The 56,543-nt window shown below is 64.0% G+C and carries 53 protein-coding genes, 1 tRNA gene and 1 pseudogene (1 of these 55 running past the window's edge); 27 read left to right on the top strand and 28 right to left on the bottom strand.

What is annotated here, in order from left to right:
• From murA to rpsT, 7 genes and pseudogenes are all read right to left on the bottom strand, one after another.
• Positions 1-736 carry the 5' portion of a UDP-N-acetylglucosamine 1-carboxyvinyltransferase gene (gene murA / locus Q8R73_RS11465; protein WP_305719652.1) on the bottom strand. It extends 560 nt beyond the left edge of the window, so the window shows 736 of its 1,296 coding nt (coding positions 1-736); it begins with the start codon at positions 734-736; its stop codon lies off the left edge, out of view.
• An 11-nt stretch (positions 737-747) separates the two neighbouring features.
• Positions 748-3,189, bottom strand: coding sequence for a DNA topoisomerase (ATP-hydrolyzing) subunit B (gene gyrB, locus Q8R73_RS11460; RefSeq protein ID WP_305719651.1), 2,442 nt, complete (start codon positions 3,187-3,189; stop codon positions 748-750).
• A gap of 261 nt (positions 3,190-3,450) precedes the next feature.
• Positions 3,451-4,590 carry a DNA replication/repair protein RecF gene (recF, locus tag Q8R73_RS11455; protein WP_305719661.1) on the bottom strand — a complete coding sequence of 380 codons (1,140 nt, stop codon included), beginning with the start codon at positions 4,588-4,590 and terminating at the stop codon, positions 3,451-3,453.
• 48 nt (positions 4,591-4,638) lie between these two features.
• Positions 4,639-4,923, bottom strand: a pseudogene (locus Q8R73_RS11450) (GIY-YIG nuclease family protein); the annotation flags it as partial.
• A gap of 58 nt (positions 4,924-4,981) precedes the next feature.
• Entirely contained in the window at positions 4,982-6,100 is a 1,119-nt protein-coding gene (gene dnaN / locus Q8R73_RS11445) for a DNA polymerase III subunit beta (RefSeq protein ID WP_305719650.1), read from the bottom strand.
• 253 nt (positions 6,101-6,353) lie between these two features.
• Positions 6,354-7,784, bottom strand: coding sequence for a chromosomal replication initiator protein DnaA (gene dnaA / locus Q8R73_RS11440; protein WP_305719649.1), 1,431 nt, complete (start codon positions 7,782-7,784; stop codon positions 6,354-6,356).
• A gap of 1,200 nt (positions 7,785-8,984) precedes the next feature.
• Positions 8,985-9,257, bottom strand: coding sequence for a 30S ribosomal protein S20 (gene rpsT / locus Q8R73_RS11435; RefSeq protein ID WP_305719648.1), 273 nt, complete (start codon positions 9,255-9,257; stop codon positions 8,985-8,987).
• Positions 9,258-9,612: 355 nt separating this feature from the next.
• Here rpsT and Q8R73_RS11430 point away from each other — a divergent pair, with 355 nt between their 5' ends.
• The 3 genes from Q8R73_RS11430 (at position 9,613) to Q8R73_RS11420 (ending at position 11,596) form a co-directional block, all read left to right on the top strand.
• Positions 9,613-9,930 (top strand): hypothetical protein, encoded by a 318-nt coding sequence (locus tag Q8R73_RS11430; protein ID WP_305719647.1) that lies wholly within the window; start codon positions 9,613-9,615, stop codon positions 9,928-9,930.
• A gap of 159 nt (positions 9,931-10,089) precedes the next feature.
• Positions 10,090-10,746 carry a peptide-methionine (S)-S-oxide reductase MsrA gene (gene msrA, locus Q8R73_RS11425; protein ID WP_305719646.1) on the top strand — a complete coding sequence of 219 codons (657 nt, stop codon included), beginning with the start codon at positions 10,090-10,092 and terminating at the stop codon, positions 10,744-10,746.
• Positions 10,747-10,900: 154 nt separating this feature from the next.
• Entirely contained in the window at positions 10,901-11,596 is a 696-nt protein-coding gene (locus Q8R73_RS11420) for a polysaccharide biosynthesis/export family protein (protein ID WP_305719645.1), read from the top strand.
• 103 nt (positions 11,597-11,699) lie between these two features.
• Here the strand turns inward: Q8R73_RS11420 and Q8R73_RS11415 are convergent, their stop codons facing one another.
• The 3 genes from Q8R73_RS11415 to Q8R73_RS11405 all read right to left on the bottom strand — a co-directional run bounded on the left by Q8R73_RS11415 (position 11,700) and on the right by Q8R73_RS11405 (position 13,570).
• Positions 11,700-12,371, bottom strand: a complete 672-nt coding sequence (locus tag Q8R73_RS11415; RefSeq protein WP_305719644.1) for a dienelactone hydrolase family protein — start codon at positions 12,369-12,371, stop codon at positions 11,700-11,702.
• Between the two features lie 63 nt (positions 12,372-12,434).
• Positions 12,435-12,785 carry a hypothetical protein gene (locus Q8R73_RS11410; RefSeq protein WP_371126081.1) on the bottom strand — a complete coding sequence of 117 codons (351 nt, stop codon included), beginning with the start codon at positions 12,783-12,785 and terminating at the stop codon, positions 12,435-12,437.
• Positions 12,782-13,570, bottom strand: coding sequence for an alpha/beta fold hydrolase (locus tag Q8R73_RS11405; RefSeq protein WP_305719643.1), 789 nt, complete (start codon positions 13,568-13,570; stop codon positions 12,782-12,784). Before Q8R73_RS11405 ends, Q8R73_RS11410 begins: the two co-directional genes overlap by 4 nt.
• Positions 13,571-14,451: 881 nt before the next feature.
• Between Q8R73_RS11405 and Q8R73_RS11400 the strand changes: the two genes are divergently transcribed.
• Positions 14,452-15,546, top strand: a complete 1,095-nt coding sequence (locus Q8R73_RS11400) for an HD domain-containing protein (RefSeq protein ID WP_305719642.1) — start codon at positions 14,452-14,454, stop codon at positions 15,544-15,546.
• Between the two features lie 96 nt (positions 15,547-15,642).
• Here the strand turns inward: Q8R73_RS11400 and Q8R73_RS11395 are convergent, their stop codons facing one another.
• Complete coding sequence (locus Q8R73_RS11395) at positions 15,643-17,241, bottom strand: AMP-binding protein (protein WP_305719641.1); 1,599 nt, start codon at positions 17,239-17,241, stop codon at positions 15,643-15,645.
• A 185-nt stretch (positions 17,242-17,426) separates the two neighbouring features.
• Positions 17,427-17,843, bottom strand: coding sequence for a VOC family protein (locus Q8R73_RS11390; RefSeq protein ID WP_305719640.1), 417 nt, complete (start codon positions 17,841-17,843; stop codon positions 17,427-17,429).
• A gap of 134 nt (positions 17,844-17,977) precedes the next feature.
• Between Q8R73_RS11390 and Q8R73_RS11385 the strand changes: the two genes are divergently transcribed.
• From Q8R73_RS11385 to Q8R73_RS11360, 6 genes are all read left to right on the top strand, one after another.
• Positions 17,978-18,964 (top strand): tripartite tricarboxylate transporter substrate binding protein, encoded by a 987-nt coding sequence (locus Q8R73_RS11385; RefSeq protein WP_305719639.1) that lies wholly within the window; start codon positions 17,978-17,980, stop codon positions 18,962-18,964.
• 74 nt (positions 18,965-19,038) lie between these two features.
• Positions 19,039-19,296, top strand: a complete 258-nt coding sequence (locus Q8R73_RS11380; protein ID WP_305719638.1) for a DUF3551 domain-containing protein — start codon at positions 19,039-19,041, stop codon at positions 19,294-19,296.
• Between the two features lie 141 nt (positions 19,297-19,437).
• A complete protein-coding gene (locus Q8R73_RS11375) occupies positions 19,438-19,893 on the top strand; it encodes a helix-turn-helix transcriptional regulator (protein ID WP_305719637.1) in 456 nt (151 codons plus the stop codon).
• Positions 19,839-20,237: an SRPBCC domain-containing protein gene (locus Q8R73_RS11370; RefSeq protein ID WP_305719659.1), complete on the top strand. Its 399-nt coding sequence runs from the start codon at positions 19,839-19,841 to the stop codon at positions 20,235-20,237. Before Q8R73_RS11375 ends, Q8R73_RS11370 begins: the two co-directional genes overlap by 55 nt.
• Before the next feature lie 160 nt (positions 20,238-20,397).
• Positions 20,398-20,766: a DUF1428 domain-containing protein gene (locus Q8R73_RS11365; RefSeq protein WP_305719636.1), complete on the top strand. Its 369-nt coding sequence runs from the start codon at positions 20,398-20,400 to the stop codon at positions 20,764-20,766.
• A 135-nt stretch (positions 20,767-20,901) separates the two neighbouring features.
• On the top strand, positions 20,902-21,309 hold the full coding sequence (locus Q8R73_RS11360; protein WP_305719635.1) for an aminoacyl-tRNA deacylase: 408 nt from the start codon (positions 20,902-20,904) through the stop codon (positions 21,307-21,309).
• Here Q8R73_RS11360 and Q8R73_RS11355 read toward each other — a convergent pair.
• Complete coding sequence (locus Q8R73_RS11355; RefSeq protein WP_305719634.1) at positions 21,306-21,503, bottom strand: hypothetical protein; 198 nt, start codon at positions 21,501-21,503, stop codon at positions 21,306-21,308. The genes Q8R73_RS11360 and Q8R73_RS11355 overlap by 4 nt on opposite strands.
• A 273-nt stretch (positions 21,504-21,776) precedes the next feature.
• Between Q8R73_RS11355 and Q8R73_RS11350 the strand changes: the two genes are divergently transcribed.
• Positions 21,777-22,442, top strand: a complete 666-nt coding sequence (locus Q8R73_RS11350; RefSeq protein ID WP_305719633.1) for a glutathione S-transferase family protein — start codon at positions 21,777-21,779, stop codon at positions 22,440-22,442.
• A 29-nt stretch (positions 22,443-22,471) separates the two neighbouring features.
• On the opposite strand, the gene Q8R73_RS11345 is transcribed toward Q8R73_RS11350, so the two are convergent.
• On the bottom strand, positions 22,472-23,470 hold the full coding sequence (locus Q8R73_RS11345; RefSeq protein ID WP_305719632.1) for a glycosyltransferase family 2 protein: 999 nt from the start codon (positions 23,468-23,470) through the stop codon (positions 22,472-22,474).
• Positions 23,471-23,827: 357 nt separating this feature from the next.
• Here Q8R73_RS11345 and Q8R73_RS11340 point away from each other — a divergent pair, with 357 nt between their 5' ends.
• Positions 23,828-24,259 carry a PqqD family protein gene (locus Q8R73_RS11340; protein ID WP_305719631.1) on the top strand — a complete coding sequence of 144 codons (432 nt, stop codon included), beginning with the start codon at positions 23,828-23,830 and terminating at the stop codon, positions 24,257-24,259.
• Positions 24,260-24,310: 51 nt separating this feature from the next.
• Here the strand turns inward: Q8R73_RS11340 and Q8R73_RS11335 are convergent, their stop codons facing one another.
• Positions 24,311-24,772: a hypothetical protein gene (locus tag Q8R73_RS11335; RefSeq protein ID WP_305719630.1), complete on the bottom strand. Its 462-nt coding sequence runs from the start codon at positions 24,770-24,772 to the stop codon at positions 24,311-24,313.
• Between the two features lie 30 nt (positions 24,773-24,802).
• Between Q8R73_RS11335 and Q8R73_RS11330 the strand changes: the two genes are divergently transcribed.
• The 4 genes from Q8R73_RS11330 (at position 24,803) to Q8R73_RS11315 (ending at position 28,654) form a co-directional block, all read left to right on the top strand.
• Entirely contained in the window at positions 24,803-25,372 is a 570-nt protein-coding gene (locus Q8R73_RS11330; protein WP_305719629.1) for a hypothetical protein, read from the top strand.
• Complete coding sequence (locus Q8R73_RS11325) at positions 25,369-26,037, top strand: glycosyltransferase family A protein (protein WP_305719628.1); 669 nt, start codon at positions 25,369-25,371, stop codon at positions 26,035-26,037. The genes Q8R73_RS11330 and Q8R73_RS11325 overlap by 4 nt, the downstream gene beginning before the upstream one ends.
• A gap of 71 nt (positions 26,038-26,108) precedes the next feature.
• Positions 26,109-27,629: a nucleotidyltransferase family protein gene (locus Q8R73_RS11320; RefSeq protein WP_305719627.1), complete on the top strand. Its 1,521-nt coding sequence runs from the start codon at positions 26,109-26,111 to the stop codon at positions 27,627-27,629.
• Positions 27,626-28,654 carry a hypothetical protein gene (locus tag Q8R73_RS11315; protein WP_305719626.1) on the top strand — a complete coding sequence of 343 codons (1,029 nt, stop codon included), beginning with the start codon at positions 27,626-27,628 and terminating at the stop codon, positions 28,652-28,654. Before Q8R73_RS11320 ends, Q8R73_RS11315 begins: the two co-directional genes overlap by 4 nt.
• A 61-nt stretch (positions 28,655-28,715) precedes the next feature.
• On the opposite strand, the gene Q8R73_RS11310 is transcribed toward Q8R73_RS11315, so the two are convergent.
• Positions 28,716-28,792 (bottom strand) — tRNA-Arg (locus tag Q8R73_RS11310).
• 193 nt (positions 28,793-28,985) lie between these two features.
• A complete protein-coding gene (locus tag Q8R73_RS11305) occupies positions 28,986-29,507 on the bottom strand; it encodes a hypothetical protein (RefSeq protein ID WP_305719625.1) in 522 nt (173 codons plus the stop codon).
• A gap of 265 nt (positions 29,508-29,772) precedes the next feature.
• Between Q8R73_RS11305 and Q8R73_RS11300 the strand changes: the two genes are divergently transcribed.
• The 3 genes from Q8R73_RS11300 (at position 29,773) to Q8R73_RS11290 (ending at position 32,544) form a co-directional block, all read left to right on the top strand.
• Positions 29,773-30,246: a universal stress protein gene (locus tag Q8R73_RS11300; protein WP_305719624.1), complete on the top strand. Its 474-nt coding sequence runs from the start codon at positions 29,773-29,775 to the stop codon at positions 30,244-30,246.
• A 170-nt stretch (positions 30,247-30,416) separates the two neighbouring features.
• Positions 30,417-32,240: a cyclic nucleotide-binding and patatin-like phospholipase domain-containing protein gene (locus Q8R73_RS11295; protein WP_305719623.1), complete on the top strand. Its 1,824-nt coding sequence runs from the start codon at positions 30,417-30,419 to the stop codon at positions 32,238-32,240.
• Positions 32,241-32,316: 76 nt separating this feature from the next.
• Positions 32,317-32,544, top strand: coding sequence for a hypothetical protein (locus Q8R73_RS11290; protein WP_305719622.1), 228 nt, complete (start codon positions 32,317-32,319; stop codon positions 32,542-32,544).
• Between the two features lie 25 nt (positions 32,545-32,569).
• On the opposite strand, the gene Q8R73_RS11285 is transcribed toward Q8R73_RS11290, so the two are convergent.
• Positions 32,570-33,265 (bottom strand): GntR family transcriptional regulator, encoded by a 696-nt coding sequence (locus Q8R73_RS11285; RefSeq protein WP_305719621.1) that lies wholly within the window; start codon positions 33,263-33,265, stop codon positions 32,570-32,572.
• A 209-nt stretch (positions 33,266-33,474) separates the two neighbouring features.
• On the opposite strand from Q8R73_RS11285, the gene Q8R73_RS11280 reads away from it, so the two are divergent.
• The 4 genes from Q8R73_RS11280 to Q8R73_RS11265 all read left to right on the top strand — a co-directional run bounded on the left by Q8R73_RS11280 (position 33,475) and on the right by Q8R73_RS11265 (position 37,615).
• Complete coding sequence (locus Q8R73_RS11280) at positions 33,475-34,482, top strand: TRAP transporter substrate-binding protein (protein ID WP_305719620.1); 1,008 nt, start codon at positions 33,475-33,477, stop codon at positions 34,480-34,482.
• A 75-nt stretch (positions 34,483-34,557) separates the two neighbouring features.
• A complete protein-coding gene (locus Q8R73_RS11275; protein ID WP_305719619.1) occupies positions 34,558-35,106 on the top strand; it encodes a TRAP transporter small permease in 549 nt (182 codons plus the stop codon).
• A gap of 26 nt (positions 35,107-35,132) precedes the next feature.
• On the top strand, positions 35,133-36,443 hold the full coding sequence (locus Q8R73_RS11270; protein WP_305719658.1) for a TRAP transporter large permease: 1,311 nt from the start codon (positions 35,133-35,135) through the stop codon (positions 36,441-36,443).
• Positions 36,444-36,535: 92 nt separating this feature from the next.
• Positions 36,536-37,615, top strand: coding sequence for an LLM class flavin-dependent oxidoreductase (locus Q8R73_RS11265; protein ID WP_305719618.1), 1,080 nt, complete (start codon positions 36,536-36,538; stop codon positions 37,613-37,615).
• On the opposite strand, the gene Q8R73_RS11260 is transcribed toward Q8R73_RS11265, so the two are convergent.
• The 7 genes from Q8R73_RS11260 to Q8R73_RS11230 form a co-directional block, all read right to left on the bottom strand.
• Positions 37,616-38,020, bottom strand: coding sequence for a YccF domain-containing protein (locus tag Q8R73_RS11260; protein WP_305719617.1), 405 nt, complete (start codon positions 38,018-38,020; stop codon positions 37,616-37,618).
• A gap of 77 nt (positions 38,021-38,097) precedes the next feature.
• Positions 38,098-38,583, bottom strand: a complete 486-nt coding sequence (locus tag Q8R73_RS11255) for a RidA family protein (RefSeq protein WP_305719616.1) — start codon at positions 38,581-38,583, stop codon at positions 38,098-38,100.
• 84 nt (positions 38,584-38,667) lie between these two features.
• Positions 38,668-40,839, bottom strand: coding sequence for a glucans biosynthesis glucosyltransferase MdoH (gene mdoH / locus Q8R73_RS11250; RefSeq protein WP_305719615.1), 2,172 nt, complete (start codon positions 40,837-40,839; stop codon positions 38,668-38,670).
• A complete protein-coding gene (locus Q8R73_RS11245; protein WP_371126080.1) occupies positions 40,827-42,338 on the bottom strand; it encodes a glucan biosynthesis protein in 1,512 nt (503 codons plus the stop codon). The genes mdoH and Q8R73_RS11245 overlap by 13 nt, the downstream gene beginning before the upstream one ends.
• A gap of 90 nt (positions 42,339-42,428) precedes the next feature.
• Positions 42,429-45,521, bottom strand: coding sequence for an EAL domain-containing protein (locus tag Q8R73_RS11240; protein WP_305719614.1), 3,093 nt, complete (start codon positions 45,519-45,521; stop codon positions 42,429-42,431).
• A gap of 186 nt (positions 45,522-45,707) precedes the next feature.
• The gene (locus Q8R73_RS11235) at positions 45,708-47,390 is read right to left on the bottom strand and encodes a bifunctional diguanylate cyclase/phosphodiesterase (protein ID WP_305719613.1); all 1,683 of its coding nucleotides are present in this window, start codon (positions 47,388-47,390) and stop codon (positions 45,708-45,710) included.
• Between the two features lie 285 nt (positions 47,391-47,675).
• Positions 47,676-48,638, bottom strand: a complete 963-nt coding sequence (locus Q8R73_RS11230; protein ID WP_305719656.1) for a sensor histidine kinase — start codon at positions 48,636-48,638, stop codon at positions 47,676-47,678.
• A 172-nt stretch (positions 48,639-48,810) separates the two neighbouring features.
• On the opposite strand from Q8R73_RS11230, the gene Q8R73_RS11225 reads away from it, so the two are divergent.
• The 3 genes from Q8R73_RS11225 (at position 48,811) to Q8R73_RS11215 (ending at position 51,355) form a co-directional block, all read left to right on the top strand.
• A complete protein-coding gene (locus Q8R73_RS11225; protein ID WP_305719612.1) occupies positions 48,811-49,653 on the top strand; it encodes an SDR family NAD(P)-dependent oxidoreductase in 843 nt (280 codons plus the stop codon).
• A 107-nt stretch (positions 49,654-49,760) separates the two neighbouring features.
• The gene (locus Q8R73_RS11220; RefSeq protein ID WP_305719611.1) at positions 49,761-50,264 is read left to right on the top strand and encodes a cupin domain-containing protein; all 504 of its coding nucleotides are present in this window, start codon (positions 49,761-49,763) and stop codon (positions 50,262-50,264) included.
• 65 nt (positions 50,265-50,329) lie between these two features.
• Positions 50,330-51,355 carry an adenylate/guanylate cyclase domain-containing protein gene (locus tag Q8R73_RS11215; RefSeq protein WP_305719610.1) on the top strand — a complete coding sequence of 342 codons (1,026 nt, stop codon included), beginning with the start codon at positions 50,330-50,332 and terminating at the stop codon, positions 51,353-51,355.
• A 16-nt stretch (positions 51,356-51,371) separates the two neighbouring features.
• Here Q8R73_RS11215 and Q8R73_RS11210 read toward each other — a convergent pair whose 3' ends face one another.
• From Q8R73_RS11210 to sthA, 3 genes are all read right to left on the bottom strand, one after another.
• A complete protein-coding gene (locus Q8R73_RS11210; RefSeq protein ID WP_305719609.1) occupies positions 51,372-52,751 on the bottom strand; it encodes a cytochrome P450 in 1,380 nt (459 codons plus the stop codon).
• 174 nt (positions 52,752-52,925) lie between these two features.
• The gene (locus Q8R73_RS11205; protein ID WP_305719608.1) at positions 52,926-54,167 is read right to left on the bottom strand and encodes an LLM class flavin-dependent oxidoreductase; all 1,242 of its coding nucleotides are present in this window, start codon (positions 54,165-54,167) and stop codon (positions 52,926-52,928) included.
• 261 nt (positions 54,168-54,428) lie between these two features.
• Entirely contained in the window at positions 54,429-55,820 is a 1,392-nt protein-coding gene (gene sthA, locus Q8R73_RS11200; RefSeq protein WP_305719607.1) for a Si-specific NAD(P)(+) transhydrogenase, read from the bottom strand.
• 259 nt (positions 55,821-56,079) lie between these two features.
• Between sthA and Q8R73_RS11195 the strand changes: the two genes are divergently transcribed.
• Positions 56,080-56,543 (top strand): PHB depolymerase family esterase (locus Q8R73_RS11195; protein ID WP_305719655.1); only part of this gene is annotated, 464 nt, incomplete at its 3' end.

The following is a 56,543-nucleotide window of genomic DNA, read 5'->3' as shown; positions in this document are numbered from 1 at the left end:
CCGCGGCGAGGCCGATCAGCGAGCCCACCTCGATGTGATCGGGCTGGATCGTATAGCTGGCCGGGCCGAGCGTCGCCGGTCCGTGCACGATGATAGTGTTGGTGCCGATGCCCTCGATATCGGCCCCGAGCGCGACCAGGAAATGCGCGAGGTCCTGCACATGCGGCTCCGAGGCGGCGTTGCGCAAGTAGGTGGTGCCGTGCGCCGCCACCGCGGCGGTCAGCGCGTTTTCCGTCGCCGTCACGCTGGGTTCGTCGAGGAACACGTCGGCGCCGCTCAGACGGCTGGCGCGGAACTCCAGCCGGTCGGTGGCGGTGACGGTGGCGCCGAGCTGCTCGAAGGCGAGAAAATGGGTGTCGAGACGGCGCCGGCCGATGACGTCGCCGCCCGGCGGCGGCAGCATCACCTCGCCGCAACGGGCCAGCAGCGGTCCCGCCAGCAGGATCGAGGCGCGGATCCGCGCGCACAGCACCGGATCGAGATCGGCGGCGCGAATGTTCTTGGCGTGGATCGCCAGCGTATTGCGCGCCTGCCATTCGGCCGACGCGCCGACCGAGCGGATCAGTTCGACCAGCGTTTCGGTGTCGCGAATCCGCGGCACGTTCTCCAGGGTGACCGGATGCTCGGTCAGCAGCGCCGCCGCGATGATCGGCAGCGCGGCGTTCTTGTTGCCGGACGGCTCGATGGTGCCCGAAAGCCGGTGACCGCCCTCGACGATGTATTGAAGGGGCGGCATCGGCTCGTTGCTCACACGTCGACGTTGGCGCTGAGTGAATTGTCCTGGATGAATTCGCGGCGCGGTTCGACCACGTCGCCCATCAGCTTGGTGAAGATGTCGTCGGCCTCGTCGACTTCCTTGATCTTGACCTGCAGCAGCGAGCGCTCATTGGTGTCGAGGGTGGTTTCCCAGAGCTGGCCCGGGTTCATCTCGCCGAGGCCTTTGTAGCGCTGCAGCGTCACGCCCTTGCGGCCGGCGTCGGTCACCGCCTCGAACAGGCTGACCGGCCCGTGGATCGCGGTCTCGGTGTCCTTGCGGCGCAGCAAGCCAGGCTTCGGATAGGCTTCCTGCAGCCTGGCCGCGTAATCGTCGAGCTTGCGCGCATCGGCCGAGCCGAGCAGCGCGTCGTCGATCATGGCGACGTCCTTGACGCCGCGCACGGTGCGCTCGAACAGGAACCCCTGGCCCTCGGTGAAGCGCCCGGTCCAGCCGCGCTCGACTTCATCGGCCAGCGCGTCGAGCCGGCGCGCGATGTAATCCGCGGCCGCGTTGGCGGTGGCGAGGTCGCCGGTGATTTTCGGGCTCATTACGCCGGCGATCGCGGCCTGCTCGATCACCTTGCGGTTATAGCGGCTGTGCAGATTGTGCAGCGTGCCGCGGATGGCGCGGGCATCCTCCACCAGTGCCAGCAGGTCGCGGCCCGCGCGGCTCTCGCCGGATGCCAGCTTGAACACGCAGTCGTCGAGACCGGTCGCGATCAGATAGTCTTCCAGCGCGCGTTCGTCCTTCAGGTACTGTTCGGACTTGCCGCGCGTCACCTTGTAGAGCGGCGGCTGCGCGATATAGAGGTAGCCGGACTCGATCAGTGACGGCATCTGGCGGAAGAAGAAGGTCAGCAGCAAGGTGCGGATATGGGCGCCGTCGACGTCGGCGTCGGTCATCAGGATGATCTTGTGATAGCGCAGCTTCGACAGGTCGAAATCGTCGCGGCCGATCCCGGTTCCGAGCGCGGTGATCAGGGTGCCGATCTGCTCCGAGCCCAGCATCTTGTCGAACCGCGCGCGCTCGACGTTGAGGATTTTTCCGCGCAGCGGCAGCACCGCCTGGAATTCGCGGTTGCGGCCCATCTTGGCGGAACCGCCGGCGGAATCGCCCTCGACGATGAACAGTTCGGACTTGGCGGGATCCTTTTCCTGGCAGTCGGCCAGTTTGCCGGGCAGCGAGGCGATATCGAGCGCGCCCTTGCGCCGCGTCAGCTCGCGCGCCTTTCGCGCGGCCTCGCGCGCGGCGGCGGCCTCCACCACCTTGCCGACGATCACCTTGGCCTCGGCGGGGTGTTCCTCGAACCAGGCGGCCAGCGCCTCGTTGAGCACGTTTTCGACCACCGGCCGCACCTCGGAGGACACCAGCTTGTCCTTGGTCTGCGAGGAGAACTTCGGATCCGGCACCTTGACCGAGAGCACCGCAGTCAGGCCCTCGCGGCAATCGTCGCCGGTCAGCGCGATCTTTTCGCGCTTGGCGATGGCATCGGCATAGCCGTTGACCTGGCGCGTCAGCGCGCCGCGGAAACCCGCCAGATGAGTGCCGCCGTCACGCTGCGGAATGTTGTTGGTGAAGCACAGCACGTTCTCGTGGTAGCTGTCGTTCCACCACAGCGCCGCCTCGACGCCGATGCCGTTGAGCTCGGCATTGATCATGATCGGGCTGGGCACCATCGGCTTCTTGTTGCGGTCGAGATACTTCACGAACTCGTTGACGCCGCCGTCGTAGCGCATCTCCTCGCGCTTCTCGACCGCATGGCGCATGTCGGACAGCACGATATTGACGCCGGAATTCAGGAAGGCGAGCTCGCGCAGCCGGTGCTCCAGCGTCGCGAAGTCGTATTCGACGTTGGTGAACGTCTCCTTCGAGGCGAGGAAGGTCACCTCGGTGCCGCGCTTGCCGTTGGCGTCGCCGACCACCACGAGCGGCGCCACCGCGTCGCCATGGGCGAACTCGACGAAGTGCTCCTTGCCGTCGCGCCAGACCCGGAGCTGCAGTTTCTCCGACAGCGCGTTGACGACGGAGACGCCGACGCCGTGCAGTCCGCCCGACACCTTGTAGGAATTCTGGTCGAATTTGCCGCCGGCATGCAGCTGGGTCATGATGACCTCGGCGGCGGAAATGCCTTCGCCCTTGTGGATGTCGACGGGAATGCCGCGGCCGTCATCGCGCACGGTGACCGAGCCGTCGGCGTTGAGCAGGACCTCCACCGCGCTGGCGTGGCCGGCCAGCGCCTCGTCAATGGCGTTGTCGACGACTTCATAGACCATGTGATGCAGGCCGGAGCCGTCATCGGTATCGCCGATATACATGCCCGGCCGCTTGCGCACGGCGTCGAGGCCTTTCAAAACCCGGATCGATTCCGCACCGTATTCGATAGGGATGGAATGCTCAGTGTCGGCGATGGTTTGCCGGGCAGGTTCTGTCATGTGAGGCCTTCGAGGATGTCCCGAATCAGCGGCGCAAGAGAGGGCGCTGATCGGTCTATTTGTGCCATGAAAGGGACAATGCGCCTAGCGCAAAGTATCTATCAGCAAGCTATTGAATAAATGGGATTTTTTGAAGATTTTTCAAGGCGGGCAGAAGCCGATTCGGAGGCGTCGCAAAAGCGCGACCGGCAAGCTGATTCTTGATCGGGACGGAGCGGATTTCGCGTGCCGTCCGGCCTGCAGGCAGGTCGGCCCGCTGGCTCAGCCGGGGCGGGCGATCCGGCCGGAATCGACCTCGAAAACTTCGCCTGACGTGCCGATGTCGGCGAATGCCGCGGGGTCGGCGCCGGTCATCCAGACCTGCGAACCGAGCCTGGCGAGTTCGTCGAACAGCGATCGGCGCCGGCCGGGGTCGAGATGGGCGACCACCTCGTCGAGCAGCAGCAGCGGCGTGATGCCGGTCATCTCGGCGACCAGGCTCGCATGTGCCAGCACGAGGCCGATCAGCAGCGCCTTCTGCTCGCCGGTGGAGGCGTCGCGGGCCGGCATGTTTTTCGGCGCGTAGATCACCTGCAGGTCGGTCAGATGCGGCCCGTCGAGGGTGCGGCCGGCGGCGGCGTCGCGGGCGCGGCCGGCGCGCAGGATCGCGCGGTAGCGATCCTCCACCGCGGTGGCGGGCTCGTTGACCAGCGCGTTTTCCATCCAGCCGTCGAGCATGATCCTTGCGGAAGGAAACGCCGAGGCGTCGCCGCGTTCGCGTAGCATCGCGGCCAGCCGCGTCACGGTCTGGCTGCGCATCGCCGCGACCGCGACCGCGAGTTCGGCGGTCTCGCGTTCGATCGCGTCGCACCAATGGTCGTCGTAATTGCGCACTTCCAGCAGCCGGTTGCGCGAGCGCAGGGAGCGGTCGAGCGCCGACACCCGGCTGGAATGTTCCGAGTCGATCGCCAGCACCAGCCGGTCGAAGAACCGCCGCCGCTCCGACGCCGCGCCGAGAAAAAGTCCGTCCATCGACGGCGTCAGCCACACCATGCGCAGATGATCGCCGAATGCGGTGGCGGAGCCGACCGGCTCGCGGTCGATCCGGCAGCGCCGGCTGGTCGCGGCACCCTCGCTGCCGGGCGGGTCGATGCCGGTGCCGAGCGTGGCGAGGCCGAGCGCGCCCTCGACCTCGGCGGACACCGCCCAGGAGCCGTCGCCCTCGATATCGGCGACGTCATCGAGCGTGGCGCGGCGCAGGCCCCGTCCGGGGGACAGGAACGAGATGGCTTCGATGCAGTTGGTCTTGCCGGCGCCGTTCGGCCCCACCAGCACCACCACATCGCCGCGCGTCTGCAGGCTCGCCGCGCGATAATTGCGGAAGTGCGTCAGCGTCAGCCGGTGGATGCGGGAGGCGGTCATGTCATTCGTCATTGCCGGGCTTGACCCGGCAATCCATCGTCCGCGTCGGCGGACAATCTCTTCGTACAAGTCCCGCCAATCCGGATTGCTTGCAACAATCAGATCGATTTTCCACTCGCGCGACCAATGCTTGATGTTCTTTTCGCGTTGAAGCGCTGCGGCGATAGTTTCGTGCGCTTCGAACTATACCAGCGTCTTGATGCCGTACCGCTTGGTAAAACTCTCGGCCAGGCCCTCACGGTGCTCGTAGACGCGCCGCACCAGATTGTTCGTCACGCCGATATACAGCGTTCCACCGGGTTTACTGGCGAGAATGTACACCCAATAGGTCATTTTTCCGAAGAGGATGGATTGCCGGGTCAAGCCCGGCAATGACGAATGAATTCGTTTACTACACCCGCATCGGCATCAGCACGTACAGCGCGCCCTTGGAATCCTTGTCCTGCACCAGGGTCGGCGAACCTGGATCGGCCAGCCTCAGGACCGCGACTTCGCCCTCGATCTGGGCGGCGATATCCAGTAGATAGCGCGAGTTGAAGCCGATATCGAGGGCGTCGGAGGCGTATTCGACCTCGAGCTCCTCGGTCGCGCTGCCGGAATCCGGGTTGGTCACCGACAGCACCAGCTTGCCCGCGGACAGCGCCAGCTTCACCGCGCGGCCGCGCTCGCTCGATATGGTCGAGACGCGGTCCACCGCGGCCTCGAAATCCTTCTTGTCGACGATCAGTTCCTTGTCGTTGTTCTGCGGGATGACGCGGCCGTAATCCGGGAACGTGCCGTCGATCAGTTTCGAGGTCAGCACCACATGGCCGATGGTGAAGCGGATCTTGCCCTGCGACAGTTCGATGCCGACCTCGCCCTCATTGTCGTCGATCAGCCGCAGCACTTCGCCGACGGTCTTGCGCGGCACGATCACGCCGGGCATGCCGTCCGCGCCCTTGGGCAGGGCCAGATCGACCTGCGCCAGCCTGTGGCCGTCGGTGGCGACCGCGCGCAAGGTCGCCGCCTTGGCGGTACCGGCCGCGTGCAGATAGATGCCGTTGAGATAGTAGCGGGTCTCCTCGGTCGAGATCGCAAACTGGGTGCGGTCGATCAGCCGCTTCAGGTCGGCGGCGGGCAGCGCGAAGGAATGCGTCATGTCGCCCGCGGCGAGATCCGGAAAATCGTTTTCGGGCAGGGTCTGCAGCGTGAAGCGGGAGCGGCCGGCGCGGATCGCCAGTACCGCGCGGTCGCCGTCGCCTTCCAGCACGATCTGGGCGCCGTCGGGCAGTTTGCGCACGATGTCGTAGAACATGTGCGCCGGCACGGTGGTCGAGCCGCCGGTGGCGGTTTCCGCCGCCAGCGTCTCCGTCACCTCGAGGTCGAGGTCGGTGGCTTTCAGCGCCAGCCGGGCGCCTTCGGCGCGGATCAGCACGTTGCCCAGGATCGGAATGGTGTTGCGGCGCTCGACCACGCGATGGACGTGGCCCAGCGATTTCAGCAGTTGCGCGCGTTCGACGGTGACCTTCATAGCAATACCCGCCTGATCCCTAAGATGGAAAAGCCGGGCGGCCCAGAAAGGCGCGCCGCGGCATTTGAAACCCGAAAAGCCTGATCGGAGCTGGATTTGATCAAACCCGCGGGGGGACCGCAAGGTGGCGCGGATGGCCCGCCAGCGCAAGCGGAACGCGCGGTCGTTCCCCACGTTTCGCCGGAGAAGTTCGGGATTTCCCGTCGAGCCGGCGTTCGCCGGGACGAAGCGTGGAGCGGCCCGCCGGGCTTTTTCACTCCTGCAATTGGCGCTTGAGCGATTCGACCTCTTCGGAGAGCGCCACGTCCCGGGAGACCAGCGCCTCGATCTTGCGCACGGCATGCAGCACCGTGGTGTGGTCGCGTCCGCCGAAGCGGCGGCCGATTTCCGGCAAGCTCCGCAGCGTCAGGGTCTTTGCCAGATACATCGCGACCTGGCGCGGGCGCACCACATTCGCGGTACGCCGCGACGACAGCAGGTCGGAGCGGCTGACATTGTATTGCCGGGCCACCACCCGCTGGATGTCCTCGATCTTGATGCGCTTGGGTTCCTGCGGGCGGACCAGGTCGCGCACCTCGCGCTCGGCCATTTCCAGCGTCACCGGCTGGGCGTTGAGCTTTGAGTGCGCCAGCAGGCGGTTGATGGCGCCCTCGAGGTCGCGGCCATTATGGGTGATGGTGCGCGCCAGATAATCCAGCACCGGCGCCGGCACGTCGAAGGTGGCGTGATGCGCGCGGGCTGCCGCGACACGCGACTTGAGGATTCCGAGCCGCAACTCCTCGCCGAGCGATCCCATCTCGACCACGAGGCCGCCGGCCAGCCGCGAACGCACGCGGTCGTCGAGGCTTTCGAGATCCGACGGCGGACGATCCGCCGCAATCACCACCTGGCGGCCGGCGTCGATCAGCGCGTTCAGGGTGTGACAGAATTCGGCCTGGGTCGATTTGCCCTGCAGGAACTGCAGGTCGTCGATCACGAGCACGTCGATGCCGCGCAGCGCTTCCTTGAAGGCCAGCGCCGTCTGCGTCTTCAGCGCCGCGACGAAGCCGTACATGAATTTTTCCGCGGTGAGATAGAGCACCTTGCGCTCGCTGCCGGAATTGCCGGCCCAGGTCACCGCCTGCAGCAGATGGGTCTTGCCGAGGCCGACGCCGGCATGGATGTAGAGCGGGTTGAACATCACGCTGTCGCCGCGCCGCCCCTCTGCCACCTGACGCGCGGCTGCGTGCGCCAAAGTGTTGGAGCGGCCGATGACGAAACTTCCGAAGGTCAGGCGCGGATCGAGCGGCGAGCCGCCGAGCGCGTCATGGCTGGCGGACACCGGCGCGATCGCGGTGGCGCGCAATTCGGGCGCGGGGCGGCCGTCGGCCCGCTCGGAGCGGCGGGAATCGATCGGTACGGGAGCTTCCTTGGCCGGCGCCGCGCAGCGCATCGCGGTGCGCACGGTGAGGTCGATCCGGTGCACTTCCGGCATCTCGGCCTGCCAGCAGGTGAGAACGCGTTCGGCATAATGCGCCTGGATCCAGCTCTTGAGAAACCGCGTCGGCACCGAAAGCCGCACGCTCTCGTCCTGCACGCTCTCCAGGTCCATCCGCGCGAACCAGCTCGTATAGACGTCCTCGCCGACGCTCGAACGCAGCCGGCCCTGCACGCGCGACCAGCGATCCTGTTCAATATTTGTCATTTTCTGACGACTTTTCTGATGGAGGAAAGTTCCCGACGGAGCCGCGCGCGTTTCCGCGCGCTCGTGACCTCGAGCGAAGCCTGGTCTCCAGCCATAGACAGGCCGTCCGGCGAGACGCCGTTGGCTCACATCTTCAGCTGGAGAGAAGCGTTCGCGAGGTCAGCGCATACTCAACGGTCTGTCCGGAGCTCGCGCGGGGGGCCGCGTGCAGGCGGCGTCTAAGGCGTCCAATACGTCATCGGTTGCAACTGGCATCTGGTCGATTACCGCGATGATTCCGTAAAGCATACAGCCTCCCCCTCTCGCCGCGATTGCCCACGGCGAGGTGTCATACTAAGCGTGTTTCAAATTCAGCCGGCAGCGCCCGAAGCCTGGAATCGTTCAGACGCTATTGCCGTTCCGTTCAGCCCGTTTTTCTAACCCGTTGTTCCGGTGCTTCGCCCCTGCAATTCCCGGCTGGCCAGTCTCGTATCTCTCTTGTTCGAAGCGAGCGGAACAAGCATGCCCCACTTGAGAAATTTCGACACAGAACCACATTCCTCATATTGCTATGAGGTCTACTCCGACAATCGCTTGGAAAGCGTCGCCAACGCGCACACCGCCGCCGATTTGCACGTCCGCCCCGTTTCTTAAACCGCGCTGGTCTGAAGAACCGTGGGCGCCGCGAACGCCCTAAGAGATACATCATGCCCTGTTTCCCGCAACGAAAATGATTCAGCGCGAGCGCCGGAAAAACCACTTCGCACCCGCGAAATCAGCCGGTGCGTTCTGGAGCGAGCGGCAAGGTTTTGAATCTGCGCACAGATTCGAAACCCCGAAGCGCTGTGACATTTCTGACAATCGCTTAAAATAAATTCATAATTTGTTTACGATTGAGTGTGGCGGGAATGAGTTTTCCAACAAGCTGTCGCCACTATGCCGATAAGTGACTACGCAAGCGCCATTTTTTTTGATCGTCGGAAGAGGGTAACCCCGAACGGTTTTGCAGCGCGATGGCGGGGAGGCAGTTGCTATTTGCAAAGTGCGGCCGAGCATCATGCAGCTTGCAAGCTGGCGAAGTTTATAAGCCCGCCTGCCTGCATAACGCCAGTAGAATCACGGGCGCGCGAGCTTTTCGCGCGATGTCCACGGCGGTGTGGTGCAAGTACAAAAAGAAAAAGCCCGGCGTGACCGGGCTTTCCTGACGAATGTCTTTTTTGATCAGTCTTGCTTGGCGAGCTTGGCGATCTGATGCGCGAGTCGCGAAACCTTTCGGCTCGCATTGTTCTTGTGAATGATGTTGCGCTGCGCCGCCTGCATCAGTTCCGGCTCCGCGCGCGTCATCGCCTTCAGCGCCGCTTCGCGGTCGCCGCTCTTGATTGCTTCCTCGACGGTGCGAACCGCGCCGCGCATCTGGGTGCGGCGGGACTTGTTGACGATGGTGCGGCGGGCAATCTTGCGGGTCGCCTTCTTGGCGGAAGTTGTGTTGGCCATGTTCTCAAATATCCTTCGGCGGTGACCGGTCGCTGATTGGTCGGGCTTGAGCGCGCCGGCCGTTCAACCGCCTGATCGAAGCTGGTGTTTTCCGGATGTTCCCGAGATGCCATTGCAAGCCACGCAAACAGGCTGACATGACGGCGTCGTGCAAAGAACAGCGGCGGCGGGATTGCGCCCGCCGCCATTGCCGGTCTTATAGAGGGCGCGCCTTGCAGCGTCAACGCCTTAGCCGCTCCCGGGCGCCCGGCGACCGGGCTCGAAAGCCCGGATAAGCTGCTGAAGCGGTTGAATTTCCTCGATGGCCCCGGTAATCCCTGTGCGCGTTCGGGGCACGACAGACACAAGGTGACGCATGATCCGCGGTTTCTTCCGACTTGTGGGGCTCTTGCTGCTGGCCGGCGGTTTCATCTTCATGGTCTATGATGGTGCCCGCTGGGTCGCCGATCAGACCCTGCGATTTACCGAGTTTGGCCAGTTCTGGAACGATATCCATCAGTCCAGCCAGCAGGCGTTCCGGGCCTGGCTCGAGGGCACCGTGCCGTGGCTCTGGACCAGTGTCGTTAGGGTGGTCCTGGACCAGCCGGTTTTTGCGGTGCTGGGCGTGCTTGGCATTCTCCTGATGCTGCTGTTCCGGCCGCGCAAGCCGCTGATCGGCTATTCCCGGAACTGAGCCGGCCGCGCGCTGCCGCGCTTGTGTTCGACCCGACAGCGTAACGGGGCTGCCGCTTCCGCCGTAAAGACCTATATTGGACCTACAGATGATGCGTTCGAAGGGCGGCGTCTCCGGGGGTACCCGGAACGTGGCCTTCGACATCGAGAGGTGATCCCCATGTTCTTCATGCGCAAAACCACCGCCCTGCCGAGCGCCGCCGAGGCGCTGCCGGGCCGCACGACGCCGATCCCCACCGCTAAAACCCATTTCGTCAATGGCCGCCAGTTGCAGCCGCCATATCCCGCGGGCCTGGAGCAGGCGGTGTTCGGGCTCGGCTGCTTCTGGGGCGCGGAGCGCAAATTCTGGGAACTCGGTGACGGCATCTACACCACAGCCGTGGGTTACGCCGGCGGTCACACCGCGAACCCGACCTACGAGGAGGCCTGTTCGGGCCGCACCGGTCACACCGAGGCGGTGCTGGTGGTGTTCGATCCGAAAAAGATCTCCTATGAGCAACTCCTCAAGACGTTCTGGGAAAGCCACAACCCGACGCAAGGCATGCGCCAGGGCAATGACGTCGGCACCCAGTATCGTTCCGCGATCTACACGTTCGGCGACGCGCAGCATAAGGCCGTCGAAGCGTCGAAGGCGGTTTACCAGAAAGCCCTTGCCGTGAAAGGTCTCGGCGCCATCACCACCGAGATCGCGCCGGCAGGCCAGTTCTATTTCGCCGAGGATTATCATCAGCAGTATCTGGCCAAGAATCCCGCCGGCTATTGCGGACTTGGCGGCACCGGCGTGTCCTGCCCGATCGGCGCCGGCGTCAGCGCGTGAACTTCTCACCCTCCCCTGCGGGGGAGGGTGATCACCCGATCCCCCGCGCCAACGATTTATTAACCATAAGCGGTGCAAGACTTAGGCTGTCTCGCTATGAGGGATGGCTCCGGTGCGGGTTGCGCGCGCGTTTCGACTGCCTGTTATTGTCGCCATGGCTGCGCTCGCTCTGTCGGGCTGCATGCGTCCGTCCGGGCCGGTCGTGCAGTCGCAAGCCGATCTGGATTCGATCGCCTACGGGCAGCCCTATCGTCCCGCTGTTGTCGCCGATTCCGGCGGCGGCGCGATCGCGGCACTTCGCAGCAGCTTTGCCGCACCTCGGGCCGATGCCCCGCCTGCCGTCGTCTACGCGGCCGCGCCGATGCCGATGCCGATTCCCGTGGCCCACGACACAGCCTACCATCTCGATGCCGGCGACCGGCTGCGGGTCGTGGTCTACGGCCAGGAAGGTCTCACCAACACCTACGCCATCGACGCCGGCGGCTCCATCACGATGCCGCTGATCGGCGCGGTGCCGGCGCGCGGTAAGACGCCCGCGCGCCTCGCCGCCGACATCACCGCCAAACTGCGCAACGGCTTTATCCGCGAGCCGTCGGTGGCGGTGGAGATCGAGGCCTACCGGCCGTTCTTCATCCTCGGTGAGGTCGCCGCTCCCGGGCAATACCCCTACGTGCCCAACATGTCGGTCGAAAGCGCGGTAGCGATCGCCGGAGGTTTCTCGCCCCGCGCCCGCCGCGATCGCGTCACGCTCACCCATACCGATGCGGCGGGTTCGATGCGCACCGTGGTGCCGCTCGGCACCGCCATCAGCCCCGGCGATACCGTGGTGGTCGGCGAACGCTGGTTCTGACGAAGTACTTCGTCATCCCGGGGCGCGCGTGAAACGAGCGAACCCGGGATCTCGAGATTCCGGGTCTGGTCCTGCGGACCATCCCGGAATGACGCCGGGCTTACTACCTCAAATGCTCCGCAAAAAACGCCATGCTGCGCGGCCAGGCGATGTCGGCGCTGGCCTTGTCGTAGCTGGCCCGCTCGTCGCAATGAAAACCGTGCTGCGCGCCGGGATACACATGAATCCCGACCTCAGGCCGTTTCGCCCTGATGGTTTCTACGTCGGCAAGCGGAATCCCCGCGTCCTTCTCGCCGAAGTGCAGTTGCGTGGGCACCTGTGGCCGGTCGTCGGCGAAGCGGACGATGGCGCCGCCGTAATAGCCGATCGCAGCCTTCAGGCCCTGGAGTTTCGTGGCGGCGGCATAGGCGATGCTGCCGCCGAGGCAGAAGCCGATGATGCCGACCGGGCCGATATGTTTGACGGCATCGATCGCAGCCTGGGTGTCGCGCAGCATCGCCGCCCAGTCGGGACTGGCGATGAATTTGCGCGCCGTCGCCACTTCGTCCGGCGAATAGCCGCACTCGAAATCGGGCTGGGTGCGATCGAAGATCGCGGGCGCGATCGCGACATAGCCTTCACCGGCGAGACGGTCGCAGACCGCGCGGATGTGATGATTGACCCCGAAGATTTCCTGGATCACCACCACCGCCGCCTTCGGCGCGCCGGCGGGGTCGGCGCGGTAGCCGCCCAGTTGGAAACCATCCGAAGCTGTCAGTTTGATCTGTTGTCCCACGGGTCATCCCTTGGTTGAGAGTTGATCTTTCGAGCACGGTCGAGAAAGCGCCGCGGCGCGCCGCTATTGCCACATCCAGTTATGGCCCCAATCGCCTTTCCAGCCGGCCAGCCGGCCGCCGCGGAATTGCAGATAGAGCCGGTGACGGTGCGGAAACAGCCCGCTGCCGCCGATGTCGCGGAACGCCAGGAAGATCTCGTTGCCCGGGCGGCCCTTGATGTAAGCGAGCGGAACGCCGAGCGCGCGAGCGGCATCCCCGGCATCCATGCCGAAGGCCAGCGGCGTATTGTTCGATGACGTTTCGACGAACGGCGGCGGGAAGGGACCGCCAAACGGTGGAAGTCCTTGCGCATGGACGGCCGCCGGCATTCCTGCCAGCACCGCAACGAGGATGGCGGCGGCGATTGGCCTCATGACGCGGCCTTCGGCGTTGCCTTGGCGTCGAGGCTGCCGAGGAAGGGCAATACCGCGTCGATGAAGGCTTGCGGCTGGTCGATATTGACGGCGTGGCCGGCGGCGGGGATCACCACCTTCACGGCTCCCGGAATTTTGGCCGCCATGTAGTCGGAGGCGGCGAGGAACGGCGTGTCGTCGGCGCCGACCACGACCAGCGACGGCACCCTGATATCGGGCAGCGATTCGATGACGCGGGCGTCGCGCTGGGTCAGCATGCCGCGCGCGGCGCGCGCCAGTCCCGAGGCGTCGCGATGGCTCACCTCGGAGCGCTCGCGGCTGGCGGATTTCAGCACGGCGAGCCCCTCGCGCTCGAAGCGGTCCCCGGTCTCCCGCGCGCGCTGGTTCCAGGCCTCGCGGGCCTCGTCCTTCTTGAATCCGGGGCCGGTGTCGATGATCAGCAGCGCGCGCACCCGTTCCGGATGCGCGCGATAGAACGCCAACGACATATAGCCGCCGAGCGACAGCCCGCCGACGATGGCGCGGGGAGCGCCGACCTCGTCGAGCAGCGCGGCCATGTCGGCCACCGTCGCTGCTTCGCTGTAGGCGGAGGGATCGTCGGGATAGCCGGAGCGGCCATGACCGCGCATGTCCCACAACACCAGTTGGTGATTTTTCGACAGCGCCTCGATCTGGCCCTGCCACATCTCGCCGGTCGATGAATAGCCGTGGGTCAGCAACAGCGGCGGGCCGGAGCCGTGAACCTCGTAGTAGATGTCGATCCCGTCACGGCTGAGCTTTGGCATCGCGATTTCCTGATGAATTGCTGAATCTGGTCCGTGACCTTAGTCTAATATCCGGAATCATAAATGGGGATTTGCCTGCCGACCCCTCGAGACGGTGGCGATGGCGGCATGAGACACGGCGCCTCGCCGCTTGGCGTCGCCTGCGACAAATCAACCCGTCGGGCAAGATTTCGCTTTTACCGAAACCCGAAACACCGTTAAGACTCACGCCATCCTGTTCCTGAGGAAGGGGCGTTGGCCATCGTCACCGAACGTTGGGATGGGATGCGGTGGACGCTAAGGCATCGGGCGCGCGATGGATTGCAGGGCGGGATAAACTCCGTGAGCAATCTTCAGGACGCGCAGACGAGCGATGACGGAGCGTACGGCAAAATCGTGTGGACCTGGCGCCTCAGTGGTCGGCGTCAAGTCTCGCGGAGGCGCGAAAGCCCGACCGGGCTCGAGTGTCAGGTTCCGCGGGGCGACGGAGGCGAGAAGAATCCGATACTCCGGGGTGAGCGCGAGATAAGCCGTAAAGCCATTGCGCAGGGAATGTCGGATGCTCTCCGCTGCCCTGTATGCTCGTGTGCACCTCTTTCGCACAACTTCGCACACGAGACCGCGGGTGCAGCGCGCATCCGGCATTCCCTGCTCCCTCATTGGAGGGAGAACGAAAGCAAACCTCGGGCAGATCGTGCCGCGAGAGGGCAGACGCGTATCTGGTGGTTGAAGTGGATCGCAACTCCCAACGGTATTAGCTCCCAGTGCCAACCAAGGTCATCGAGATCGTTAAACTTTTAACGTTCGCACTGGCTCCGCATTCACGATGCCCATTAAGCCTGGAAGAACCACTCATGGGGTAGCCTCGGGTTGCAACTTCGCCGTCGCTTTACCGAGGATCCATGACAGTTCCAGTCCCTCAGTCTTCGCCCAGACGCCGGCTGCTGCTGGCGTCGGACCGGAACGATCAGAGCCGCGAACTGGCCGCCATTCTGCAGACGGTGAGCGAGGTCGATACCGTCGCGATGGCTGACCTGCCCGACGCGCCCAGCCAGTTCGCGGGCGTGGTGGTCGATATCAACCTGCGGTCGCCCGAAGCCGTCCAGCTGGTCCGCAACAAGCTGCGCTCGGAGCGCTACCGCGCGATGCCGCGGCTGTTCGTGCTCGCCGACGCGCTCCACCACGGCTCGATGCAGGCCTGGGCGCTCGGCGCCACCGACACCATCGCGCGGCCGTTCGATGCGCCGGCCATTCTGCAGCGCATCCGCGCGGCGTTTCCCGACAGCCATGGCTACGACGCCACCGATCGCGGCAAGGCCCTGAACCGGGGCGTCGAGGCCGCCCATGCGGTGATGGTCCGGATGTTCGAGAAACTTCCCCAGGGCGTTCCGCTGCAGTTCAGCGACATCGTGGCGGCCGAGCGCAAGATCATCAAGGCCATCGAGCATTCGTCACTGCGCGAATGGCTGACCACGGTCGGCTGCCACCACGTCGACACCTATCGCCATTGCCTGTTCGTCACCGGCTTTGCCGTCGCGTTCGCGCAGCACCTCGGCATGTGCGAGGACGATCAGCGCCGGCTGGCGCGGGCCGCCCTGCTGCACGATGTCGGCAAGGCCTTCGTTCCCGTCGCGATCCTCGACAAGCCGGGACCGCTGACATCGGAAGAAATGGCCGAAATACGCCGGCATCCGCGCCGCGGCTACGACGTGCTGGCGGCCCAGGGCGGCTTTCCGCCGGAAATGCTCGACGTGGTCCTGCACCATCACGAATTTCTCGACGGGACAGGCTATCCCGATGGGCTGCGCGGCAACCAGATCAGCGACATCGTGCGGCTGACGACGATCGTGGATATCTATGCCGCATTGGTGGAAAAGCGCGCCTACCGGCTGCAGCACACCCATGCCAGGGCGTTCGCGATGATGGAGGAGATGGGCGACAAACTCGACCCGCATCTGCTGCAGGCCTTCCGCCCGATCGCGTTCGGGTATCATTGAGCGGCTAACACCGTCATTCCGGGATGGTCCGAAGGACCAGACCCGGAATCTCGAGATTCCGGGTTCGGCTCTGCGAGCCGCCCCCGGAATGACACCTCACAGTGTCTCCTGGTCCAGCAGCTTCCGCAGTTCCGCCTTCGCCACCTTCTCCAGCGTCGAGCGCGGCATGTCGTCGACGAAGTGGATTTCGCGCGGCACCTTGAAATCGGCCAGCGCGCCGCGGCAGGCGGCCATCACGCTGTCGTGCAGGTTCTTGGGCGCGCCCGCGACGCCGGCGGCGGGAATGATGAACACCACCGGCACCTCGTCGAGCATCGGGTGCTTCTTCGCCACCACCGCGGCCTCGCGCACGCCCGGCACCACCGCGATCACCTGCTCGATCTCGGACGCCGCGACGTTCTCGCCGCCGACCTTCAGCATGTCCTTGGCTCGGTCGCCGAATTTGATGAAGCCGTGGTCCAGCAGCGTGACGCGGTCGCCGGTGATGAAATAGCCGTGCTCGTCGTAACTCTCCCGCGTCGCCTTCTCGTTGTGCAGGTACTCCTGAAACAGCGACAGTCCGGGAACGCCCTTGATCAGCAGGTTGCCGGTGTCGCCGACCGCGGTCGGCGCGCCGTCGTCACCGGTGATGCGGATGGCGTATTCCGCGGCGGCCCGGCCGATCGACATCGGGATATTGGGCTGGTCGACCTCGCCGACGATGCCGTGGGTGATGGTCTCGGTCATGCCCCACCACCCGATCATCTTGATGCCGAAGGCGGCGAACGGCGGCGGATCGTTGATCGCGGTGCCCCACAGCCGGAACTTGTGATTGCCGGGGATCTCGTGGTCGAGCAGCGCCTTCATGCAGAACGGGATCGTCGAGGTCCAGGTGCAGCCGTGCTGCAGCGCCACGCCCCAGAAACGGCTGGCGGAGAACCGCGGCTGGATCACGCAGGTGGCGCCGACCCACAGGCTCGCCAGCATCGAATAGGCCAGCGCATTGGTGTGGAACAGCGGCAGATAGGTCTGGTGCACGTCGCCGGCGTGCAGATCCTGGTGCGCGGCGTTGATCTTGGCGCCCCACAGCGCATTGGCGTGGGTCCACAGCACCGCCTTCGGGCGCGACGTGGTGCCGGAGGTGTATTGCACGCTGCAGGGGGCTTGCGGATCGGTGGCGCGGCGCGGCCGGTCGGCGCTCTCGGCGAACAGCGCTTCGAAACGGTCGCCGCGTTGCGGATTGAAGCCCTGCGCCGGTGCCGCGCCGGAATCGTGCGAAATCACCGCGAGCCAGCGCAAATTCCGGCAATGCGCCGCTACCATCTCGGCATAGGCCGGCTGGGTAATCGCGGCCACCGCGCCGCAATGACCGGCAAAATATTCCACTTCCGCCGGCGCCGAGCGGGTGTTGGTGGTCACCGCAATGGCGCCGAGCTCGACGCAGGCGAACCAGCTCAGCATGGCCTCGATGCAGTTGTCGAGATGGATCAAGACATACTCGCCGGGCTTGATGCCGCGCGCGGCAAGCCCGGCGGCCAGCGCGCCGACCCGCTCGTGAAACTCGCCATAGGTCCAGTTCCGCGCCGGCGCATCGAACGGCGCCCAGATCAGAAACGGATGGTCGCGCCGCGTCTCCGCCCGCATCCGCAGCAGCCACGGCACGTCGAGCCCCGCAAACGGCCCCACGATGCCGGGCGCGGCCTGAGAATTGTTCATTGGTCCTCCCGCGCAGCCTTTCCGGCTGCCTTCACGTGTTCTTGCTTGGAACCAGTTCTGCCATTGGATCGCGCGGCGGGCAAATCGCGCTTTGAGTCGTGTGTCATTCCGGGGCGATGCGAAGCAGCGAACCCTGGAGGAGATTCCGGGTTCGGCTCTGCGAGCCGCCCCGGAATGACGGTGAGTTACGCGCCATCCTCATACGACGAAATCTCGATCAGACTGCCGTCGGGATCCCGGCAATAGACCGATCGCAGCGTGCCGCGGGCGCCCTGTTTGGCGACCGGGCCCTCCTCGATCGCCACGCCATGCGCCTTCAGATGCGCCACCACCTCGTCCGGCGCGCTGGAGGTGAGAAAGCACAGATCGTCGCTCCCGGCGGCGACGTGGTCCGCGGTGAACCACTCGACCTTGTCGGCGTCGCGCGGCCGCACATTGATCTTCTGGTTCCCGAACCTGAGCGACGTTCTCGGCGTCTTGCCCGGACCCGGATCGAACACCTGGACCTCCATGCCGAGGATCGTTCGATACCATTCGGCGGAACGCGCCACATCGGCTACATTGATCACGATGTGATCGAGCGCGTCGACCATGACAGCCATGCGTCATCCTTTCGTCGGGGTTGAGGACGATCCGCCGCACTGGCCGTCGCCCGCATTGTTTGTTAAACGGCGGCCGTTATCAATTCAACAGATGCGGACCGTGCGATACGACGCGGCCGCCGGGAGAGAACTGAATGACCTCACGTCGTACCGCGATTTGCCTGATCGCCACGGGTATTTCGATCGGCATTTCGGCAATGGCATCGATCGGCACCGCCGCGGCGCAGAATTATCCGACCCGGCCGGTGAAATGGGTGGTCGGTTATCCGCCCGGCGGCGCCACCGATATCATCGCGCGGCTGATCGGCCAGCGGATGTCCGAGCGCCTTGGCCAGCAGTTCGTGATCGAAAACAAGCCCGGCGCCGGCAACAATATCGCCACCGAGTCCGTGATCAATGCGGAACCCGACGGCTACACGATCCTGCTGGTCAATCCCGCCAACTACATCAACGCCTCGCTCTACGCCAACCTGAAGTTCAACGTTGTGCGCGACCTTGCGCCGATCGCGGCATTCAATCGCGTGCCCAACGTCATGACGGTCGCCAAGGACGTGCCGGCCAACACGGTGGCGGAGTTCATCGCCTATGTGAAGGCCAATCCGGGCAAGGTGAATCTGGCGTCGTCGGGCAACGGCACCTCGGTGCATCTGTCGGGCGAAATGTTCATGATGATGTCTGGCGTCAAGATGCAGCACATTCCCTACCGGGGCGCTGCGCCCGCGCTCACCGACATGCTCGGCGGCCAGGTCCAGCTGATCTTCGACAACATGCCCTCGATCCTGCAGCATATCCGCGCCGGTTCCTTGCGCGCGCTGGCGGTAACCTCGACGGCGAAATCCCCGCTGTTGCCCGACGTGCCCGTTCTCGCCGACACCATTCCGGGCTACGAGGCGAGCGCGCTGTTCGGCGCGGCGGCGCCGAAGAACACGCCGAAGGAAATCATCGAGAAGCTGAACAAGGCGTTCAACGAAGTGCTCGCGGAACCCGCGATCAAGGCCAAGCTGATCGATCTCGGCGGCGAGCCGTTGCCGGGGCCGCCGGAAGCCTTCGGCAAGATGATCGTGGCCGAAACCGAAAAGTGGGAGAAGGTGGTCAAGGCCGCCGGCCTCAAGGTCGAGTGATCTGCATCACGGAACATTGCGGGCGTGATCTGGTTTTCTTGGCGGCGACGCAACCCAGACCAGGAGACCAGATCATGCGCAATGCAACAATGGCAGTGTTGGCCGTGCTGGCGGCAGGCGCCGCCACCATAGCCAGCCCGACGCCGGCCGCGGCTTACGATTACCCCTATTGTGCGCAGGGCAGGGGTGTCGGCATTCCCGGCGACTGCTCGTACCAGACCTATGCCCAATGCATGGCGAGCGCGTCGGGCCGCAACCTCTATTGCAACGTCAATCCGCGCGCGGCCTTGAATCAGCAGCCGCGGCGTGGACGGACCTACCGGAACAACTGAAACCGGTACTCGGCTTCCGCCGTCACCAGGCTCGTCCAGCGAGTCCTGATGACGGTGAATCGCCGGACCACCATCACTGTCCTCACGTCATCACTGGCGGGTGCTTGACCCGCGTATCATTGTGCCGATATATTAAACCTCATGGTTAAGCATAACGATGAGGTCCTGAACCGCACCTTCGCCGCGTTGGCGGACCCGACGCGGCGCGCGCTGCTGGCGCGGCTGGGCAGCCGGGACAGCATTTCGGTGAGCGAACTGGCGCAGCCGTTCGCGATGTCGCTGCCCGCGGTCATGAAACATCTCGACGTGCTGTCGGACGCAGGGCTAATCGCGCGCGAAAAGACCGGGCGCACCGTGGCGTGCCGGCTGACCGCCGATCCGATGGAGCAGGCGATGCAGTGGCTCAATCGCTACCAGCGCTTCTGGACCGAAAATCTCGACCGCCTCGCCGCATTCCTGGAGGAAGACACATGGCCACCTCATCAGCCGCTGCCGGCAATGCCGGTCTCGCCAGCCGGCCGAGCCTCACCCTCACGCGTCGTATCGATGCGGTCCCCGAAAAAGTCTACGCCGCGTGGACCGACCCGGAAAAAATAGCGCGCTGGTTCGGCCCCGCGCAGGTCAAGCCCGGCTCGGTGCGGGCGGATATCGATCTGCGCGTCGGCGGCCGCTACCGCATCAGCTTCGAAGCCGGGGACGGCGAATATTTTCAGGTCGACGGCGTCTATCGCGAGGTGACGCCGAACGCGCGGATTGCGTTCAGCTGGGCGTGGCACTCGACGCCGGAGCGGGAATCGCAGGTCACGGTGTCGCTGCAGCCGGATGGCGGCGGCACGCTGCTGACGCTGCACCATGAACAATTCTTCGACGAAGCCGCGCGTGACGGCCATGCGCGCGGATGGAGCGCGCTGTTCGACAAGCTGGAAGAATTTCTCGCGTGAAGAGCGCGGTTGGCGTGCGGATCGACCGGGTGCGGCTACGTGACCAGTACCGGCCCGCGGCGGTCCTGGCATCTTGTTGCCATAACTCAAGGATTCAGTTGCGCATTGCGGGCGCTCATCGGCTGCAGCTCGTCATGGCGAACAAGGAGAGGAAGAACCAATGTCCTATGTCGACGGCTTTATCGTTGCGGTCCCCAAGAAGAACATCGAGGCCTATCGCAAAATGTCCACCAAATGCGGCAAGGTCTGGCGCGAATACGGCGCGCTGGACTACCGCGAATGGGTCGCCGACGACGTCAAGCCCGGCAAGCTCACCTCGTTCCCGCGCGCGGTCAAGATGAAGCCCGGCGAGACCGTGGTGTTCTCCTGGATCACCTACAAGTCGCGCGCCCAGCGCGACAAGATCAACGCCAAGGTGATGGCCGATCCGCGACTCAAGAACATGATGGACGCGATGGACTCGAAGTCGGCTCCGTTCGATGGCAAGCGGATGATCTATGGCGGCTTCGAAAGCCTGGTCAAAGTCTGAAACCGCGTACCGTCGCGCGGAATTCAAGTCTGCGGATAACTGCCCGGCTGCGCTGGACGAGCGTGCCGGGCGCGAGCTAATTTGTCTGAACGACTGCGTAAAAGAACAAGAACCGTTGCGGTCCAGGGCGTTCGCGTGAGCTTGCAGGTTGCCATTCTGAAGGTCTTGGCCAGTCACGACAGCGGCCGGGCCACGCTCGCTTCCCTCAAGAGAGACATCGCGGTTCTCTCGGCCAGCGGCGCGGAATGGAGCGCGCGGATCAAACGTCTTGCCGCCCGGGTTGCCGCGATCGACATTTTCGGCTGCGGTTACGTGCTGCGCGACGCCGAGGGATGGCAAATCACTGCAGCCGGCCGGGAGTTTCTCGACGCGCTTGAAGCCGTCACCCAGGATAACCAGCCGCCGGTTCCGGTCCGGCGTTCGGCCGATGTCCCCGAGGCGTCCGTCCGACCGGAAGGCGCCCTGATCGTGATCGGCCACCGGTTCAAGAGCCGGATCGGACGTCACCGCGAAGCGGCCCCGCGCAATCCCAGGGCGATTTAGGCGGCCGGCCCCGCCTGTTCCCCGGCGATGGCGCGATCGATGGCGTCGATCAGGACCTGGGTCTCGAGGAATTTGAGCCGCGCCCGCTCGGCCTTGTCGCGGTCGAACGGGGCGGCCAGCGTCTTGGCGAAGGCATCGCGGTCGTCGGCCATGCGCTGGCGCGCCTTCTTCAGCGTCTCAATTCGCTCGCTCATGGAGCTTTCTCTTTCGGTTAATCGCGCCGGATCGTTCAATCCTGGATCCTGTTTATCGTCTCTGATCGTTTCGAACGCGTTACCATCGCCGCGGTCGCGTTGCACGATCCATGCGGCGACCGGCCCGGGCGATCGCGTCAAAAGCCCGGGCTTTCTGCACAACATGAGAAGCTGGTGCGGGAAGGTCTGACAGGCTGCCGGGGATTGACTGCGGTCCGTGGCGCCGGGTAGGGACGTGACCAACACGGTATGTGCAGATCGATGGCAGGCGAGATGATCCTTTATTCCGCGTCGTTGAGCATGTTCGGTGCGAAGGTGCAGATCGCCCTGATCGAGAAGGATATCGATCACCGACTGGTCATGGTGCCGTACGATCGCGATCGCGGATACGAGCCGCGACATCCCGAGGTGCTGCGGGTCAATCCGAAGCGCCAGGTGCCGATATTGATCGACGGCGACGTCGAGCTTTTCGACTCGACGCAGATCTTCGAATACCTGGAGGACGTACGGCCGGCGCCGCCGCTGTGGCCCCGCGAACCCGCGGCCCGGGCCACCGCGCGTCAACTCGAGCTGAAGTCCGATGAGGTTTACTTCCCGCATGTCGTCCGGTTGATGGGATTGCAGGACAGGCCCGACGATCCGTCAGCGGTCGCCGCCCGCGACGGCGCGTCACGCTATTACGCGGAGATGGAGGCGCGCCTGGTTGATCGCGAATGGCTCGCCGGCGACTACACTTTCGCAGACATTGCATTCTACATGGCAGCTCTGTTCGGCGAACGCATGGGCGCGGTGCTGGGGCCGGAAACGCCGAAGCTGCTGGCTTGGCGCGAGCGCATGACCTCGCGTCCATCCGTCATGCCGGTTGTGTCCACGATGGCGGGCTACCTGTCGAGCCAGCGGCGGCCGGTGCCGGGATGGCTTGCCGCGACCGCCAGATAGCAGGGACCACCGCCGGACGATCGCGCCGATCATCGTCTCGTCAGGCCGAGCCGGTAGCTCCAGTGAAAGATAAACTGACGAAGCAAATAGGGCGCGATGGCGCGGGATATTTCGATCTGGCTGGGCAGGTGTCCCAGATGCCTCAAGCGAAGGATTTGCATCTCCTTTCGCCCGAGTTCGTAGTTCCTGGTGGTCTTCTGTTCGTCATGCACACGAAAGCAGGCGAGAAACCTGCGCATCCGCGCGAATTTGAATCCGGCGGCCTGCGCTCGCAACATGAAGTCCCAGTCCAGCGCATACTGAAAGTTGACGTCGATCGGTCCGACGGCGTCCCATACGCGGCGCCGCCAGAACATGGTTTCCTGTGGCACATATCCGGCATAGCGAAGCGCCTCGTCGCTATGCGCTGGCAAGATGGCGCGCCCGATTTCAGAGCCGCCATAATCGATGAAAATGCGGTGCCCGTAGACGATGTCGATATCAGGTCTCTCCGCGAAGAAATTGGCTACGCAGGCCAGCGCTCCCGGCAGCAGGGTGTCGTCACTGTTGAGATAGGCCATGATCTCGCAGTCGACGCCCGCGAAGCCGCGGTTGATCGCGTCGGCCTGCCCCTGGTCCGGCGCGCTTTGCCAGCTGATCCTGTCGTTGTAGCTCTTCAGGATCTCGACGCTGCCGTCCTCGGAGCCGCCGTCCTGCACATGATAGAACAGCGCCGGGTAATTCTGCCCGAGGATGCTGTCGATGGTCGCTGCCAGGAATGGTGCGTGATTGAAGCTTGGCGTCACGATGGCGATGGCGGGCACGCGACCGGGCAGGGCTGGCGGACCCGGAAAGGAACGCAGATTGAGCCTGCGGGGCGTATGCTGTTCGAATGTCCACATCGGCGGACGCAGCCAGGACCGGCGAAGATGGGCGCGAGACCTTGCGTAGGCCTCCTGCAACTGGCTCTGACTCTTCTCAAGGCCGTCCAGTCGCTCCTCGATTGCCCTCAGGCGTTCGAGTAACTCGCGCGAAAACTCGTCGTCCATTTGGTCACAATCTGGCAAACTGCTGAAGAAGGCACCGGCAATTGCCGAAAACAAACTGTTCAGGTGCCCAAGCTACGCCCGATGGCGGCCCGGCGCAAATCCGACGGGCATTCTGGCATCTATCATCGACTGGGTAACATGGCAATTCGACCTGTGGTCCGTTGCAGCCATCCAGGAGAGCAGGGACGGAGGTGTCTTCGACCGTCCGGTTGACCATCGATCAGGCAGCCTCGATGCGGGCGATGGCGCAGATTTGGTCATTGCCGAAGTACCGTCGCTGACGCCGACCGGTACGGATCGTCGGGTGCGTCGTTTGACGCGATTTCGCCGCTGCAGTATATTCTGCCAGCTACAGTAATGTCCGTTTCCGGACCCGAGGACCGCAATGTGACAGCCGCTTACAAGATCCTCGAGGCTCAGATTTCACACAACAGGTTCGATGACGAAATCATCGCCGTTAACCTCGGAACGGGATCCTATTTCAGCTTTCACGATACGGCCGCCGAGCTGTGGAGCCTGCTGGAAAAAGGTCCGGCAACCGCGGAATCGCTGAGCGCGGCATTCGCCGATGCGCCACCAGGCGCCAGCCAGGAAATCAACTTGTTCCTGGCGCGCCTGCATGACGAAGGTTTGCTGACGCAGACCGCCGAGGAGCCGGTGCGGCTCACGTCGGCGCAAGCCTATGCAACGCCGGTGGTCGAAGAGTTTGACGAGTTGCGCGAGCTTCTGCTTGCGGACATCGTGCATGATACCGATGAGGCTGGTTGGCCGCATCTGATCACGACATAAGGCAAACAATTGTTCGCAGGTGATGTGAATACGCCGCGGACATCGCCGGTTTCAAGCGATCAGGCCGATCGGCTGCTGGATTATGTGCGATCGATTACACCCGCCGTGCGCTGCAGTTACGAGATTGGAGCGCAGCATATCGCGGTCCACTATCTTTCCGAAAAGCTCTACTCCCGACTGCATCCATCGCTGGCGCACCTTGCTGCCGCGTTTGACAGTCCTGCCGAACTGACGATCATTGCGCAGGTCAGTGAATCGCCGCCAATCCAGCTTACAAATGATGAATGGACGGCCGCGGGTCAGCGCTGGTCGCAATCCGATACCTCGCCGGACGCGCCTTCGGCGAACTTCACTCCCGGCGATGGCGGGCGCCTCGACCTGATCGCGCCGGCCCGGCGCATTGCATTGTCGTCGTTCCGGAACGTCACCCTCATTCCAGCCTGGGACATGGCAACGCCTTTTCGCGATCTCCTGCATCGATGGTTCAGGGAGCATGATGGCCATCTGATCCATGGCGCCGTCGTCGCGGACGGGCGATCCGCAGTGGCGCTGGCCGGAACCTACCGGGCGGGCAAGTCCAGCACGGCCTTCGCGTGCCTGCACCATTCCGCCCTCGAGTGCCTTGGCGACGATGTCTTTCTGGCGCGCAAGCTCGGCGGCGAGTGGCATGCCTTCAGCCTGTACAACGCCTGCAAGCTGCTGCCCCATGACGTGGAGCGCTTCACGCAAAACCTTGCGCCACTCGACGATTCAGTCCGCGGCGACGGCAAGCCGACATTCTATCTCCATCCGGCGTTTGCCGGCCGGTTGCCGCGGCAGCGTCGGCTGGCTGCAATCCTGCTCCCGCGCATCACCGGAAAGTCGGAGACGACCTTCTCGCCGGCCAAGCCCGGGGAAACCTGGCGTGCGCTGGTGCCGTCGACCCTGGCTCTCACGCCGGCCAGCCCGGAAGGCATCAAGTGGCTGACGACCCTTGCCCGCCACATGCCGTCCTGGTGGCTCAACATTGGCACGCATCGAGAGGCAATCCCGCCTCGTATCGCCGAACTGATCCTTCTCGCCGGGCAGACAGGCTCGACGGTGCAGGCACATCCGGTTCCTCACGCATCATGATATCGATCAGCGTCGTCATCCCCGCCTGGAACGCCGGTCGCTTTATTGGCGACGCCATCGACAGCGTTCTGTCCCAGTCGGCGGCGCCTGACGAGATCATCGTCGTCGACGATGGCTCCACGGACCACACGTCCGACTGCGTCGGTAAGTTCGGCACGCGCGTCACGTTGATTGCGCAGCCCAATGCGGGGGTTGCGGCGGCGCGCAATCGCGGCCTCGCCGCGGCGCATGGCGAAGCCATTGCCCTGCTGGACGCCGACGATTTGATGGCGCCCCGGCGTCTCGAACAACAGCGCGCGGTGCTGGAGCATGATCCCCGTTGCGCCATTGCATTGGGCAAACAGCTGACTTTCCGTACGGAGCAGGAACGTCTTGCTCTCGACAGCAGCACGGTCGATCACTCCGCCGTCCGACCGGGCTATGTGCCGAGCGCTGCGATGATGCGTGCCAGCGTGTTCGATCTGGTCGGTCCCTTCGACGCTGCGCTGCGCATCGGCGACTTTCTCGACTGGATCACGAGGGCGCAATCGCGCGGCGCGCCCATTCAGCAGATGGAACAGGTCGTCGTTTACCGGAGGCTTCACGAAGCCAGTCTCTCCCGATCTGCCGGCACTCAATATGCCAACCTCGTGCACAGGCTGCGCAGGACCGGCAAGACGAAATGAACGCGCAGTCGGGTCAGGACCGTTTTCGTCCCGTCTGGCCTCATGGCGTGTGGCCGAACGCCAATCAGGAATTGCTGATCAAGGCCTCCTTGCTCGACGATGGCGGCGCGGCGCGGGCCGCCTTTCGCGACTGGAGCCGGGCCGATGATCTGTTCTTCGTCGACAACGGTCTCAACCTGTTCCTGATGCTGCTCTACGAGCGCCTCAAACACTGGGGAGAGACCTATCGCGATCACGACCGGCTGCGCGGCGTCGTGCGCCACGCATGGGTCATGCATCAGAGATTTCGCCGGGATATCCGCGAGATCGGGAGCACGCTCAGTTCGGCCGGAATCGATATCATGCTGCTCAAGGGAGCCGCCCTCAATGTGAATGCCTATCCCGATGCCAATCGGCTGATGTCGGATGTCGATATCGCGGTCCCCCGCAGCCAGTTGAGCCAGGCGATCAAGGCGCTGACGAGCACGGGCTGGAGAGCGAACTTCCACAATCTCGACCTGCTGCCGATGGCCACTCATGCCTGTCAGTTCTATCGTGGCGACAGCCAGATCGATCTTCACTGGGAATTCTTCCACGGCCGTCCTCTCGATCCGTCGATCATGGCTGACATCTGGCAGTCGGCGCGAACCATCGCGCTCGACGGTATCCATTATCGTTTGCTGTCCCCCGAATGCAGCCTGATTCATACATGCGAGCACGGCTTGCGCTATAATCCGACGCCACCGATGCGCTGGCTTGCGGATGCCTTCTTCCAGATCAGGTATGGAGGCGCGCTGGACTGGCATGTGCTTCAGGCGCTTGCCGCGCGTCTCGGCCTGTCGCAGCACGTCGGTCTTACGCTGGAGTATCTCGCCGGCAAGCTGCAGCAACCGGAAGCGATCGCTGCCCTGCAAAGCGTTCCGCGCTGGGATAGCACGATGTCGTCCCGTGCCGAACTGGCGCTTGAGGTTCGGCGCACGCCCGGCTGTCATCCATTCTGGCGCGAGCTGCCATCCCATATTCCGTCGTATCTGCGTGTTCGGCGCCGATTTCGCGGTCTGCGCCTTGCCGACTACATCCGTGCCGTCAACAATTTTGAGGGACCGCTGGCTCCCACGCTCCACCGCCTCACGCGACTTCAGCTTCGCGCGGTCCAGGAAGGGATCAAGGCCCGATACCGCAAGCTCGCGCGATGGTGGCGAGGCGACAGGACCACGTCCGAGCTCTCGCTGTTTCAGGAGACCGGCTGGGTCGGCTGGTTTCCGCCGGAGGATGTTTCGGACGGCTTTCTTCGCTGGTCGGAACCGCACGCATCCTTCCTGGCGCCGGTCTCCCCGCAACACGGGGTGCTCGCGTTGAAGGTGCAGGAGGTCCGGCCGCTCGACGCCGGGTTCCTCGAGCGCTTCCGTGTCCGGCTCAATCGCACGCTGATTCCCGGGAACTCGATCCGGGTTGACGGAACGACCATCATCGTGCCCCTCCCGCTCGCTGCGCGCGTCGACCGGGAGGAGCAGCGCATCGAACTCGTATGCGATCCTTGGTTTGCCCCCGGCGATCCGCGTCCGCTCGGAATTGCCGTTCTGAGCGTCACCCTGCGATGCGACCAGCCATGAACCATTCGCAGCCGCGCGGCACGATCCGGATCGGCGAACAGGAGGTGTTCGGTCATCACCGGTCGGGTTGGGCGATCGCCATCGATGCGCTGCGGCCGGAGCATTCCGATGCGGGCGTCCTGTTTGATGGCTTTCTCGACAGGACTTTCAGCCGGGAACTGAACCCGCGCTACCAGCAGGATCTTCCGTTCACGCGTCCCTGGACCGGCTTCTTCCACAATCCCCATTCCTTGCCGGCATGGTTTCCCGACGGACCGAGGATCGAGCATGTGGTGGCATCGGACAGGTTCCAGCAAAGCCTTCCGCATTGCCTGGGGCTCTTCACGTTGTCGGACGATCTGGCCGGATTCCTGCGCGCGCGGGTCGGCGTCGCGGTGTCGGCACTGGTTCATCCAACCGAGATCCCGTCCGCCCTGTTCGATTTCGAATCGTTCCTCGCCAATGCCGACAAGAAAATCATCTCCATCGGCTGGTGGCTGCGCCGGACATTGTCGATCCAGTATCTTCCGCTCGATACGACGTCGCCTTACCGCAAGATACGCCTGAAACTCGGCGACGCGCTTCTCGACAAGACCCAGAAGGGGCTGTCGCGACTTGAGTTCGTTCATGAATGGCGCAACCGGAAGCTCGACGGCAGGCACCGCGACAACACGATCGAAAACAGCTATCTGCCGCCCTCCGAATACGATGACTGGCTCACCCGCAACATCGTGTTTCTCGACCTGCTTTGCGCCAGTGCGAACAACGCCGTCATCGAATGCATCGCGCGTGGAACGCCGCTGCTCGTCAACCCGCTTCCCGCCGTCGTCGAGTATCTCGGTGCGGACTACCCATTCTACTTCCGTTCACTCGAGGAAGCGGCCGACAAGGCATGCCAGTTCGATCTGGTGCTGAAAGCCCACCGCCATCTGATGGCCAATCCGATGCGCCAGCGGCTGGCGCCGGACGCGTTCCTGCACAGCTTCCGGCAATCGGCGGTCTATCAGCGTCTTCTGGACGCGCGGCAAGCTTCAAGCGAGAAATAGCGCCCGTCCCCGGGAAGCGGCATGCCGTTCGGGGGGCTGTCCGCGGCATCGGAAGGGGTAATGGCGCACCCGACACGATTCGAACGTGTGACCTTTGCCTTCGGAGGGCAACGCTCTATCCAGCTGAGCTACGGGTGCGTGAGAGCTCATTTAGCCGATTGGCGGGGCAGGGGCAACGGCCCTGAAAAGAGCATTAAATCAGCTGTTTGGGTGGAGCAGGGCTCCGAAGGCAAAGGTCACGCGTTCGAATCGTGTCGGGTGCGCCCAGGATGGACGTGCCGAGAGCGCCATCAGAACCTGCTTGAAGCAAACGGCGCGTCATGACGGCAGGTCAGCCCGCGCGGTGCTTGCGCCACATCTGCCGCGCTGCAAACAACACGAAAATCCAGCACAATGCGGCGCCTGCCGCGAAGACGATGCGGCCGATGGTGGAATCCCCGCTTCGCTGCGACGTTATTCCGCCTGCCGAGATTGTGGTCTTGATCTCGCCTGTTCCGACGGCGGCCCACGTCGCAACAAGGGCGAGTAGAATGATGATTCCCAGCGACGTCGCATCCTTGGCGATGCGCAGCGGTCGCGGTGAGGTCTCCGGCAGGCTGCCGTTGCGCCGCAGGGTCGCGCCAGGAGCGTTCAGGACAAACGAAAGCCCGGCCAGGACGAACGCCATTCCCGCGCAGCCGACCACCCACAACGGCGCCTTCAACTTCGACGGATCCGGCGTAATGATGCCGGCCCACATCAGGACGAACGGCATCCCCATGCCGATGAAAACGAGGCCGAACGCAAGGGCGGCGAACGTGCCGTGTCTGCCGGGCGGCGTCTGGTTCGCCGGGGGCTGTTGACTGTCGTTCATGGTCTGTCGGAGCCCGAATTCCGGCAAATGCTGTGTGGTCCATCTAAGCTGATCGCCCGGGCAGGGGCAACGGGCCGCCGGGGCTTTGGGAAGGGAAGCAGGCCGAAACGGGAAAAGGTCAGGGATCGCGGCCCTGCAGCGCTCCTGCGCCGAATCCGGAAGCGGGGGATCTTCCCGATTGCTCCTCCCGGGAGCAAGTTCAGCTTCCCAGCCGGTCGATAAGTGCTAGCCTTCACGGACTCATGGCCATCGAAGGGGGCGCCTCATGTATCAAAAAGTTCTGCTCGCCTATGACGGCTCGATCGAGGGACGGCGCGCGTTGCGGGAAGGTGCGAAGCTTGCGCAATTGTGCGGCGCGGAGGTCTTCCTGCTCGCGGTGGTGGAAAACGCCCCCGCGCTTGCGACCCTGGAGGGCGGCGTCGGGATCTCGATGGACGAGCAGATTTCGGCCTACAAGGCGATCCTGGCCGAGGGCGTCGAGCGGCTCAGGGCCGTTGGATTCTCACCGACGGCACGGCTGGGCATGGGCGCGCCTGCACAGCAGATCGCCGCGGTCGCGGAAGAGATCGGCGCGAATCTGGTCGTGGTGGGCCATCGGCCCTCCGGGCCGCTGGCGCGATGGTGGTTTGGCTCGGTCGGCACCTATCTCACCGATCAGCTTCGTTGCAGTGTCCTGATCGCCCAGACCGAGATCGGCGACGATCAGTTCGCCCGGATGCTGACGACGCCTGAGGCATAGCCCCGCATTGGTGCCCGGTCGTGCTGCGCCGCCTCCGGGGGGCTGCCGTCTTTCGCGGGCGCAGCAAATCCTAAATCGCTCGCCGTGACGGCGGGCCGGCGATACATTGGCGCCAACGAGAACCGGGATGGCCGATGGATGGGCTGAGCTCGACATTTGCAGGGGGAAACGTGTCCGACGATTTCGCGCTGTTCAGAACGCTCAGTTCCGAACAGCGGCGGATCGCCGTTCGCGCCATGGTCCGCCGCGATCTGGTGCGCGGGCAGTTGCTGGTGGGGCAGGGCGAGCCTTCGGACGCCCTGTTCATCGTGCTGCATGGCGCGCTCGCGGTCCGCAAATCGGGCGATGCCGCGCCGATCGCCGAGCTTCGCGCCGGCGAACTGGTCGGCGAGATCGGCTTCTTCGCCAATGTGCCGCGCACCGCCGATGTGATCGCGATCCGCGACACCAGCGTGCTGGTGCTGACGCGCGCGGCCTATCACCAACTGGCCGAGCACACCCCGGCGATCCTCGAGGCGGTGCTCGCGGCGCTGGCGCTGCGCTTCGCCCGGGAAACGTCGCGCATCACCCCGATCCGCGCTTCGCCGACGGCGCGAACGGTGGCGCTGATCCAGGGCGGCCATGAAACCATCCCGCCGGCGTTCGATCGCCGCCTGCGCGCCGGACTTGCGGCCACCAATGCCGAGATCGTCGATCCCGCCCGCCTCGAGGCCATGTTTCCCGGCCGGGCGCTGGATTCGGCTGACGTCACCGCCTGGCTCAACAGGATCGAGCAGACCGCGCCGCTGGTGGTCTATCTCGGCGGCAGCGAAGATTCGATCTGGACCCGCAAGGCCATTCGCCAGGCCGACATGGTCGTGTTTGTGACGCATGGCAAGGCGCCGGTCGCCGGCGTGCTGACCGAGGTCGAGAGCTTCGCCTGCAGGATTCATCCCGCCTCGGCGCGCCGCCTGGTCCGCGTTCACGAACGGCGCAGCGGCGAGGTCAGCGGCACTGCGGCCTGGCTCACGCGTCTGCCCTGCTTCATGAATCACCATGTCGCGCTCCAGGACCAGGCCGATATCGACAGCCTGATCCGCTTCATGTCCGGGCGCGCGCTCGGTTTCGTCGCGGCCGGCGGCGGCGCCTTCGGCTCCGCGCATGTCGGTATCTACAAGGCATTTCGCGAGCGCGGCGTCGTGTTCGATATCTTCGTCGGCACCAGCGTCGGCTCGGCGATGGCGGCGGGCTTCGCCAAGAATCACGAGGCCGATCATCTCGAGCGCGGCACCCATGAAATCTTCGTCAGGAGCCGCAGCTTCCGGCGGCCGACCTGGCCGCGCTATGCCCTGCTCGATCACAAGGCGTTCGATCGCGCGCTGGCGGATCAATATGGCGATCAATGCCGGATCGAGGATTGCTGGCGGCCGTTCGCGGCGGTCGCGACCAATCTGTCCACCCATAATCTCGAATTGATCCGCTCGGGGCTGCTGTGGCAAGCGGTACGCGCCTCCAGCGCGATCCCTGGACTGCTGCCGCCGTTCTATACGCCTGACGGCGCGATGCTGGTCGATGGCTGCCTGATCGACAATGTGCCGCTGGCACAGATGCACCAGCTGAAGAGCGGCCCCAATCTGGTGGTGCATTTCGGCGATCCCGCCGAGGAGATGTTCGACGTCGACTACGCCGAACTGCCCGGGCGGTTCGAACTCGTTCTGGCGATGCTGACGCCGTTCCGCAAGAAGCTGTTGCCCGCGGCGCCGAGCGCGGTCAACGTGCTGTGGCGAAGCCTGGTGGCGCATCAGCGCTACGATACGCTGCCGACCGCGCCGCACGATCATGTGATGCGGCCGCCGTTTTCGCCCGACATCGGCGTCACCGAGTTCGAACGCCATACCGAGATCTTCGATGCGTCCTATCTCTGGGCGCGCGAAGCCATCGCCACGCTAGAGGCGGAGGGCAATCCTGCGATGGAAGCCATCCTCGCCACCGCAAGTCCGGCAACCGATCGATGACGCCGGTCTGCCATGCTGTCGGCGCTGTTCCGGTATAACCGGGCGTCACGACCGCCACTCAGCCGATGATGATTGCATGAGTTCTTCCAACATCGAACCACTGGCCCGCGAGATGGCCGAGCGGATCTGCCGCCGCAGCGGCATGGCGGAGGCCGATGTCCCGCGCTGGGTCGATCTGCACTGGCCCTGCGCCGCCGCGATGCTGGAGACCGGCGTGATGGATGAGAGCGGCGAATGGGTCGAGGACAAGGACGTCCGTTTGGGCCTGGAGGCCTATCGCGAGCGGCTCAAGGGACCGACGTGAAATAGTCATGGCTGCGCGCCATGGCTCAGGCTGCGGAGCCGCCGTCACCGAAGCGTCGCCGGTAGGCATCGATATAGGCCCGCACCGCGGGCTTGAGATGCCGGCGCGTCAGCCTGATCAGGTCGTCGCGGCGCGAATTCCGCAGCGCCTTGATCATGGCGATATGATCGCGGCGGGAGTCGTTCAGCGCCTCCGGCTTGGCGTGCGCATAGGACCGGATGCCTGAGACCTTCTGCGCCAGATATTCGATGGTTTCGATCAGGCTGGTGTTGCCGCACAGGCCGAACAAGGCGCGATGAAACCGGACATTGCTGTGGAACACCTCCAGCAGGTCGCCGGCGTCGACGGCCATGCCGTGCTCGTGCTGGATCGCCTCAAGCCTGGCGAGATCCGCGTCCGGCACCGGAAACGGCAGGATGCGCACCGCCATCACCTCGAGTTCCTCGCGCACGTCGTAGATCTCCGCCACCTCGCGCGGCTTCAGATCGCGCACGATGGCGCCGCGGTTCGGGATCCGCTCGACGATTCCCATCTTCTCCAGTTCGAACAGTGCGAGCCGGACGTCGCCGCGATGGGTATCGAAAGCCGTGCACAGGTCCTGCTCGACCAGCCGCTCGCGCGGATGCCGCCGGCCGAGCACGATGTCTTCCTCGAGCTTTCGCACGATCAGGTCGGCGATCGATGGCTCGCGCGGCTGGGGGCCGGCCACCGCGGGTGACATGCCTGCAGAGGCCGCCGCGTCCCTGCGGGACGGCGGCTTTCTGGAAATTCGAGCGGTCGCCATCGCCGCAGCCTGCCATTCTCCCAAATAGTATACAATCTAAAAAACTATCTTGTGTGCAACATCGCCGCGGTCGATACTGCCGCGGCCGGGCACCTGTCCGGCGAACCATCAGTCCGCAAAAGCGGCGACAGCAGGGGAGGAATTCAATGTCCGTTTCACGGTATCTGCCGCTTGCGCGCGGCATTCTGCTCGGCGCCGCGCTGGCGATGGCCTCGACCGCAGCCTTGGCGCAAAAGCGCGAGTTCTCGTTCGCCTACGACCAGCCCAAGAACAGCGGTTACGGCATCGGCGCCGAAATGTTCAACAAGAAGCTGGGCGAACTCAGCAAGGGCACGCTGTCGATCAATCAATATCCCGGCGCCCAGCTCGGCACCGAGGCGCAGACGCTGCAAAAGGTGCAGACCGGCGACATCGACTTCGTGATGCTGTCGACCGCCAACGCCTCGACCGCACAGCCGGAATCCGGCGTATTCTCGATCCACTTCATCTTCCGTGACGAAGCCCACGCCATCAAGGTCCTCGGCGATCCCGCCGTGATCGCAGCGATGAAGGAGCTGTACGCGGCCAAGATGAAGGGGGCGCATATGCTCGGGTTGGGGTCGCAGGGCCTGCGGCACATGTACGGCAAGAAGGCGGTGGAGAAGGTCGCCGATATCAAGGGTCTCAAGGTTCGCGTCCAGGCCACCGTCACGGAAGATACGCTGTTTCCGGCCTACGGCGCCCAGGTGGTGCATATGCCGTTCGGCGAGGTCTACACCTCGCTGCAGACCGGCGTCGTCGACATGGCCGAAAACGGCATCAACAACTATCTCGTCAACAAGCATTACGAGCCGGCGCCGGTGCTCTCGCTCACCGAGCACGAAGCCAACAATGCCGCGCTGTTCGTCAGCGACAAAGTGTGGAGCAGCCTCACCGACGAGCAGAAGAAATGGGTGCAGGCCGCCGCCGACGAGGTCAGCCGCAACGAGCCCGCCGCCGCCTTCAAGCTTGAGCACGAAGCGCTGGCGAAGCTGCAGAAGATCGGCGTCAAGGTCGTCAAGAACGTCGACAAATCGGGCTTCGCCGAAATCAGCAAGCCGATCCAGGACAAGCTGGCGTCGGACCTCGGCCCGAACGCCGTGAAGGTCCTCGGCATGGTGCGCAACGTCAAATAGGCGGCGCGCTCACGAAGCGGGGAGGGAGAAGCTCTCCGCTTCGCGGCGCCCGACATCCGGATTCGAGAATAGACTATGCGCGCATTCAAGAGCCTCGTCCTGGAGGAGCAGCGGTACCTGAAATGGCGCGCGCTCGACTGGCTCGAACAGGTCCTGATGATTCTGTGCGGCGTCGCCATTACCGGCTTCTCCGTGCTAGTAATGTGTGACGTCGTCACCCGCACCATCGGTCATCCCTGGCTCTGGCTCCAGGAGGCGACCATGACCTTCTTCATCTACGGCATCTTCATCGGCGTCGGCGCGGCGACGCGGCGCAACGACCACCTCTATCTCGCCGTGCTGGCGGAGTCGCTGACCGGCAACAGGCGGCTGTTCTTCGAGATGTTCAACCGGCTGGTCGTGCTCGGCGTCGCGCTGTGCATGGTCTATTTCGGCTATCTGAACTTTCTCGACGGCTTCAAGAGCCTTCGCATGCCCTCGATGACGCCGCTGTCCAGCCTGTATGCGGCGATTCCCCTGTGCGGTGTGCTGGTCTCCATTTTCATCGTCGAGCAGATGGTCAACGGCTGGAAGCACGGCTTCGCCGGCACGACGCCCACCGACGAGAAGAGGAAGGCGCTGTGACCACCAATGGCGGACTCATCTTCCTGATGGGATTTCTGTTCCTGTTCCTCGGCTATATGGGCGTGCCGGTGGCATTCGCCCTGATCGCGTCGGTGCTGGTGGTGACGGCGTTCACCCCGGTCAGCCTCGCCTCGATGATGGCGCAGCTCTTCAACGGCATGGACACCGAAGCGCTGCTGGCGATACCGTTCTTCCTGCTGGTCGGCGATCTCATGACGTCGGCCAACGTCACCTCCCGCATGATCACGCTGTCGCAGACGCTGGTCGGACATTTGCGTGGCGGTCTGGCGCAGGTGGTGACGATCTTCAGCATGTTCTTCGCCGGCATTTCCGGCTCGTCCGCCGCCGACGTCGCCATCCTGTCGCGCACCCTGGCGCCGGAGATGAAGCGGGAAGGCTACGACCTCGCCTTCACGGCAGCGCTGATCGCCGCCGCCTCGACCATGGCCAACCTGATTCCGCCCAGCATCATGGCCGTGGTGTATGGCGCGACCGGCAATGTTTCGATCGGCGGACTATTCCTTGCCGGCGTGGTACCCGGCGTGTTCGTCGGCATCGGGCTGATGATCTACAGCCACTTCTTCGGCCCGGTCGGCCTCAAGCACAAGCGGGCGACATTCGGCAAATTCGCGATCGCCACCAGGCAGGCGGCTATACCGCTGATGATTCCGTTCATCATCATGGGCGGCATCCTGACCGGGCACTTCACGCCGACCGAGGCCGGTATCATCGCGGTGGCCTACATCCTGTTCGTCGCGATTCCGCTGCTCAATCCGGGTCATATCAGGTATCTGCCGCGCGACATGGCGCTGACCGGATTGCTCTATTCCATTCCGCTCATCACCATCGGCGCCGCATCGATGTTCGGCTGGATGCTGGCCTATCTGCGCGGGCCGGCGGTCGTGTCGGGCTGGATATCGTCGGCGGCCGGCGGCGATCCCTTCATGATCATGCTGCTGCTGGTCGTGCTGTTCATCATCGTCGGCGACTTCATCGACGCGATCCCTGCCATCATCATCTTCATGCCGATCATTTCCGACCTCACCCAGAGCACCGACATCAACCCGGTGCACATGGGCGTCGTCATCATCGTCACGCTGGCGTTCGGGCTGATCACGCCGCCTTACGGCCTGGCGCTGCTGATGGCGTCGAAATTCGTCGGGGTGCGCTTTGGCAAGGCGATGCTGGCGTCGCTTCCGATCTACTTCGTGTTCCTGGGTGCGATCGCGTTCTGCATCTTCTTTCCCGAAGTAGTGCTGTGGCTGCCCAAGCAATTGCTGCCGGAATCGGTCGGTTGCTTCAAGAATCCGAGCGGCGTCGGCTATATCTGCCCCTGAACCGCTACGTATCCGATTGTTCCGCGGGACCCAGGCTGTAAACTGCTCCTTGAGAAAACTGCGCGGCGAAGCCGCCTTCAGGGAGAAACTGCATGCGTCCGCTCGAATTCGGCTGGTACCTGCCCACGCACGGCGACACCACGGCCTATGGCCTTCCGGAGGCGCAGGTGCCGGGATCGCCCGAATTGTGCGACCGCGTGGTGCAGGCCGCCGAGGCCGCGGGCTTTGAGTATCTGCTCATCCCGGTCGGCTCGGTGTGCTGGGAGGCCTGGATCACCGGCGCCTTCATGGCGGCGCGTTCGTCCAGGATAAAGCCGCTGATCGCGGCCCGGCCCGGCTATATCAATCCAGTGCTGCTGGCCAAGATGATCTCGACTTTCGACCATTTGTCGGGCGGACGCATCTGCATCAACCTGATTGCCGGCCAGAACGAGAGCGAGGTCGAGGGCGAGGGCGTGCGCTACGGCAAGGAGGAGCGCTATGCGCTGATGGAGGAGGAGGTCTCGATCCTGAAAGCGCTGTGGACCACCCGTGGCCCGCTGCATTTCGACGGCAAGTTTCATAATTTGTCCGGCGCGCATATAAGGCCGCGCCCGCTGCAGCAGCCATTTCCGAAATTCTATCTCGGCGGCGGTTCGCGGCCGGCCTGGGAAATGTCGGCGAAGCATTCCGACGTGCACCTGTTTTGGGGCGACCTGCCGGAACGCATCGCCGCCAATATCGCCGAGATCAGGGAGATGGCGCGGGCCCATGGCCGCGAGAAGGCCATCGGCTTCGGCATGCGGCTGCAGGTGATCTGTCGCGAAGACGAAGCGGACGCGTGGGAGGCCGCCGACGTGCTGGTGCGCAATGCCACCGAGCGTCAGAAGCAGGAGATGAAGACGCTCTACAACAAATCGGAGGCCAACCGGCGGGTGCAGGAACTCGCCCGCGAGCACGGCGATCTGCTGATGCCGCATCTGTGGACCGGCATCACCAAGGTGCGGCCCGGCGCCGGCATCGCGGTGGTCGGCAATCCCGCGCAATGCGCCGACACCTTGCAGCAATTCATCGACGCCGGCTGCCATTCGTTTTGCCTGTCGGGCTATCTGCACGACGAGGAAGCCGAGCGCTTTGGCCGGCTGATCCGCCCCATTCTGGCCGAGAACAATCGCGGCCGGCTGGCGGCGTAGCTAGGCCGGCACGATCACCTTGCCGATCGGCCAGAGCGCGATGCCGGCGAGTTTGATGTGCGCCCAGGCGAAGGGAATGCCGATAATGGTCACCGCCAGGATGACCGCGGTGACGAGGTGGCCGAGGGCGAGCCACCAGCCTGCCAGCACCAGCCAGATCAAATTGCCGATCATGCCGAGCGGGCCGGTGCCGATATCGGGCTCACCGGTGACCTCGTCGCGGCGCACCGCCCGGGAGCCGAACGGCAGCAGGGTATAGACCGCGATATTGAACGCGGCCCTTGCCCAGGGCAGGCCGATGATGGTGATGGCCATGATGACGGCGGCGATGATCCAGCCAAAGGCCATCCACGCGCCGCCGAGCAGAATCCAGAAAATGTTCAGAAGGATGGAAACAGGTTGCATGCGGTTGCTTCGAAGCTGGAGGAGCCGACATTCGCAGAGACTATGATAATCTGCCGGACAATCATATGAATTTGCGGTCAATCCGCGATCTGGACCTCGCCTTCGATTTCCACCGGTATCCCGAACGGCAATTCGGCCATGCCCACGGCGCTGCGGGCATGGGCGCCGGCCTCCGGCCCCCATAATTCGAGGATGAGGTCGGAGAAACCGTTGATGACGGCGGGTTGCCGGACGAAGCCGGGCGCGGAGTTGACCATGCCGAAAATCCGCACCCAATGCGAAATGCGGTCGAGCTCGCCGGGCGCGCGCTTGAGAGAGCCCAGCATCGACAGCGCCGTAAGCCTTGCGGCCGCATAGCCCTGCTCGAGGGTCAGCTCGGCTCCGACCTTCCCGAGCGGCCCGGCGATCTGGCCGTCCGAACTCTGCGGCCCGTGCCCTGCGATCACCGCACGGTTTCCGATTTGTCGGACATTGACGAAGGGCAGCACGACGCCGGGCGGCGGCGTGAAGGCCGGCGGCAGGATCAGTCCGAGGACGGCGAGGCGGGATTCGATGTTGGCCATGGCGGGATCATTAGCATCGCGGCAAGTAAAGTCTTAGCGGAAAATCCGGCGTCTCTTCGTCCCACAACGCGACAGCGACGGATGTCAGCACGCCGGTTCGAGGTGTGAGGCGGGCTCGGGGCTGATCGGCAAATCCAGCAGGGCCCGAAGCAGCGCCTGCGAGTTGAGCACGGCGAACGTCTGATGCGTATTCAGAAACCGCAGCGCCTCCTCCAGGCTTTCGGCGTCCTCGATCTTCGCCCGGGCGATCGCAAGATGCGGATTGACCTGCCCCCGGATGCGCTTGCCGGCGGGCAGGTTGTTCAGATGCGCTTCCAGCAGGTCAGAATCGTTGCGCAGTTCCAGTACCGGACAACCGATCGTGTCCAGCGAGGCCGCCGCCAGTTGGTTGGCGCGGACCAGAACCTGCGGCGGTGTGGTCTGCTCGGGCGTGGCAAACAGAAGCGGAGGGCGGCCGTTTCCGACTGAAGATCGCGACGACAGCAGCGCGACCGGAATGGCCAGCAGAAGGCCGACAATGACCGGTGTCATCCACAACAACAACGGCAGCGAAACCGCATAGGCGGCGATGGCCATGATGACTCCGACCAGCGTTGGCAGCGCATATCTGCGCACCGTCTCGCCGCGCGGCACGCCGCCATCGTCGCGGCGCTGGACCTGCCAGCCGGCATCGCGCCCCAGCAGAATCTCGCCGACGGCGGTGGATTGAAAGATCATCATCACCGGCGCAATCAGGCTGGACAGCAAGGTTTCGATCAGGATGCCGGCCAGCGCTGCGAAACCGCCGCCAAAGCGCTTTCGGGTCTCGCGCTGCGACAGCAGCAGCACGAAGGCCAGCAGCTTGGGCACGATCAGCAATCCCATGGTGCCGAGGAAGACCCAGGCGGCGAGCACGGGATCCTGTGCCGGCCATTGCGGAAACAGCGAAAATCCCTTCGGGAAATATTCGGGCCGGACGAATTGCGCCTGCAGTGAAATCAGGATTCCCAGAGCCAGAAAGATCAGCCAGAGCGGGGCGGTCAGATACGACCCGATGCCGGTGAGGAGATGAAGCCGCGACACCCAGTGCAGGCCGCGCGCCGGAAGAACAGCCAGGTGCTGCAGGTTGCCCTGGCACCATCGCCGGTCGCGCGCCGCGAAATCCAGCAGCGACGGCGGACATTCCTCGAAACTGCCGCCGAGCGCCGGCGCCATATGGATGGCCCACCCCGCGCGCCGCATCAGTGCCGCCTCGATGAAATCGTGGCTGAGGATATGGCCGCCGAACGGCTTGCGTCCGCCCAATTCGGGAAGGCCTGCATCCTGTGCGAAGGCGCGCACCCGGATGATGGCGTTGTGCCCCCAGTAATTGCCTTCCGAGCCGTGCCACCACGCGATCCCGGCGGCGATCAGCGGGCCGTAGAGCCTGCCGGCAAACTGCTGCAACCGCGCGAACAGGGTTGTTGCATTGACCACGATCGGCAGGGTCTGAATCAGGGCGACGTTGGGATGCCTTTCCATGGCGCCGGCGAGCCGAATGATGGTGTCGCCGGTCATCAGGCTGTCGGCGTCGAGAATGATCATGTGATCATAGCCGCCGCCGAAACGCTTGATCCAGTCCTCGATATTGCCGGACTTCCGCGCGGTGTTCTCCGGACGATGACGATAGAACAGCCCGTCGGCGCCGACGTCGCGGCGAAGCTGCAGGAAGCATTTCTCCTCCGCGATCCAGATCGCGGGGTTGGTGGTGTCGCTCAGCAGATACCAGTCGAACTGCGACGCGCATCCGGTTTCCCCGACCGACTCATGGATCGCCCGCAGCCGCGCCATGATCCGATAGGGGTCCTCGTTATAGGTCGGCAGCAGCATCGCATTGCGGCTGCGGACCTGCGGGAGCGGCGCGTCGGGATCGATCCCCAGCGCATCCTGCTTCCGGAGAAGCAGCACGAAGAAACCCGCCAGCGTGGACATGAACGAAAATGCGATCCACGCGAACAGCAGAACGAACAGAACCAGCACCATCGCTTCCAGCGTGGTGATGCCTCCTACCTGCAACACCTGGTACATTTCGTAGCAGCCGCCGAGCGTCAGCGCCACGGTGCCGATGAAGATGTAGGCGCGCCGGAGCGCGAACGACGGCCCGGAATCTGCCGCGCCCACGGCTCTGTCGAAATTCCGCAACGCCTGCGTCGACATTTCGAGAGTCGATTCCGGCGGCAGGAACTCAACCCGCTCGCCGCCGCCGGGGGCTCGCTTGGGAAATGTCAGGGTGTCCATCGATAAACCCAGACCTCGGAGATCGCGTCATTGTCCTGCATCAAGGACGCGCGAATCTCGACGGGAGCCTTGCTGACAGGAATCTCGAAACTCAGGCGCCAGCCGCCCGTCGCCGGGTTCGGCTGGGTTACGATGTTCTGAACCTTGACGTTTTCGGCGGTGACGACGCCGCGGATCTTCTTCGGGTCCACGCGTTTCAGTTTCTCGCCGACCAGATCGAGCACGAAAAGCTTGGTACCTTCGCCGCGCGCGCCGATGCCGCTGCGCGAGAAACGCGCGAGCGAGGTGGACTTGGGATTGTCCGGTCCCCAGTGCAGCCGATAGGTGTAGGTGTGCTCACCCTTGGCTGCCAGCGGCCGCTTGGGGAGCCAGAAGGCGGCGATATTGTCATGGACTTCCTCCCTGGTCGGAATTTCGATCAGTTGCACCGCGCCTTCGCCCCAGTCGCCGATCGGTTCCGCCCACAGGCTCGGCCGCCGTTCGAAGCCGGATTCGATGTCCTGATACGCTGCAAAATCCTTTTGCCGCTGCATCAGGCCGAAACCGCGGGGATTGAGGTCGGAAAACATGCTGATCTGCAGGTCGCGCGGATTATGCAGCGGGCGCCACAATTCTTCGTCCCTGCCGTTGAGAATGGCGAGGCCGTCGGAATCGTGCACCGCGGGACGGAAATCATCGACGTCGATCCGGTCGTTGGGTCCGAAGAAGAACATGCTGGTCATTGGCGCCAGTCCGACATGGTCGAGGCTCACCCTCGGATAGATGGCCATCTCGACGTCGAAGACGGTGGTCTCGCCCGGCCGTATCGTGAAGCGGTAAGCAGCGGCCGCACTCTCGCCATCCAGCAAGGCGTGCACGACGATGGAAGTCGCATTGGCGGCCGGCTTTTCGATCCAGAACGCCTTGAATTGAGGAAATTCCTCGCCCTTGGCCTGGCCGGTGTTGATCGACAGCCCGCGCGCGGAGAGACCATACTGTTCCCCCTTTGCCACCGCGCGGAAATAGCTCGCGCCGAGGAATACGCAGACTTCGTCATAATAATCCGCGCTGTTGAGCGGGGCGTGAAGGCGAAAGCCCCCGAAACCGAGATCGACGCCCGGTTGGGGAGGAGGCGTATCGCCGAACGAGAACTGGTCGGGCTGATAAATCACCCTGGTCGCCTGGCCGTTGGCGACTTCATAAATATCCACCCGGTTCGAATAGAGAAACCCCCGATGAAAAAACTGAACCTGGAACGGGAGTTTTTCATCGCGCCACAGCGCGCGGTCCGGCAGGAAGCGGATGGCGCGATAACGGTCGTAGTCGAGATCCTTCAGATGGTCCGGCAGCTTGCTGTCCGGCGCCTTGAAGGGCTTGCTGGCGGAATCACGTGCCATCTGCCGCACGCTGGACCGCTCGAAGGGGACGGCCTGGGCGTTTGCGGGTGTGACAAGCCCCCGCGCCGACGACGCCAGCAACGGCAACGCAACTGACACTTGCAGAAAATCCCGACGGTTCACTGAGCCTCCACGGACACGACGCTTGCAACGGAAGGAAACGCCGTTGGCTGCATCGGGTTCCGTGGTCGGAACTGAGACTCCGCTGCTATTTCAGGCAGTCGCCGCCGCGTCGCACGGGCCGAACAGCTGCCTGACCTCCGGTCCGGGCTTTGCGGCGCTGAACAGATAACCCTGCATCTGGGTGCAGCCGAGCGCGCGAAGCAGCTTCTTCTGCTCTTGCGTCTCGACGCCCTCGGCGGTCGTCGTCATGTTGCGGGAAGCGGCGATGTTCACCACGGCCTGCACGATCGCCGACGATCCGTTGACTTCCGTGATGTCGCTGATGAAGCAACTGTCGATCTTGATCTTGTCGAACGGAAAGCGCTTCAGGTAGCTCAGGGAGGAGAAACCGGTTCCGAAATCGTCCAGCGCGATGCGAACCCCGATGTCGCGCAACTGATGCAGGATCGCGAGCGCGGTCTCGTCGTCGCGGATCAGCACCGCCTCGGTGATTTCGATTTCCAGCCGATTGGCCCGCAGGCCGGAGTTCTCCAGCGCGTTGACGATCTTCAGCGCCAGCGTCGGGCACTTCAATTGAACGGGCGATACGTTGACGGCGATTCGAATATGATCCGGCCAGGCCGTCGCTTCGGTACAGGCGGTCCGCAACACCCATTCGCCAAGTTCGACGATCAGGCCGGTATCCTCCGCCACGGGGATGAATTCGGCGGGCGAGATCATGCCGCGTTCGGGATGGCGCCAGCGCAGCAGGGCCTCGCAACCCGTCACCTCGTCGCTGACAAGGTCGACCAGCGGCTGGTAGTGGATTTCAAAACCGCCATCCACCAGCGCCTGGCGCAGGTCCTGCTCCATGGCGAGCCGCGCCTTGGCGCAGGCATCCATCGCCGGCTCGAAGAATCGGTGTGTCCGGCGTCCTCCGGCCTTGGCGCCATACATCGCGAGGTCGGCGTTCTTGATCAACTGATCCAGATCGGTGCCGTCCTGGGGCGCCAGCGCAATGCCGATACTGGCGTCGGTGGAGAGCTGGTGACCGAGGCATTGATAGGGTTGCCGGATCGCCTCATGAATGCGCGTGACGAATTCCACGACATCGCGGACGCTGCCGATGCCGGTCTGGATCACCGCGAATTCGTCGCCGCCCAGCCGCGCGATCAGATCGGATTCGCCGAGACAGTTCCGGATGCGGCCAGCCACCGCCATCAGCAGCTCATCGCCGACATGGTGTCCGAGCGAGTCGTTGATGCCCTTGAATTCGTCGATATCGATATAAAGCAGGGCGAACTGCTCGCCGTGGCGCGTTCGCTGCAGTTCGCGCTCCATCTGGTCGCGGAACAGCACCCGGTTCGGCAGGTCGGTCAAGGCGTCGTAATGGGCGAGATGCGCGATCCTCTCGTCGGCGCGCCGACGCTCGGTGACGTCGTCGACGACGTTGATCAGGTACCGGGTATCGCCGGTCTGGTCCGGAATCCCGATGCGCTTTGACGTGATGAATCGCTGGCCCTGTATTTGCGACGCGCGGACGTCCAGGAACAGGCCGTCTGGGCTGGTCATGGCCTTCTCGTCATCCGCGGTGAGGTTGTCCGCGACCTCACCGGGAAACAGATCGAATGCGGTCTTGCCGACGATCTCGTCGCGGGGCATCCCGAACTGGGTCTCCGCCACCCGATTGGCCAGCACGTAGCGGCCATCGCGCAGGTCCTTGACCGTGATCTGCGTCGGGATGTGGTCGATGATCTGGCGCAGAAAGGCATAATTGCGGTCGCGCTCCTGCTCGAGGTTCCGGCGCTCCGTGATGTCTTCGATCGTGGCGACCCATCCGCCCTGCGCCAGCGGCTTGTTGACGATCTGATACGAGCGCCCGCCGCTGTCCATGGTCATATGCGTGACCTTGCCCTGCGCAACGTTGCGCATGATGGCGGAACAGAATTCGTCGACGTCGCCGTCGTAGGATCCGGTGTCCTGACGATGCTGGATCAGGTCGCGAAAATGGCAACCCGGTCTGACGATGTCGGTCGACAGCCCGTACATGTCGATGTAGCGCCGGTTGCAGAGGATGATGCGCGCCGACGCGTCATACAGCACGAGGCCTTGCGTCATGTTGTTCAGGGCGGTGTCGAGCTGCTGTTTCTGCAGCTTCAGCCGCTGCCGCGATTCCTGGTTTTGGCGGGTCACCTGCCGGATGATCAGAAACAGCACGAACGCGATCACCAGCGCGGTCAGCGCCGCTGCGGCAATCGTGAATCTGGTTTGCGCCTCCCAGTTGGCCAGCGCCGCCGAGACGGTCGTGGTCGCGACGATCACCATCGGGAAACGGCTCAAGGGTGCCGCTGAACCAAGCCGATTCATGGCATCGACAGGGCTCTGGATGCGGAGGGTTTGCCGGCCTCCTTCATTCAATACTTTGCTGAGGAGCGGCGCGCCCCTGAATATTTGCCCGATCATCGTTTCGACATGGGGATGACGCGCCAGCATGGTTCCATCGCGGTGAAACATGGAAATCGCGGCACCTTTGCCGAGCGCGACCGATGCGAAAAATCGCTCGAAATGCCGGGATTCGATTCGCCGCGCCATCACGCCGAGGAAAACCCCGTTCGGGCCGCTCAGCCGATGGGCGATGACCGTGGACCAGTCGCCGGTCATAAGGTTGCGAGCCGGATCGGCGACGGCCATCTTCGACTCGGCGTCCGCCTTGAAGTTCTTGAAAAACGTCCGATCGGCGATGCTGATGGCCGGTAGCGGCCAGGTTCCCGACGAGTTGATCAGCTTGCCGTCCGCATCGAATATGCCGACGTCACCGATATAGGACAAGCCGCCGACCTTGGATTTCAGGATCAGGTGGGCGTCATGGCTCGACATCCAGGTCCGGAACGTTTCCGCCGAGGCGATCTCTGAAAATTTCATCCTGGCGATCACGTCGCTGGCAATGATCTCGGTGTCTTCGAACTGCTGGTCGAAGTGGCGGGTCAGCAGCAGCACGGTGTTGTCGAGTTCGCGCTCACTGTTGGTGAGGGCCCGTTCACGAAATTCGCCGACCATCACCATGGTGCCGACGACGATCGCCGCGACCAGGAGGCCGCCGCACAGGATCAGCGAGAAGATAGGCCCTCGGCTCGACGTGAGGATGCGACGCGAGCCGATTGCCTCGGCAAAACTGCCCCACACGCCGGAAGCCAACTTGCGCATTCCCCTCTCCCTGAAGGGAAATGCATACAATGCACAAATGGCAGCCCCGTTAGGAAATCCGGTTACTTAAGGTTTAATGACGCGTCCAGCCCGTCGAAATAAGGCTGGTGCGACCGTCCTCACGACTGTTGCGTGGAGATTCGAGCCGTCGCGTCGCGCCGGCGGGGAAGAAACGGGACGGCCGCCTCACCGGCGATAGCGCTCGGCGCGCGCATAGGCCGGGCGGCTCTCCTGCGGCGGGCGGCTCGAAAGGCTGGCGCGCGCCTCGCTGGCGACGGGTATCGCCGGCCGCAGTTCTTCCAGAAAGATCGGCCGCGAGAAGTAGTAACCCTGCGCATAGCGGATCTTGGTGGCGGCCTGCAGATAGGCGAGTTCCTCGAAAGTCTCGATGCCCTCGGCGATCATGGTCATGCCGAGCGCCTCGCTCAGCGATTCGATCGCCCGCAGGATGCCCTGGCTGCGCGGACGCTTGTGAATATCGGTGATGAACGAGCGGTCGATCTTGATTTCGTCGGCGGTGATGTCAGCCAGCGCCGACAGGGACGAGTAGCCGGTGCCGAAATCGTCGATCGAAATCCGCACCCCCAGTCGCCGGAACATCGGCAGGATCTCGTCCTGGAAATGGCTCTTGGTGACGAAGGCGTCCTCCGTCACCTCGATCATGAAGCGCTCGGGATAGCCGGTGGTCTCCAGCGCCAGCGCAAACGTCCGCATGAATTCGAGGTTGCAGGCCTGCTTGGCGGCGACGTTGATGCTGATCGAGGCGCCGGAACCGAAAGTCTCGTTGATCAGATCGATCGACTTGACGATTTCAGCCAGCACCAGATGCGTGAGCTCGTCAATCAGTCCGAGTTCGACCGCAAGATTGACGAAAGTTCCGGGGGCCTGAATGACACCTTCGTCGTCCCGCAGCCGCACCAGAGCCTCGATGCCCTTGATGTCCTGGGTCCGGATGTCGACCTTGGTCTGGAAGGCGCAGCAGAAGCGCTTCTCCAGGATAGCGAGCCGCAGCGACTGCTCGACCTTCATTCGCGCCAGCGCCTCGCGCTCCATGCTGGAGTCGAAGAAGGCCGCGGAGCCCTTGCCGTCGTTCTTGACGCGGTACATCGCGATATCGGCGTTCTGGCGCAGCAGGTCGTAGCTGCGGCCGTGTTCGGGAAAAAGGCTGATCCCGATCGAGGTCGAAGCGAAGATTTCCGATCCGTCGATGAAGTACGGAGCCCTCAGCCGCTCCAGCGTGAACCGGATGTATTCCGCCACCTCCTGCTCGCTCTGGATCGGATTGAGCAGCAGCAGGAATTCATCGCCGCTGATCCGCGACAGCATGTCGGAATCGCGCAGGTCCATCCCCAGCCGCCGGGCGACTTCGACCAGCAGCGCGTCCCCGATCGGATGACCGTAATAGTCGTTGATGTGCTTGAAATTGTCGATGTCGAGAAACGCCAGCGCGAACTTTCCCTGCGGCGGGTCGCGGTGCAAAAGGCTGTTGGCGCGGTGCTCGATCACGCCCCGGTTCGGCAGGCCGGTCAGTTCGTCGTAGTAAGCCGACCGGAACAGGTGATCCTCCAGCGCCTTTTGTTCGCTGATGTCGGCGGAGCTCGACAGCAGCAGATTGCGATCCGCGATTCGAACCGGCCGGTGAGTGGTGAGAAACACCCGTCTGGCGCGGTCGCTGCTGACGCATTCTTCCGAAATCGCCTGGCTGCCGCTGCGCAGCAGCTCGATGCCGGTCTTGCGGCGCTGATCCAGTTCCTTCGAGGCAGGTGCTCCCGTTTCGCTGCCGGCCATCCCGAGTTGGGTCGCGGCGGCGTCGTTCACCAGCAGGAAGCGGCCCTGCTCGTCCTGAACCGTCACGCCGGTCGGAAGCATTCTGAGCACATCCCTCAGGATGCTCAATTCGTTAGCGAGAGCGAACGCGCTATCGCTGTCGGTCGCGGCGATCCGCAGGTCGTGTTGGGTCGGGCTTTGCATGCGACCGACTTTGACGGAAGCTCTTGTAGTTTTGGTTAAGTGGAACTCAAAAAGTCGGTATCAGTTGTGCGAGTCTGGCGTTCAAACAGACTCCGCCTCGATCGTCATTAACAGAACTCTAATGCGATTTCGCAATGCAGGTCGTCGGCAAATACAGGCGCCCGATGCTCTGAAAAGAGGCGCTCAGCTCGCGGGAATACGGCACTGCATCGTGCAGTGAACCCCGGTCTTCAGGAAGGCAATCTCGGTCTTGCCGTCGAACGAAGTGAGCGCCGATTTCAACAGCTTGGTGCCAAAGCCTGCCGCCCCGACGCTTTCGATCGGAGGCCCCTCGGTCTCGTCCCAGGTGATGATGAGCCGGTCGCCGGTCACCGTCCACGACACCTGCAAGAGCCCGCGGGGGGAGGAAAACGCGCCGTACTTGCCGGCGTTGGTGGCGAGTTCGTGGAATACCAGAGCCAGGCTCACCGCCAGCTTGTCGGGAAGAAACAGCGGATTTCCGTTCAGGTTGAACCGTACATGACCGTATGGTCCGAGTTCGGAGACCAGCAGATCCTTGATGTCGCAACCCAGCCCATCGACGCTGGCGATCAGGTCATCGGTCCGGGACAGCGCCCGCAGCCGCTGATCGACGCCGGCCCAGATTTCCGGCCGATCATGCAGCACCTGGTGCAGAACGGCGTGAATGGTCGATAATTTGTTCTTCAGCCGGTGCTGCAGCTCCCCGACGATGAGCTTGCGATATTCCTCTTCCCGGATAAGCCGCTTCGAAATCTCCCGCTGCTGCGAGGCGATCGCCCGGTAGTGCTCGACGCCCCATATCGTCAGCCCGCAGACGACCAGATAGGCGGCCAGCAGCGCCAGCCTGGCAGAATCGGCCGTAGCCTCGCTGAAATTTACCGTCATTCCAAGCGCGCCGCCGGCCAGCGCGGTCGCGATCCCGAGCCGGAAGCCGCCGAACGCGGTGGCGAAGACCACGGCCGGAAAGTAGGGGGTGAAGAATACATCCGGCCGGACCAGGGAAAGGCCCCACCGCGCCGCTGTCGACAGCGCGAGGCATCCGGACGCAAATCCGATGCCCAGAAGCGGCGACGGCTGGGATATTCCGCGCCAGCCCAGCCGGAATTCGTCGATCAATTTCACCATGACTGACATCAGCCGATCAGCGAATCCAAAATAAGGCCGAGCATAGCGGAAATTCCGCGGTCCAGGCCGAAATCGGTGTCAGCCGCACCTACGCGATAAAGCATGGCTTGCCTGGTTCCGGCGGGTCGGTGATAAATCCAGCATCAAGATCAATCATGAGGGGGAGAGCGACATGGGACGGCTGGACGGCAAGGTCGCGGTGATCACAGGGGCGACGAGCGGGATCGGCCTCCGCACCGCGGAGATATTCGTCGCCGAAGGCGCCAAAATCGTCATCGCCGGACGCCGCGCGCCGGAAGGCGAGGCGCTGGCCAGGAAACTCGGCGCCAGCTGCATCTTCCGCCAGACCGACGTCACCGTCGAGGAGCAGATGCGCGCGCTGATCGCGCTTTCGGTGGAAAAATTCGGCCGTATCGACTGCCTCTTCAACAATGCCGGCGGCCCGGCGCAGACCGGCGGCATCGAAGACCTCGAGGTCGACCGCTTCGACGCCGCAATGGCGACGCTGGTGCGCAGTGTGATGCTCGGTATGAAACACGCCGCTCCCCATATGCGCCGCCAGGGTTCCGGCAGCATCATCAACAATGGCAGCATCGCCGGTCGGCTCGCCGGCTTCTCGTCGTCGGTGGTCTATGGCGCGGCCAAGGCCGCCGTCATCCACCTCACCAAATGCGTGGCGATGGAGCTCGGCGAATCCGGCATCCGGGTCAACTCGATATCGCCGGGCGCGATCGCCACCGGCATTATCGGCAAGGCGCTCGGCCTCCCGGTCGAGGCGGCGGAAAGGACTCCCGACATCATGCGCGAAGTCTACAAGACGGCGCAGCCGATCCCGCGCGCCGGCCTGCCGGAGGATATCGCCCACGCCGCGGTGTTCCTCGCCAGCGACGAATCCAGTTTCATCAATGGCCATGATCTGGTGATCGACGGCGCCATCACCGGCGGCCGCAACTGGACCCAGCAGCAGCAGGGCTATGTGGCGCTGCGTAAGGCGTTCGGCCAGGAAGTAGACTAATTCGTCATTCCGGGGCGATGCGAAGCATCGAACCCGGAATCTCGAGATTCCGGGTTCGCGCTCACGCGCGCCCCGGAATGACAGGAGAGCCAGCCGGAGAGTCATCCATGTCCGCAACATTCAATACGTCGTTCGCGCGACCCGAAGCCCGTCCGTTTCACCTGGCCGTCATCGCCGGCCTCGCTTGCGCCTTCGTGATCGGCAAGGCCTTGCCGTCGACGATGGACGCCATCGCGGCGGTCGTCGCGCCGCTATGCGTCAGCAGCGCGCCAACAGGTTCCTCGCTCGACACCGTCGAGCCGATCGGCTCCTACGCGCTGCCCAACGTGCCGGGCAAGCGAGTCACCATTGTGCGGGTGTTCTATGGCCCCGGCGGATTCACCCGCGCGCACCGCCATGCGGGCTCGGTCACCGCCTATGTCACCAAGGGCGAGATCCGCTCCCAGCTCGGCGGCGGACCGGTCGAGACCTTCAAGGTCGGTCAGTCATTCTTCGAGCCGCCGGGCGCCACCCATCTGGTCTCGGCCAACGCCAGCAACACCGAGCCCGCCGAACTGATCGCGGTGTTCGTGGCCGACGAAGGCGCGCAGCTCACGACGTTCATTGAATAGAATTACCGCAGGCGGCCGGCCGGGTCGTGTATGGTTTCGTCCAGGCAACGCGGGGTGCGGGCGGTATGGACGCAAGGCTTGAACGAAGACTGCAGCTGTTCGCGATCATTGTCGTTGCCAGCGTCGTCGCGTCCGTCGCCTTCTCCCTCGCGCGCGGCTTTACTTCCCTTGCGGGAATAGCGGTGGGAGTCTCTTACGGAGTACTCCTCACGGTCCCGATCGCGGGCATCGCCCTGTTCGTCCTGCAAGGACCGATGCGGCCGTGGCTCGGCGGCCTTTCGTTCACCGCCGGATTGCTGGTGCGGAGTGCGATCTTCGCGGCCATTATCGTCCCCACCCTGTTCTTTCAACTTGGCAGCGTCATCGCCGGCGTTCCCGTCGATCCAGCCCACAAGGGATTCTGGATCAATATCGTCTTCGCCGTTGTGTTCGTGATTCTAGCCAATCTCATCGTCGGCATCGCCAACATTATCGGGCCGCGCGCGTTCCTGAATTTCGTCACCGGACGATATCACGCCCCGATCGAGGAAAACCGTTTCGTTCTTTTCGTCGACATTGCTGGATCGACGGGGCTGGCCGAGCGACTCGGCGGCGTCGGCATCCATCGCCTGCTCGACCGGACGTTTCGCCTTCTCACCCTTGCCGTCGTCGACTATCGCGGCGAGGTGCTCAACTATGTCGGTGACGAGGTGATTGTGACCTGGCGGGAAGGCGCGGGAGCGATCGACTGCCGTCCGCTCCGCTGCTTCATCGCGATGCGCGATGAACTGGCGCGCGCATCCGGTCAGCTGGAACGCGAATTCGGAGCGGTGCCGCGGATTCGCGGCAGCCTGCATTACGGGCCGGTGATTATCGGAGAGATCGGCGACGTCAAGCGCGCCATCGTTTTCAACGGCGACGTGATGAATACCGCCGCGCGGCTGGAGGAGCTCAGCCGCAATGTCGATGGCGGCTTTCTGGCGTCCCGCGCGGCGATGGAGAGGTTCGACTCGCCGCCGCCGTTTGCGGTTCGCGATCTCGGGCGCCTGCCGATTCGCGGACGCATCGATGGCATCGACGTGGTCGGCATCGGTGCTCCGGCACTCGCCTGATCCTGACCTGGTTGGCTCACGTCATCGGCTTCAGCGTCACCCGCAATCCGTCGCGCGGTTTCGGGATCGGCCACATCTGCCAGTCCGGGGTGTAGCCGGGCTCCAGCGAGACCTCAAGATTCTGCAGGAAGTGCCGCGCGAAGCATTTCGCCTGCATATAGGCGAAGTGCAGTCCGATGCACATATGCGCGCCGCCGCCGAACGGCACCCAGGCGAAGCGGTGGCGGCCGCGCTGCGCTTCCTCGGTGAAGCGCATCGGATCGAAGGTGTCGGGATCGGGCCAGATCTCGGGCATGTGGTGGGTGAACAGCGGGTTGACGCCGAGCATGGCGCCGGCCGGAATCGCATAGCCCTTGAAGGTGAAGTCGCGCACCGCGCGCCGCGGCATCGACGGCACCGGCGGCTTCATCCTCAACGCTTCCTTGAAGGCCATCTCGGTCAGCTTCATGGCCTCGAGATTGTCGATGCTGGTCGGCTCGCCGGCGGCGACGCCCAATGCGGATATCTCGTTGCGCAGCCTGTCCTGCCATTGCGGATTGGCGGCAAGGGCGCCGATGAACGATGTCAGCGAGGAAGTCAGCGTGTCGTGCGCGGCCATCATCAGGAAGCTCATGTGGTCGACGATATCCTGCGTCGACAAGAGCGCGCCGTCCTCGTGGGTGGCGTGGCACAGTTGCGAGAACAGGTCGTCGCCGCCGCCTCTGGCGCGGCGGATCGGAATCTGTTCGGAGAAATAGGCGACGATGCGCTTGCGGCCGTTGACGCCGCGCGCCATCGCCGTGCCGGGCAGCGGCTTGCGGATCACGGCGACCGAGGCCGCCACCATGTCGACGAAGGCGCCGGTAATATCGTCGACCTCGGGCCCGATGTCGGCGCCGAGGAACGAGGTCGCGGCGAGGTCCAGCGTCAGCTGCTTCATGGCGGGATAGAACAGCATCGGTCCCGGTTTCGCCTTCCACTGCGCGACCCGCGCCGCGATCCCGGTATCCATCTCGCCGAGATAGGACTTCATCGGTCCGGATTTGAACGCGACCGACAGCGCGCGCCGGTGCAGGCGATGTTCCTCGAAGTCGAGCAGCATCAAGCCGCGTGGAAACAACAGCCCGAGGATCCGGCCCCAGCCATGGGTCGAGGAGAACAGCTTGGCCTGGTCGAACAGCACCAGCTCGTTGGCTTCCGGTCCGAGCAGCGTGAGGCTGGTCTCGCCGAACAGGTGGCTGCGATAGACCAGCCCGTATTTCGCCGCCGCGCGCTCGACCTGGCCCTTGGGATCGGCGAGCACGTGAAGCGTCTTGCCGATCACCGGCCAGCCCTCGTCGCCGGGAATATGCGTCAGCGAATTGCGCTTCGGCGGCGTGAAGGTGAACGCGGGGGAAGCCACACTTTGCATCGACATCGCGGTTGCTCCCGGTTGGTCCCACTCTGCCCGCCCGATCGCGGCTTCGCGAGGGACGGAATCGGCATAACCTGCACCCGAAAATAGACCTTTGTCGCAGTCAAGCAAAGGCGCATGCAGGACCCGGCGTGCTCCGTCGGGCCAAACGCGCGACCAGAGCCGAGCGCCGGCGCCTCAAGCCTTTCTTTTCGCGGCTTCCTTCTGCAGATCCGGCGCGTTGATGGTCGGAATCGCCACCCGGCCGGGGCCGGTGAGCGAAAGCGCCGCGGCGGCCTTGTCGTTTTCCATGATCTTGGCCATCACGGCCTGGCCGGCGCGTTCGAATACCGCCCGGTTCTCGATCAGGAACTTCTGCGACTCGCGCAGTTTCGCGATGTGCCCGTTGATCTCCGGCACCACGTAGCGCGCCACCATGTCCCAGCTGCGGCGGGTATTTTCCGGATTGGCCCAGTCGTGCACGAAGCCGACGATGGTGCCGACGCCGCCGGAGACTTCCATCAGGTTCTTGATGGTTTTGACCAGATCGTCGGGGGTGCCGATGGTGGAGGCCGCTGCCTCGCCGCCGGCGGTCTTCTCCACGGCGTCCTCGGGCGATGTGAACGGCTCCAGGCCGGGCCGCTGCAGGGTGCGGACATTATATTCGTTGTGCCAGCGCATCAGGCCGGGTCCCGCCTCGCGGTGCGCCTGTTCGCGGGTCTCGGCGATGTGCCAGGACAGCAGCACCCGCCAGTTGGTGCGGCTCACGGCGGTGCCGGCCTTTTTGGCGGCGTCCTCGGCAAAGCCCCATTGCGTCGGCAGCGCCATCAGGCCCTGCGTCGACATCGAGCCCAGCGAAATGATGCCGATGCCGTATTTGCCGGCCAGCGTCATGCCCGACGGCGAGATCTGCGAGGCCACCACGAACGGCATTTCCTCCTGCAGCGGCAGGATCTGCAGCGCGGCGTCGTTCATGGTGAACCAGTCGCTCTTGGCGGTGACGCGCTCCCCGTTGAACAGCCGGCGAATGATCGCGATCGCCTCGTCCTGGCGGTCGCGCTGCGTCATCGGGTCGATGCCGAGCGTGTGCGCATCGGATGCGAGCGCGCCCGGTCCGGAACCGAAGATGGCGCGGCCGCCGGTCATGTGGTCGAGCTGCACCATGCGCTGCGCGACGTTGTAGGGGTGGTGATAGGGCAGCGAAACCACGCCGGTGCCGAGCCTGATGCGCTTGGTGCGCTCGCCGGCGGCGGCCAGGAACATTTCCGGCGAGGCGATGGTTTCCCAACCCGAGGAGTGATGCTCGCCGCACCAGAATTCATCATAGCCGAGCGCGTCGAGTTGTTCGACCAGGTCGAGATCCCTGCGGAATTGCAGCATCGGATGCTCGCCGATCGGGTGATGCGGGGCGAGGAAGGCTCCGAACTTGAGGCGCGCCATGGGGGTTCTCTCCGGATTTGTTATTGTTGGATGGTTGGGTCCAAACTACGGGTCGGGGCGAGCCAAGGCAATCGCGGAAAGCCGTCACGGCTGCATGGTTGTCGTGCAGGGATGGGTGACGGGCCGCGCGACGGAATTCTGATCCCGAGCATCGTCGATGGCCGCGGCCGGGTCCCGCCAGGACCCCGACCGCCGTCAGATACAAGCGCATGTGAAATGCGGAACGGGCATTCGGAGCAAATTCTCCGCGTCCGCTCCGCGCTACCGCGTCATCCGGTTCCAGGCGTCCAGTCCGGCGATCTTGTAGGCTTCGGCCAGCGTCGGATAGTTGAAGGTGTTCTGGATGAAATAGTCGAGGGTGCCCTTGAGATTGAGCACGGCCTGGCCGATATGGATCAGCTCGGTGGCGCCCTCGCCGAGGATATGCACGCCGAGCAGGCGGCGGGTCCTGGTCGAGAAGATCATCTTCATCATGCCGCTATTGAGTCCCATGATGTGGCCGCGCGAGGTTTCGCGGAATCGCGCGACGCCGACCTCGTAGGGGATGCCGCGGGTCCGCACTTCTTCTTCGGTGAGGCCGGTGGTCGAAATCTCCGGCACCGAATAGATGCCGTAGGGAAAGAATTCGGGCGGCGCCATGGGCTCCATGCCGAGCGCATGACAGGCCGCCACCCGTCCCTGCTCCATCGAGGTCGAGGCGAGGCTCGGAAAGCCGATGACGTCGCCGGCGGCGTAGATGTGCGGCACGCTGGTTTGCAGCGTGAGGGGATCGACCCCGATGCGGCCGCGATGGTCGACGGCGATGCCGGCGGCTTCGAGGTTCAAGCGGTCGGTGGCGCCGACGCGCCCGGCCGCGAACAGCAGCATCTCGGAAACGACGTTGCGGCCGTCGGACAATCTGGTCAGGATGCTGCCGCTCTCGTTGCGCTCGATCGATTTGACGGCGGAGCCCAGTCGCAGCGCAACGTTGCGGTCGCGCAGCTCGTGCGTGAACTCCTCGATCAGCTCCTTGTCGATGAAGTCGAGGAAGGTCGGCCGCGGTTCGATCAGCGTCACTGCCACGTCGAGCGCCGAGAAGATGGTGGCGTATTCAACCCCGATCACGCCGGCGCCGATCACCGCGAGGCTGCGCGGCAGTTTTGGCAGGTCGATGATTTCGTCGCTGTCGAACACCGACTTGCCGTCGAACGGCACGTAGTCCGGCCGGAACGGCCGCGTGCCGCAGGCGATCAGGATATGGGCGGCAGACACCAGGCGGGTCTCGCCGCTGTCCGCTGTCACCTCGATCCGGTTCGGTCCGACGAAGCGGGCCTCGCCGCAGGCGGTCTTTACGGCGTTGCGGCTGAACTGATGCTCCAGCACCTCGACTTCATGATCGAGCGTCTTCTGCAGGCGTGCGATCAGGTCCACCGCGCCGATATCCTGCTTCACCCGGTAGGAGCGGCCATAGAAGCCGCGCTCGCGCCAGCCCGACAGATTGAGCACGGTTTCGCGCAGAGTCTTGGACGGGATGGTGCCGGTATGGACCGAAACGCCGCCGACCCGGCGGCCCTTCTCCACCACCAGAACCGTCCGGTTGAGCTTGGCAAACTGGATCGCGGCGCGGCGGCCGGACGGTCCCGAGCCGATCACCAGCATGTCGTAGTCGTACATCGGAAGCGGTCCCGAACTCGCGAGATGGCTGCAAGGCGCCGGCGCGCTAGCTATGCAGCAATCGGGCCAGCTGCCCAGCCGCGTGCGTGAAAGGGCGGCGCATCTGTCGCGCTGCCGACGTGGCCGCTTCCGTCACGTTCCTGCCGCCGATGCGGCCCCTGTTAAGCAACAAGCCGTTAAAAGCGGGATTGACAGCACACGGCCTTTTCATTTTGCAGTGCAGCAACTATTTGCTCCTGATGGGGTTGATAAGCCTCTCATGAAGGAGCTGCCGGTGTCCCTCGCCAACAATATCGAATTCCTGCGAAATCTGCCTAAGCTCAATGGGTTCAATGGGTTGGGAGACATTGGACGAAACCGGCGGTCCCCCGTCGACAGCCCGCTGGTGGAAACCGCTGATTTTGGCAGCAATCCGGGCGCGCTACGGATGTTCTCATTCGTTCCCGATCACCGCGCGGCGGTGCCGGCGCTGGTCGTCGTTCTGCACGGTTGCGGACAGACGGCGGCCGGCTACGATCTCGGCGCCGGCTGGTCGACCCTGGCGAGGCATTACGGTTTTGCGCTGCTGATGCCGCAGCAGCAGTCGTCCAACAACAGCAACGGGTGCTTCAACTGGTTCAATCCGGAGGACACCGCGCGCGACAGCGGCGAGGCCTGCTCGATCCGGCAGATGATCGCGCGGATGGAACTCGATGTCGGCATCGACGGCCGGCGTGTCTTTGT

It is taken from the genome of Bradyrhizobium sp., from assembly GCF_030697065.1.
In the GTDB taxonomy this organism is placed as follows: Bacteria; Pseudomonadota; Alphaproteobacteria; order Rhizobiales; family Xanthobacteraceae; genus Bradyrhizobium.
This window is presented reverse-complemented; position numbering and strand designations above follow the sequence as displayed.

Coding starts and splice junctions, on each gene's coding strand:
- gyrB (WP_305719651.1), bottom strand. CDS start 3,189: ATGACAGAACCTGCCCGGCAAACCATCGCCGACACTGAGCATTCCATC.
- recF (WP_305719661.1), bottom strand. CDS start 4,590: ATGACCGCCTCCCGCATCCACCGGCTGACGCTGACGCACTTCCGCAAT.
- dnaN (WP_305719650.1), bottom strand. CDS start 6,100: ATGAAGGTCACCGTCGAACGCGCGCAACTGCTGAAATCGCTGGGCCAC.
- dnaA (WP_305719649.1), bottom strand. CDS start 7,784: ATGACAAATATTGAACAGGATCGCTGGTCGCGCGTGCAGGGCCGGCTG.
- rpsT (WP_305719648.1), bottom strand. CDS start 9,257: ATGGCCAACACAACTTCCGCCAAGAAGGCGACCCGCAAGATTGCCCGC.
- Q8R73_RS11430 (WP_305719647.1), top strand. CDS start 9,613: ATGATCCGCGGTTTCTTCCGACTTGTGGGGCTCTTGCTGCTGGCCGGC.
- msrA (WP_305719646.1), top strand. CDS start 10,090: ATGTTCTTCATGCGCAAAACCACCGCCCTGCCGAGCGCCGCCGAGGCG.
- Q8R73_RS11420 (WP_305719645.1), top strand. CDS start 10,901: ATGGCTGCGCTCGCTCTGTCGGGCTGCATGCGTCCGTCCGGGCCGGTC.
- Q8R73_RS11410 (WP_371126081.1), bottom strand. CDS start 12,785: ATGAGGCCAATCGCCGCCGCCATCCTCGTTGCGGTGCTGGCAGGAATG.
- Q8R73_RS11405 (WP_305719643.1), bottom strand. CDS start 13,570: ATGCCAAAGCTCAGCCGTGACGGGATCGACATCTACTACGAGGTTCAC.
- Q8R73_RS11400 (WP_305719642.1), top strand. CDS start 14,452: ATGACAGTTCCAGTCCCTCAGTCTTCGCCCAGACGCCGGCTGCTGCTG.
- Q8R73_RS11395 (WP_305719641.1), bottom strand. CDS start 17,241: ATGAACAATTCTCAGGCCGCGCCCGGCATCGTGGGGCCGTTTGCGGGG.
- Q8R73_RS11390 (WP_305719640.1), bottom strand. CDS start 17,843: ATGGCTGTCATGGTCGACGCGCTCGATCACATCGTGATCAATGTAGCC.
- Q8R73_RS11385 (WP_305719639.1), top strand. CDS start 17,978: ATGACCTCACGTCGTACCGCGATTTGCCTGATCGCCACGGGTATTTCG.
- Q8R73_RS11380 (WP_305719638.1), top strand. CDS start 19,039: ATGCGCAATGCAACAATGGCAGTGTTGGCCGTGCTGGCGGCAGGCGCC.
- Q8R73_RS11375 (WP_305719637.1), top strand. CDS start 19,438: ATGGTTAAGCATAACGATGAGGTCCTGAACCGCACCTTCGCCGCGTTG.
- Q8R73_RS11365 (WP_305719636.1), top strand. CDS start 20,398: ATGTCCTATGTCGACGGCTTTATCGTTGCGGTCCCCAAGAAGAACATC.
- Q8R73_RS11355 (WP_305719634.1), bottom strand. CDS start 21,503: ATGAGCGAGCGAATTGAGACGCTGAAGAAGGCGCGCCAGCGCATGGCC.
- Q8R73_RS11350 (WP_305719633.1), top strand. CDS start 21,777: ATGATCCTTTATTCCGCGTCGTTGAGCATGTTCGGTGCGAAGGTGCAG.
- Q8R73_RS11345 (WP_305719632.1), bottom strand. CDS start 23,470: ATGGACGACGAGTTTTCGCGCGAGTTACTCGAACGCCTGAGGGCAATC.
- Q8R73_RS11340 (WP_305719631.1), top strand. CDS start 23,828: ATGTCCGTTTCCGGACCCGAGGACCGCAATGTGACAGCCGCTTACAAG.
- Q8R73_RS11335 (WP_305719630.1), bottom strand. CDS start 24,772: ATGGATCAGATGGCCATCATGCTCCCTGAACCATCGATGCAGGAGATC.
- Q8R73_RS11325 (WP_305719628.1), top strand. CDS start 25,369: ATGATATCGATCAGCGTCGTCATCCCCGCCTGGAACGCCGGTCGCTTT.
- Q8R73_RS11315 (WP_305719626.1), top strand. CDS start 27,626: ATGAACCATTCGCAGCCGCGCGGCACGATCCGGATCGGCGAACAGGAG.
- Q8R73_RS11305 (WP_305719625.1), bottom strand. CDS start 29,507: ATGAACGACAGTCAACAGCCCCCGGCGAACCAGACGCCGCCCGGCAGA.
- Q8R73_RS11300 (WP_305719624.1), top strand. CDS start 29,773: ATGTATCAAAAAGTTCTGCTCGCCTATGACGGCTCGATCGAGGGACGG.
- Q8R73_RS11290 (WP_305719622.1), top strand. CDS start 32,317: ATGAGTTCTTCCAACATCGAACCACTGGCCCGCGAGATGGCCGAGCGG.
- Q8R73_RS11285 (WP_305719621.1), bottom strand. CDS start 33,265: ATGTCACCCGCGGTGGCCGGCCCCCAGCCGCGCGAGCCATCGATCGCC.
- Q8R73_RS11280 (WP_305719620.1), top strand. CDS start 33,475: ATGTCCGTTTCACGGTATCTGCCGCTTGCGCGCGGCATTCTGCTCGGC.
- Q8R73_RS11275 (WP_305719619.1), top strand. CDS start 34,558: ATGCGCGCATTCAAGAGCCTCGTCCTGGAGGAGCAGCGGTACCTGAAA.
- Q8R73_RS11270 (WP_305719658.1), top strand. CDS start 35,133: ATGGGATTTCTGTTCCTGTTCCTCGGCTATATGGGCGTGCCGGTGGCA.
- Q8R73_RS11265 (WP_305719618.1), top strand. CDS start 36,536: ATGCGTCCGCTCGAATTCGGCTGGTACCTGCCCACGCACGGCGACACC.
- Q8R73_RS11260 (WP_305719617.1), bottom strand. CDS start 38,020: ATGCAACCTGTTTCCATCCTTCTGAACATTTTCTGGATTCTGCTCGGC.
- Q8R73_RS11255 (WP_305719616.1), bottom strand. CDS start 38,583: ATGGCCAACATCGAATCCCGCCTCGCCGTCCTCGGACTGATCCTGCCG.
- mdoH (WP_305719615.1), bottom strand. CDS start 40,839: ATGGACACCCTGACATTTCCCAAGCGAGCCCCCGGCGGCGGCGAGCGG.
- Q8R73_RS11240 (WP_305719614.1), bottom strand. CDS start 45,521: ATGCGCAAGTTGGCTTCCGGCGTGTGGGGCAGTTTTGCCGAGGCAATC.
- Q8R73_RS11235 (WP_305719613.1), bottom strand. CDS start 47,390: ATGCTTCCGACCGGCGTGACGGTTCAGGACGAGCAGGGCCGCTTCCTG.
- Q8R73_RS11230 (WP_305719656.1), bottom strand. CDS start 48,638: ATGGTGAAATTGATCGACGAATTCCGGCTGGGCTGGCGCGGAATATCC.
- Q8R73_RS11225 (WP_305719612.1), top strand. CDS start 48,811: ATGGGACGGCTGGACGGCAAGGTCGCGGTGATCACAGGGGCGACGAGC.
- Q8R73_RS11220 (WP_305719611.1), top strand. CDS start 49,761: ATGTCCGCAACATTCAATACGTCGTTCGCGCGACCCGAAGCCCGTCCG.
- Q8R73_RS11215 (WP_305719610.1), top strand. CDS start 50,330: ATGGACGCAAGGCTTGAACGAAGACTGCAGCTGTTCGCGATCATTGTC.
- Q8R73_RS11210 (WP_305719609.1), bottom strand. CDS start 52,751: ATGTCGATGCAAAGTGTGGCTTCCCCCGCGTTCACCTTCACGCCGCCG.
- Q8R73_RS11205 (WP_305719608.1), bottom strand. CDS start 54,167: ATGGCGCGCCTCAAGTTCGGAGCCTTCCTCGCCCCGCATCACCCGATC.
- sthA (WP_305719607.1), bottom strand. CDS start 55,820: ATGTACGACTACGACATGCTGGTGATCGGCTCGGGACCGTCCGGCCGC.